The sequence below is a fragment of the Sphingomonas sp. AC449 genome (genome assembly GCF_979253475.1).
In genome coordinates this window covers 1-57,671 of the sequence record NZ_CEEDCZ010000010.1, presented here as the reverse complement: position 1 = coordinate 57,671, position 57,671 = coordinate 1, and the positions used below count along the sequence as shown (strand labels likewise).

At 62.6% G+C, this 57,671-nt stretch carries 50 protein-coding genes (1 of these 50 running past the window's edge); 28 read left to right on the top strand and 22 right to left on the bottom strand.

The window, feature by feature from the left end; translation table 11 throughout:
- Window positions 1-1,266, top strand: partial view of a hypothetical protein gene (locus AC0CH3_RS14910; RefSeq protein WP_056024031.1) — the 3' portion only. Its footprint begins 354 nt before the window's first position; only the last 1,266 of its 1,620 coding nucleotides appear in the window; its start codon lies off the left edge, out of view; its stop codon occupies window positions 1,264-1,266.
- Window positions 1,267-1,497: 231 nt separating this feature from the next.
- Here AC0CH3_RS14910 and AC0CH3_RS14905 read toward each other — a convergent pair whose 3' ends face one another.
- A complete protein-coding gene (locus AC0CH3_RS14905) occupies window positions 1,498-2,028 on the bottom strand; it encodes a response regulator (protein WP_465238029.1) in 531 nt (176 codons plus the stop codon).
- Entirely contained in the window at window positions 2,021-3,145 is a 1,125-nt protein-coding gene (locus AC0CH3_RS14900) for a sensor histidine kinase (protein ID WP_354304329.1), read from the bottom strand. Before AC0CH3_RS14900 ends, AC0CH3_RS14905 begins: the two co-directional genes overlap by 8 nt.
- Before the next feature lie 223 nt (window positions 3,146-3,368).
- Here AC0CH3_RS14900 and AC0CH3_RS14895 point away from each other — a divergent pair, with 223 nt between their 5' ends.
- The 6 genes from AC0CH3_RS14895 to AC0CH3_RS14870 all read left to right on the top strand — a co-directional run bounded on the left by AC0CH3_RS14895 (window position 3,369) and on the right by AC0CH3_RS14870 (window position 9,253).
- On the top strand, window positions 3,369-4,067 hold the full coding sequence (locus tag AC0CH3_RS14895) for a PAS domain-containing protein (RefSeq protein WP_235532412.1): 699 nt from the start codon (window positions 3,369-3,371) through the stop codon (window positions 4,065-4,067).
- 309 nt (window positions 4,068-4,376) lie between these two features.
- Window positions 4,377-5,213, top strand: a complete 837-nt coding sequence (locus AC0CH3_RS14890) for a DUF5694 domain-containing protein (RefSeq protein ID WP_465238028.1) — start codon at window positions 4,377-4,379, stop codon at window positions 5,211-5,213.
- A complete protein-coding gene (locus AC0CH3_RS14885; RefSeq protein WP_465238027.1) occupies window positions 5,210-6,655 on the top strand; it encodes a hypothetical protein in 1,446 nt (481 codons plus the stop codon). The genes AC0CH3_RS14890 and AC0CH3_RS14885 overlap by 4 nt, the downstream gene beginning before the upstream one ends.
- Window positions 6,656-6,702: 47 nt before the next feature.
- A complete protein-coding gene (locus AC0CH3_RS14880) occupies window positions 6,703-7,599 on the top strand; it encodes an aspartyl protease family protein (protein ID WP_354304333.1) in 897 nt (298 codons plus the stop codon).
- A 128-nt stretch (window positions 7,600-7,727) separates the two neighbouring features.
- Entirely contained in the window at window positions 7,728-8,558 is an 831-nt protein-coding gene (locus tag AC0CH3_RS14875; protein ID WP_162235492.1) for a retropepsin-like aspartic protease, read from the top strand.
- A gap of 143 nt (window positions 8,559-8,701) precedes the next feature.
- On the top strand, window positions 8,702-9,253 hold the full coding sequence (locus tag AC0CH3_RS14870) for a putative antibiotic biosynthesis monooxygenase (RefSeq protein WP_056024046.1): 552 nt from the start codon (window positions 8,702-8,704) through the stop codon (window positions 9,251-9,253).
- Window positions 9,254-9,483: 230 nt separating this feature from the next.
- Here AC0CH3_RS14870 and AC0CH3_RS14865 read toward each other — a convergent pair whose 3' ends face one another.
- On the bottom strand, window positions 9,484-12,393 hold the full coding sequence (locus AC0CH3_RS14865) for a VIT domain-containing protein (protein ID WP_465238026.1): 2,910 nt from the start codon (window positions 12,391-12,393) through the stop codon (window positions 9,484-9,486).
- 250 nt (window positions 12,394-12,643) lie between these two features.
- On the opposite strand from AC0CH3_RS14865, the gene AC0CH3_RS14860 reads away from it, so the two are divergent.
- A complete protein-coding gene (locus AC0CH3_RS14860; RefSeq protein ID WP_235532414.1) occupies window positions 12,644-13,261 on the top strand; it encodes a tyrosine-type recombinase/integrase in 618 nt (205 codons plus the stop codon).
- A gap of 820 nt (window positions 13,262-14,081) precedes the next feature.
- On the opposite strand, the gene AC0CH3_RS14855 is transcribed toward AC0CH3_RS14860, so the two are convergent.
- Window positions 14,082-14,543, bottom strand: a complete 462-nt coding sequence (locus tag AC0CH3_RS14855; protein ID WP_354304338.1) for a VOC family protein — start codon at window positions 14,541-14,543, stop codon at window positions 14,082-14,084.
- Between the two features lie 748 nt (window positions 14,544-15,291).
- On the opposite strand from AC0CH3_RS14855, the gene AC0CH3_RS14850 reads away from it, so the two are divergent.
- The 3 genes from AC0CH3_RS14850 (at window position 15,292) to AC0CH3_RS14840 (ending at window position 17,598) form a co-directional block, all read left to right on the top strand.
- The gene (locus AC0CH3_RS14850) at window positions 15,292-16,227 is read left to right on the top strand and encodes a YihY/virulence factor BrkB family protein (protein WP_082446275.1); all 936 of its coding nucleotides are present in this window, start codon (window positions 15,292-15,294) and stop codon (window positions 16,225-16,227) included.
- Entirely contained in the window at window positions 16,224-17,237 is a 1,014-nt protein-coding gene (locus AC0CH3_RS14845; RefSeq protein ID WP_056025028.1) for an AI-2E family transporter, read from the top strand. The genes AC0CH3_RS14850 and AC0CH3_RS14845 overlap by 4 nt, the downstream gene beginning before the upstream one ends.
- A gap of 91 nt (window positions 17,238-17,328) precedes the next feature.
- Window positions 17,329-17,598 carry a hypothetical protein gene (locus AC0CH3_RS14840; RefSeq protein WP_056025026.1) on the top strand — a complete coding sequence of 90 codons (270 nt, stop codon included), beginning with the start codon at window positions 17,329-17,331 and terminating at the stop codon, window positions 17,596-17,598.
- A gap of 225 nt (window positions 17,599-17,823) precedes the next feature.
- Here the strand turns inward: AC0CH3_RS14840 and AC0CH3_RS14835 are convergent, their stop codons facing one another.
- The 6 genes from AC0CH3_RS14835 to AC0CH3_RS14810 form a co-directional block, all read right to left on the bottom strand.
- Window positions 17,824-19,173, bottom strand: coding sequence for a sensor histidine kinase (locus AC0CH3_RS14835; RefSeq protein ID WP_056025024.1), 1,350 nt, complete (start codon window positions 19,171-19,173; stop codon window positions 17,824-17,826).
- A gap of 2 nt (window positions 19,174-19,175) precedes the next feature.
- The gene (locus AC0CH3_RS14830; RefSeq protein WP_354304343.1) at window positions 19,176-19,853 is read right to left on the bottom strand and encodes a response regulator transcription factor; all 678 of its coding nucleotides are present in this window, start codon (window positions 19,851-19,853) and stop codon (window positions 19,176-19,178) included.
- 65 nt (window positions 19,854-19,918) lie between these two features.
- Complete coding sequence (locus AC0CH3_RS14825) at window positions 19,919-21,115, bottom strand: trypsin-like peptidase domain-containing protein (protein WP_056025019.1); 1,197 nt, start codon at window positions 21,113-21,115, stop codon at window positions 19,919-19,921.
- Window positions 21,116-21,344: 229 nt separating this feature from the next.
- Entirely contained in the window at window positions 21,345-21,761 is a 417-nt protein-coding gene (locus AC0CH3_RS14820; RefSeq protein ID WP_156350662.1) for a hypothetical protein, read from the bottom strand.
- A 166-nt stretch (window positions 21,762-21,927) separates the two neighbouring features.
- Window positions 21,928-23,007 carry a sodium:calcium antiporter gene (locus tag AC0CH3_RS14815; RefSeq protein WP_465238025.1) on the bottom strand — a complete coding sequence of 360 codons (1,080 nt, stop codon included), beginning with the start codon at window positions 23,005-23,007 and terminating at the stop codon, window positions 21,928-21,930.
- An 866-nt stretch (window positions 23,008-23,873) separates the two neighbouring features.
- A complete protein-coding gene (locus AC0CH3_RS14810; RefSeq protein WP_082446269.1) occupies window positions 23,874-24,665 on the bottom strand; it encodes an energy transducer TonB in 792 nt (263 codons plus the stop codon).
- 166 nt (window positions 24,666-24,831) lie between these two features.
- On the opposite strand from AC0CH3_RS14810, the gene AC0CH3_RS14805 reads away from it, so the two are divergent.
- Window positions 24,832-25,986 carry an endo-1,4-beta-xylanase gene (locus AC0CH3_RS14805; RefSeq protein ID WP_443024788.1) on the top strand — a complete coding sequence of 385 codons (1,155 nt, stop codon included), beginning with the start codon at window positions 24,832-24,834 and terminating at the stop codon, window positions 25,984-25,986.
- Between the two features lie 101 nt (window positions 25,987-26,087).
- Here AC0CH3_RS14805 and AC0CH3_RS14800 read toward each other — a convergent pair whose 3' ends face one another.
- The gene (locus AC0CH3_RS14800; protein WP_235532444.1) at window positions 26,088-29,354 is read right to left on the bottom strand and encodes a TonB-dependent receptor; all 3,267 of its coding nucleotides are present in this window, start codon (window positions 29,352-29,354) and stop codon (window positions 26,088-26,090) included.
- Window positions 29,355-29,654: 300 nt separating this feature from the next.
- Between AC0CH3_RS14800 and AC0CH3_RS14795 the strand changes: the two genes are divergently transcribed.
- From AC0CH3_RS14795 to AC0CH3_RS14775, 5 genes are read left to right on the top strand one after another with little or no spacing between them, the layout of a single operon-like run.
- Window positions 29,655-31,175, top strand: coding sequence for a tryptophan halogenase family protein (locus AC0CH3_RS14795; protein WP_465238024.1), 1,521 nt, complete (start codon window positions 29,655-29,657; stop codon window positions 31,173-31,175).
- A complete protein-coding gene (locus AC0CH3_RS14790; protein ID WP_082446267.1) occupies window positions 31,172-32,575 on the top strand; it encodes a tryptophan 7-halogenase in 1,404 nt (467 codons plus the stop codon). The genes AC0CH3_RS14795 and AC0CH3_RS14790 overlap by 4 nt, the downstream gene beginning before the upstream one ends.
- Entirely contained in the window at window positions 32,572-34,089 is a 1,518-nt protein-coding gene (locus AC0CH3_RS14785; RefSeq protein WP_354304347.1) for a tryptophan halogenase family protein, read from the top strand. The genes AC0CH3_RS14790 and AC0CH3_RS14785 overlap by 4 nt, the downstream gene beginning before the upstream one ends.
- Complete coding sequence (locus AC0CH3_RS14780; protein ID WP_354304349.1) at window positions 34,086-35,588, top strand: tryptophan halogenase family protein; 1,503 nt, start codon at window positions 34,086-34,088, stop codon at window positions 35,586-35,588. Before AC0CH3_RS14785 ends, AC0CH3_RS14780 begins: the two co-directional genes overlap by 4 nt.
- Window positions 35,588-37,330, top strand: coding sequence for a glycoside hydrolase family 9 protein (locus AC0CH3_RS14775; RefSeq protein WP_056024975.1), 1,743 nt, complete (start codon window positions 35,588-35,590; stop codon window positions 37,328-37,330). Before AC0CH3_RS14780 ends, AC0CH3_RS14775 begins: the two co-directional genes overlap by 1 nt.
- A gap of 3 nt (window positions 37,331-37,333) precedes the next feature.
- Here AC0CH3_RS14775 and AC0CH3_RS14770 read toward each other — a convergent pair whose 3' ends face one another.
- The 3 genes from AC0CH3_RS14770 to AC0CH3_RS14760 all read right to left on the bottom strand — a co-directional run bounded on the left by AC0CH3_RS14770 (window position 37,334) and on the right by AC0CH3_RS14760 (window position 40,116).
- A complete protein-coding gene (locus AC0CH3_RS14770) occupies window positions 37,334-38,374 on the bottom strand; it encodes a cupin-like domain-containing protein (RefSeq protein ID WP_056024972.1) in 1,041 nt (346 codons plus the stop codon).
- 193 nt (window positions 38,375-38,567) lie between these two features.
- Window positions 38,568-39,419, bottom strand: coding sequence for an archaetidylserine decarboxylase (gene asd / locus AC0CH3_RS14765; RefSeq protein ID WP_354304352.1), 852 nt, complete (start codon window positions 39,417-39,419; stop codon window positions 38,568-38,570).
- A gap of 472 nt (window positions 39,420-39,891) precedes the next feature.
- Window positions 39,892-40,116, bottom strand: a complete 225-nt coding sequence (locus tag AC0CH3_RS14760; protein WP_235532442.1) for a YozE family protein — start codon at window positions 40,114-40,116, stop codon at window positions 39,892-39,894.
- Between the two features lie 135 nt (window positions 40,117-40,251).
- Here AC0CH3_RS14760 and AC0CH3_RS14755 point away from each other — a divergent pair, with 135 nt between their 5' ends.
- From AC0CH3_RS14755 to AC0CH3_RS14740, 4 genes are all read left to right on the top strand, one after another.
- Entirely contained in the window at window positions 40,252-40,455 is a 204-nt protein-coding gene (locus AC0CH3_RS14755) for a hypothetical protein (RefSeq protein ID WP_056024965.1), read from the top strand.
- A 63-nt stretch (window positions 40,456-40,518) separates the two neighbouring features.
- Window positions 40,519-40,935, top strand: coding sequence for a LexA family protein (locus AC0CH3_RS14750; protein ID WP_056024962.1), 417 nt, complete (start codon window positions 40,519-40,521; stop codon window positions 40,933-40,935).
- Window positions 40,932-42,203, top strand: a complete 1,272-nt coding sequence (locus tag AC0CH3_RS14745) for a Y-family DNA polymerase (RefSeq protein WP_056024957.1) — start codon at window positions 40,932-40,934, stop codon at window positions 42,201-42,203. Before AC0CH3_RS14750 ends, AC0CH3_RS14745 begins: the two co-directional genes overlap by 4 nt.
- Before the next feature lie 728 nt (window positions 42,204-42,931).
- Window positions 42,932-43,150 (top strand): hypothetical protein, encoded by a 219-nt coding sequence (locus AC0CH3_RS14740; protein ID WP_156350658.1) that lies wholly within the window; start codon window positions 42,932-42,934, stop codon window positions 43,148-43,150.
- 190 nt (window positions 43,151-43,340) lie between these two features.
- Here the strand turns inward: AC0CH3_RS14740 and AC0CH3_RS14735 are convergent, their stop codons facing one another.
- Both AC0CH3_RS14735 and AC0CH3_RS14730 read right to left on the bottom strand, forming a co-directional pair.
- Complete coding sequence (locus tag AC0CH3_RS14735; RefSeq protein ID WP_056025145.1) at window positions 43,341-43,856, bottom strand: YciE/YciF ferroxidase family protein; 516 nt, start codon at window positions 43,854-43,856, stop codon at window positions 43,341-43,343.
- Between the two features lie 350 nt (window positions 43,857-44,206).
- A complete protein-coding gene (locus tag AC0CH3_RS14730; RefSeq protein WP_465238023.1) occupies window positions 44,207-46,642 on the bottom strand; it encodes a glycoside hydrolase family 3 N-terminal domain-containing protein in 2,436 nt (811 codons plus the stop codon).
- A 272-nt stretch (window positions 46,643-46,914) separates the two neighbouring features.
- Between AC0CH3_RS14730 and AC0CH3_RS14725 the strand changes: the two genes are divergently transcribed.
- Together AC0CH3_RS14725 and AC0CH3_RS14720 are read left to right on the top strand one after the other, a co-directional pair.
- The gene (locus AC0CH3_RS14725; protein WP_056024950.1) at window positions 46,915-47,349 is read left to right on the top strand and encodes a pyridoxamine 5'-phosphate oxidase family protein; all 435 of its coding nucleotides are present in this window, start codon (window positions 46,915-46,917) and stop codon (window positions 47,347-47,349) included.
- 217 nt (window positions 47,350-47,566) lie between these two features.
- Window positions 47,567-47,932: a Rossmann-fold NAD(P)-binding domain-containing protein gene (locus AC0CH3_RS14720; protein ID WP_156350656.1), complete on the top strand. Its 366-nt coding sequence runs from the start codon at window positions 47,567-47,569 to the stop codon at window positions 47,930-47,932.
- A 24-nt stretch (window positions 47,933-47,956) separates the two neighbouring features.
- Here AC0CH3_RS14720 and AC0CH3_RS14715 read toward each other — a convergent pair whose 3' ends face one another.
- The 3 genes from AC0CH3_RS14715 to AC0CH3_RS14705 are packed head-to-tail and all read right to left on the bottom strand — an operon-like array spanning window position 47,957 to window position 50,100.
- On the bottom strand, window positions 47,957-48,937 hold the full coding sequence (locus tag AC0CH3_RS14715; RefSeq protein ID WP_200916381.1) for an MFS transporter: 981 nt from the start codon (window positions 48,935-48,937) through the stop codon (window positions 47,957-47,959).
- A 6-nt stretch (window positions 48,938-48,943) separates the two neighbouring features.
- A complete protein-coding gene (locus AC0CH3_RS14710) occupies window positions 48,944-49,405 on the bottom strand; it encodes an MFS transporter (protein WP_465238036.1) in 462 nt (153 codons plus the stop codon).
- Between the two features lie 5 nt (window positions 49,406-49,410).
- Window positions 49,411-50,100: a DUF1349 domain-containing protein gene (locus AC0CH3_RS14705; RefSeq protein WP_056024940.1), complete on the bottom strand. Its 690-nt coding sequence runs from the start codon at window positions 50,098-50,100 to the stop codon at window positions 49,411-49,413.
- 71 nt (window positions 50,101-50,171) lie between these two features.
- Here AC0CH3_RS14705 and AC0CH3_RS14700 point away from each other — a divergent pair, with 71 nt between their 5' ends.
- Both AC0CH3_RS14700 and AC0CH3_RS14695 read left to right on the top strand, forming a co-directional pair.
- Window positions 50,172-50,720 carry a TetR/AcrR family transcriptional regulator gene (locus AC0CH3_RS14700; RefSeq protein WP_056024937.1) on the top strand — a complete coding sequence of 183 codons (549 nt, stop codon included), beginning with the start codon at window positions 50,172-50,174 and terminating at the stop codon, window positions 50,718-50,720.
- A gap of 151 nt (window positions 50,721-50,871) precedes the next feature.
- Window positions 50,872-51,969, top strand: coding sequence for a D-alanine--D-alanine ligase family protein (locus AC0CH3_RS14695; protein ID WP_056024934.1), 1,098 nt, complete (start codon window positions 50,872-50,874; stop codon window positions 51,967-51,969).
- Between the two features lie 113 nt (window positions 51,970-52,082).
- Here the strand turns inward: AC0CH3_RS14695 and AC0CH3_RS14690 are convergent, their stop codons facing one another.
- Window positions 52,083-52,520 (bottom strand): winged helix-turn-helix transcriptional regulator, encoded by a 438-nt coding sequence (locus AC0CH3_RS14690; RefSeq protein WP_056024931.1) that lies wholly within the window; start codon window positions 52,518-52,520, stop codon window positions 52,083-52,085.
- Between the two features lie 68 nt (window positions 52,521-52,588).
- Here AC0CH3_RS14690 and AC0CH3_RS14685 point away from each other — a divergent pair, with 68 nt between their 5' ends.
- Window positions 52,589-53,446, top strand: a complete 858-nt coding sequence (locus AC0CH3_RS14685; protein ID WP_235532440.1) for an aromatic alcohol reductase — start codon at window positions 52,589-52,591, stop codon at window positions 53,444-53,446.
- Between the two features lie 388 nt (window positions 53,447-53,834).
- On the opposite strand, the gene AC0CH3_RS14680 is transcribed toward AC0CH3_RS14685, so the two are convergent.
- Window positions 53,835-54,011, bottom strand: a complete 177-nt coding sequence (locus AC0CH3_RS14680; RefSeq protein ID WP_082446265.1) for a Flp family type IVb pilin — start codon at window positions 54,009-54,011, stop codon at window positions 53,835-53,837.
- 247 nt (window positions 54,012-54,258) lie between these two features.
- Window positions 54,259-54,399: a hypothetical protein gene (locus AC0CH3_RS14675; RefSeq protein WP_156350655.1), complete on the bottom strand. Its 141-nt coding sequence runs from the start codon at window positions 54,397-54,399 to the stop codon at window positions 54,259-54,261.
- Between the two features lie 1,324 nt (window positions 54,400-55,723).
- Between AC0CH3_RS14675 and AC0CH3_RS14670 the strand changes: the two genes are divergently transcribed.
- Window positions 55,724-55,876 carry a Flp family type IVb pilin gene (locus AC0CH3_RS14670; RefSeq protein ID WP_082446264.1) on the top strand — a complete coding sequence of 51 codons (153 nt, stop codon included), beginning with the start codon at window positions 55,724-55,726 and terminating at the stop codon, window positions 55,874-55,876.
- A gap of 140 nt (window positions 55,877-56,016) precedes the next feature.
- On the top strand, window positions 56,017-56,739 hold the full coding sequence (locus AC0CH3_RS14665) for a hypothetical protein (protein ID WP_056024927.1): 723 nt from the start codon (window positions 56,017-56,019) through the stop codon (window positions 56,737-56,739).
- Window positions 56,740-57,671: the final 932 nt, after the last annotated feature.

The following is a 57,671-nucleotide window of genomic DNA, read 5'->3' as shown; positions in this document are numbered from 1 at the left end:
TTCATCAGCGGCGTTAGCCACAATCCCGGTGCCATGCCGCTGGTCATCAGCCGCGATCCTTCGCTGGCAATACTCGCGGCAGGCCACCGGCGCCTCGCGGCAATGCAGGAGAGCAACTTCCCGGGCGACGACAGTCCGGAGCGCGTCAGCTTCCGCGAGGTGATCGCGCAGGGTGCTCCGATCGACCTCCTTGGCTCGCAACTGGTCTCGATCAGCCCCGCCGCCATCCCATCGACGCGCTTCCGCGTTCCGGCCGCCCCTGTGGACGCCGCTCTCGTGCGCGAGCATCAAGCGGCCGTGAGCGCAGCGACGAACCCTGCGGCCCCAACTTCGGAGAATATGCTGCGCGGACAGGACCGCTTCATCAAGCGAGCGGTCTGGGCCTCTGATCGCCTGTGGCTGCTTACCGAGCGCGGCACACTGTCGAGCGTCGCACCGGGAGAGATCAACCGCCGCACTGAGACGACGCCCGGGCTGCCGGCCGACATCTGCGTCGCGGGCGCCGCACTGGTCATCCTCGGCGTGGATGGCCAGATGTCCCGCCTCGAGGATCGTTCCTGGCACGCGATGCAACGCCTGGACCTGAACGGGGAAGCGGTTCAGGCTCTGAGCTGCACCGACCAACGGGTGATTGCGGTGAGCCGGAACCGCCTCGTGGTCAGCGCGGGCGGGCGGCAACGCACCGTCCCCCTCTCGGCGCCGCTCACCGGTCCCATCGTACGAACGGCGCCCTTCGATACCGGCACGACCCTGTTGCTGGGGCTCGCGAAGGGAGAGTGGGGTGGCGGCCTCGAGCGCATCGATACAAATACGGGCGCGGTCAGTGAAGTCCCCGGACTTGGCGGCCCGATCAACGGCGTGGGACCCGAACCTGGCCACCCGGGCTGCGTCGTTGCCACCGTCGGCCTAGTTCACTTCTTTCCCAGCGGACAGGTGGTCGAGGCGTGCGGCGACAAGGTCCGACGCCTCTACTACAAACCGTACACAATGCAGAAGAGCTGGCCTGCCGATCCACCGAAATTGCCTTTTGAGACAGTGCCCTTCTACGCACTGACGGCCGCTGCCGATGGCTTGTGGGTAGCGGGTGGAGACGGGCTCTACGCGATCACCGCCGGCCGCCCGATCACTTTCAAAATCATGCCACCGTTCGAGCAGATCGACGGAGTGGATATCAGCTTTGCCGTACCCGGGCTGGCGCTCGTGAGCACTGACATCGACGCTCATGTCTCGCTCAGCGGCGGTGCTCCCCTCCTCGTCGCACGCTGAATCACCGCTTCTGCGAACTGGACCCAATTGCGGTCATTCACGGCGCCCTGCCCGCTTCCCAACTCCCGTCATCCTTTCATTTTAATGGTTTGGAGCCACCTATAAACGCAATTTGTTAAACGCTGGGCTGCCATGGGACCATTTAGTAACGGTAAGTAAGCGCGCCGTCGCCAATGCCGTGGTAGATACCTCCGACCTTTTTCGTTTTCCATCACCTTACATTGCGTTTGATTAGTCTTTCAAATACTGATCAATTGCCTCGACTGCCTCATATAAGCGAGCCGCTAAAAGGGGTTCATGGATGCCATCAGCCGTATCGATTTGACCAATTAATTGCACACGAAGCTTGCGCAACTCGGCATGGTGGGCGAGTTTGGCAACAGACCGCCCGAGGATAACATCGATTTTTTTGAATGCGCCGATGATCGACGAGCCATCGACTGGCTTCTCCAATCTAGCGATTTCTTTATATTCTGATGGTACATCCGCGATGTCATTGCCTGTAGCAAAGATGCAGCGGACACCCTGAGCAAGCAGCCGGTCGACGACTGGATATACTTTGTGCTCACCAAGGTTAATGTCGAGGATAGCGCTGTCGATACGCTCTCCCCGATCAAGCAAAGCCATTGCCTGATCGACTGACGGTACAGGTCCAAGCACGATTGCTCCCGCCCGTGTGAGAGTGCGCTCGATCGCCTCGGCAACAACATACTCATCCTCGACCACGAGTATGCGCTGGTCCTCCATCAGCATCTCAGCCATCTTGCCCGTCCTCCAGCGTCCGGCGAGATACGACCGGCACGGCAATCGTACAGTGCACACCGTCTTCGACAAAAGCATAATGTGTCTTGGCGCCAAGCTGGTACGGCAGCGCACGTTCTATCAGTTGACGACCGTACCCCCCCGTGGGTGGTATAGTGCTCGGGTGTGAGATCTTCACGCCGCTCTCACGCCAGTCAACGTGGAGCCATGGAACGCCATCTTTTTCCGTATCCACGTGCCATGTGATCGTAAGCAAACCTCCGTCTGCTCCCAAGGCGCCATATTTGACGGCGTTGGTGCCAAGCTCATGTAGAGCAAGGGCCACGCTTTGAACCGCACGCGAACGTAGCGGGACATCAGGCGGGCCTGCCAATATGAGATGATCGTCACCTCCCTTCCGGCCGATGGCACCAAGCGCAACGAGCTCGGCACGCAAGAGGTCCTCGAAGTTTACTCGTTGGCCCGCCGTAGCATACGACAGCATCTTCTGAACGCGGGATAAAGCGGAGAGGCGGTCGTTGAAGCCGCGCTCAAACTCTTGAAGCGACGAGGCACCATCCAGCATCCGAGCGGCAATTGAACTTATGACAGCGATAAGGTTGCGTGTTCTGTGCTGCAGCTCGGCAACCATCACGACCTGCCGCTGTTCACTTTCTCGTAACGAGTCTGCGCTGCGCTTTAACGTATTGATATCGCTGATCACACTTGCCTGCCCGGTCAAGTTACCTTGCTCATCGCGGACCGGAACCGCAGCAACCCGGACCCAGATAGCCCGCTGGTCGTCATCGGTGAATAGCATCTCCTGCCCAGGCGTGACGCATTCTCCGCGGTTGGCACGCGCACCTGGAAACTCGTCTGGGCGTAACAGTCGCCCATCATTGCTCCACGCTTGCCATCTCGCTACGCGATCCGGATCTCTGGAGGGCATCAAGCCGGTGGGACAGAAGTGCTGATACTGTGAATTGGACGCTAAAATCCGCCCGTTCATGTCCAGCGTAGCAACGCCCGCAGGCACGCTTTCCAGCATTGCCGCAAACCGAGCCTCACTCTGGTGACGAGCAGCCTCCGACTCTGCTAAGCGACGGCGTAAGTCGGCGATTGTTGCTGCATCATCCATATTACGTTCCATGCATAATGGTTGTCGATGCACCAAGAATAGTTGGCTGCATCAGCCATTCTTCGTGGAAAGCGCCGAGCCATGGGCTTGATGTCCACCCTTAACCCTCCCCGATCCACGTGCAGATATTCACCAATCGGAAAGCCATCAATCGGCACCGCGAGTCCCTTGCATACAAGTCAAAATTATATATTTCGACCGATGAACGTATCGTGGTTAGGTGATGATGCCGGCAGGTCATTGCGTTTCTTCCGTCGAGGGAGTCATCCTGAACGCGGATCAAGGTTTTCTCGATCTGCTACAGCGTCCCGTTGACGAAGTAATTGGCGTTTCGTACCGCCAGATTACCGATGCTCGCGACCTGGATCGAAGCGCAGACATGCTTGCTGCGCTTAAGGATGGCGCAGCTCCTGTACGATTACAAAAACGCTACTTGCGGCCAGATGGCAGCTCCGTTGCAGCAAATCTCCTGGTTACCCGCTTCGACAATCCCGACCGATTAATAAGTACGCTATTTTGGCACGAAAACGGCCGCCCATTGCCGCCAGCAAGGCTTTGGGAAGCAGCACTTCGGATACGCCATGTCCATGACGCGCGAGTCTCACTGTTCGGCGCGGATCTGAGCAGTGACCCTATAGGTTCGCTACTTATCGGCATTTATTTAGCGGAAGCAGAAGGTCGTGTTATCAGGTTGGTCGATATTGCAACGTATGCTAACATACCACTGTCAGTCAGCGAACGCTGGATTAAGGTGCTGCAGCAACGTGGCGTTCTTGAAGACCGGGACGCTAAGGCCGAGATTACATTCACGCAATCGGGTTCGAACAAGGTAGAAGCGATGCTGGCTACTGTTTATGAAGCCCCCGGTTCAACGGCGATGATTATTGATAGCCATAATCAAGGCAACGCCAGCTTTTGGTAATCATATTCAACTGATTTATATTCCTTATCAGCACTTTCGCTGGCTTAGCATAGTTTGACCCATAACCGCTCATTCATAGCACCCGGCCCGCTTCCCAACTTCAGACATTCATTCATGTCTGGAGTAGAGGCGATGCCGCCGACATTCCTTCCCCTTCAACCTTCTGCACGATGCATTTTGGAAGCGATCTGACGCGAGTTTCGGTTGGTCGGATCAACGTCATCCAGCTTGGCGTCCAACGCAGCAAATCCATAGACAGCTACCGTTCAACGTGTATTGTTCGAGCATTACACCAAGGAGACCTGCTGCATGCTGCTACCTATACTTGCTGCGGCAGCAACACCTGCGATTGCTGCTGAACCACTGCGACCGGTCCAAGTGATGGTGCTGGGTAGCTATCACTTCGGCAACCCTGGTCGTGACAAGGTGAATGCCCACGTCGATGATGTCACTACGCCGCAGCGCCAGCGCGAACTGGAAGCACTGGCTGATGCCATTGCAGCGTTTAAACCAACACGGGTCATGGTTGAGGCGCAACGCCCGGGCCCGACCTATGATGTGATGGACTTCGCAACGTTTACCCCAAGCCTGCTCAAGACCGGCCGGGACGAGAGGATTCAGATCAGTTACCGCATCGCTGAGCGCGCCGGCCTTCGGTCCGTTCAAGGTATCGACGAGCAACCCGACAAGGGCGAACCGGACTATTTCCCGATCAGCCGGGTCGAAGCTTATGCAAAAGCTCACTGGCAGAAGGCCTGTCTCGACGCCGCCTTTGCGACGGTCCAAGCGTCTGCCAAGAAGTTTGAGGCTGAGCAGGCAACCACCAGCATACCGCGTACGCTGATCCGCTATAATGACCCCTCCACGCCCATGGGTGGACAGGATTCATACTACTCCCTGCTCCGACTTGGCGACGGTAACGAGCAGCCCGGCGCAGATCTGAATGCCATGTGGTACCTGCGCAATGATAAGATTTTCGCCAAGCTCATCAACGTGGCCAAACCAGGCGATCGCGTCCTCGTCGTGTATGGGGCTGGTCACGGGTACTGGCTGCGACACTTCGCCTCAACGACGCCGGGCTACAGTTCGATTGACGTCAGGCCCTATCTTGAGAAGGCCGCCAGCAAATTAGCGGCGCCGAGATGAACCTGTCGCTCCTTGCCATACCAACGGCGGCTCTGCTGATCGGTGCGACTGACCTGCCCCGCGACTGGGCAGCGACCTTGCGGACGGACGCTCAGGCCTATCACGATCAGATCGCCGACAATCACCCTGGCCCCTACAACAAGCTCGACCCCGTCTTTGCGCGGCACAACGATGCCAGCTTGGCTTTCGCCTTGCGCCGCGCTGCGACCGTTCGAGACTATCCGGGATATCTGTGGGCAATGCGCGGTTACGTGGCGAGCTTCAACGATGGACATGTCGCGCTCGACGTCGACCAGCCAGCCGCCCTGCCGATCCGCTGGCCCGGCTTCCTGACGGGCTTTGAAGGCGCCGGACGTCAGGTCGTGATGACCCGAGCAGATGACGCTGTCCTGCCGCTCGGAGCAGTACTCGTAAGCTGCGATGGCATTGATGCCCAACGCCTGGCTACCCGCAACGTCGGTGCTTTCCGCGGCAGGTGGGAACTGGTCAGCCAGCGAGCAATCAATGGTGGTCGATTGTTTCTCGACGCCACTAACCCTTACATTAAGCGTCCAGTCCGCTGCCGTTTCAAGGTCGATGGCAAGCCAAAGGATGTGACGCTCAGCTGGCGCGATCTGCCTGAGGCAGACTTCGACACTCGGTTTGCCGCCACTGCGCCGCGGGCGCATCCGGAGTTCGCGGCTCGAACCCTTACTGACGGCACGCGCTGGTTTTCGCTTCCCGGCTTCAACGGTGACCCCGACAGCGCTGATGCCAAGTCCCTTACGCCAATGATCAAATCGATGAAAAGGGACGCCATCGCGATCGCAGCCGCACCGCGCATCGTGCTAGACCTTCGAGGCAATGGCGGTGGATCGTCCGACTGGTCGTATCAGATTGCGGCTATTCTCTGGGGCCAGGCTGCGGTGAATGCGCTTCCATCAGGATCGGAAGGGGTCGACTGGCGCGCTTCGGCTGGAAACATTGCCACGCTCGAAGGCTATCGTACCGCCTGGCAGCATTCCGCCGATGTTTCGCAGGCGGCGAGAGACTGGGCCGATCGCACAGCGAAAGGCATGACATCTGCCCGCGCGCTCGGGCAGGCGCTCTGGCGTGAGGTCGATGCCGACGAAGCGAAGCCAGCGGCAACCGGCGCTGCTCCCGTGCTGAAGGGGCGTGTGTTCGTGCTGACGGACTGGGGATGCGGATCGGCATGTCTTGATGCGGTCGATCTATGGACCGCATTAGGCGGCATTCATGTCGGGCAGGAGACCAGCGCTGACTCGCTTTATATGGACGTACGGCAAGTCGCTCTGCCCAGCGGCTTTGCCCGGGCCGTCATTCCGATGAAGGTGTATCGCGGCAGAAAACGTGGCTCGAACGTCCCGGCCAGGCCAGCACACGCTTACACGGGTGATATGCGTAATACTAATCAGCTCGAGCGCTGGATCACTGACCTTTAGCCTGGAATAGTAAATACCAGCGTCTATTGGACTGCTTCGATGGGCGAGTGTCGTACCGCAAAAAGGGCATTATCTTGAAAAGGTTATTATCGGCTGCGTTGCTCATTAGTTTAGCGTCTGGAGCGAATGCTGCCCCAAACGGTCCGGTGCGGCTGCCGTTGGAAAGCTACCGCAAAGGCGTAGCGGCACGAGTGAAGGTGGCCGGACGGGAGCGCCTATTTCAACTCGACACAGCAGGCGGACTGACGGTGCTCTCACCAGCGCTGGCGAAGGAAATGAACTGCCAACCCTGGGGATCAATTACCGGCTTTCATATGACCGGCACAAAGATCACCGCCCCACGTTGCGACAATGTTGCAATCCACTGGAAGAACCAGACGCTACAGAGCCCTGTTGCAATCGTCATGGACGTGGGGTCTCCCGACACACCGATCGATGGCCTGCTTGCCCTCGACGCATTCGCTGGGCGCACTGTCACGATCGATTTCGCAGGTCGTGAACTCACGTTGGAAACACCTGAGAGCACGGCTAGGCGCAGGGCGGATGCAGTGGAGCTTCCGGCAAGTCTGGCTCGTGAGATTGGCGGTCTGGCGCTGTCTGTTTTCATCGACGTCCCCACCGAACGTGGACCGGTGCGCCTTGAGTTGGACAGCGGCAACGGTGGCACAATCCTGGTCGCGCCAAAACTCCTTCCTTTATTCGGCTTGAAGAAGGTTACTGGCGAGGGGCCGCAACAGGGCCGCTTCCAGATCGCCCCCAATGTCGAAGCGTCCGGGATGATCTTCAGCCCCGACATCGTGATCGATGGAAACCTTGGCATGCCGTTTCTGAAAGATTGGGTGGTCACCATGGATCTTGCCCGAGGACGGGTTTGGCTCAAACACAGTGCCGTTGCAGCACCCGCCGGCATGGGGGCCCCGCCGCCAGTGAAACCCGCGGGGTAAGGGGAAATCAAAGTCGCAAGCGAAAACGCTACGGGCACCGCGCTCGTGAACTTGGCGGCTTACATTCGGACGTTTGCGAGCTTCCGAGCATAGCGTCGGTCGCGAGCCAATGAACAAAGGGGATGCTAATGAAAATTTTGATGATGGGCGCGTTGCTCGCTGCCCTTCCCGCCGGACCATCGCAAGACCGCAGCCCACAAACGATAAGCCTAGAGCTTTTTCAAGGTAAACAGTTCACTGTTCAGGCATCGGTCGGCGGTCGCGAGCGCATCTTCTTGTTTGACACCGGCGAGGGGGTGACAATGATTACGCCAGCCCTGGCCCGCGACCTTGGCTGCGAACCTTGGGGTAACGTCACGGCGTTCCGTATGACCGGAGAGCGACTGGACCTACCACGTTGCGATGACGTCGCTTTCAAAATGGGCAACCACGCCTACACAGCACCGACAACGATCGTCTACGATCTCGGCAAGCTCGATGCCGACACCGCCAAGCTGGACGGCTCGATTGGACTTGACCTCTTCGCTGGCCGTATCATCACTATCAGCTTCGCCAGTCGCCAGATCGTGATCGAAACACCGGGCTCCCTCGCGGCGCGTATGAAGTCCGGTCTCGAAGTGCCGGTTCGGCTGGTGCGGGGAGCAGAAGGTGCCGCCCTTGACGTCAACATCGGGGTGAACACCCCCCGGGGTCGTGCCTGGATGGAACTGGACTCGGCCAATGCAGGGCCAACGATCTTCGTATCGCCGCAGATCGCGCCGCTTCTTGGCTTACGCACGGACATTCGGACGGCTCAGCCGGTTAGCGCGACGATCACGCGCGACGTAGTATTTACCGGGCAAGCACGGGTCTTTCCGAATATGATCATGGACGGCAATATCGGCTTGCAGCTGATGGGAAAGCGCAATCTGACGCTCGATCTGGGATCCGGCCGGGCATGGATCGGTAAGGCGCAATGACTCATCCCCGTGGCGGCTCGGTGACGCGCTTTACGATTAGCCCGGCGCGAAAGTTGATAGGCCTGCCTTGAGGCTGGGTGGCAACGGGCGAAATACGTGCCGCGACCGGGCAACATGCCGGCTACCTTGGATATTCTCGAATTATGCCAATCGATCCTGACCAAACCGCCACCATCGTCACCAGCCGGGCCATCCGTGCCGGCCATGAGCGGGATTTCGAACGCTGGGTGGAAGAGCTGAACCGGCTGGCCCGCGTGGCGCCGGGGTATCGGGCTGCCATCCGGCTCGGTCAGACGGCTGGCTTTCAGCACCTACTCTTTCGCTTCGACGATCGCGCCGCAGCCGATACATGGCATGACGACCCCAAGATGCGCGCGCATGTCGCCATCGCGGATCGCTTCTCTACAGCGCTGCGCCAGCTCGAGGTAGGCGACGGGGTCATTTTTGATCTGCCGAGCGATGCGAGTGCGAGCAAATGGAAGCGGTTCGTGACGACATGGCTGACGGTGTTCCCGGTCCTGCTTATCATCAGCATGATGGTCCGTGCAGCCTTGAAAGACGCACCGCTGCCGCTGCAGCTTTTGCCGTCGTCTCTGCTTCTCACCGCAACCTTGCAGTGGATCATTCTTCCGCGCCTGCAACGATATACCCGCTTCTGGCTTTTGCAGGACGGCTCAGGCCGGCTGCAGACGTGAATATAAGGCATGACGACTAAAAAGGCGAGATCCAGCCTTAGCTTGAACGCTCCCCGTCTCCTACCATCTGTTCATCTGACAAGCGCGAGAGCAACGTGTACTTATTTTGCAGACGTGGTCGAGCTTAGTCACATGCCTGTGCCGCAATTCGGCCAAGAGACTACATGGGGAAATTCCGTACTGCCAAGCAGACTAGAGCGTCTGCCGCGCCGCCCCCCCCGAAGTAGAATTTACCGTTTTCTTTGTTTCGGCAAAATAGCGATCCGTCCGATCATCTTTTCTCCATGTTCGTCGCGTTTCAGCTCGATATCTACTGCCTCGACTTGCTGGGCTGCCCTACCGAAATCGCGGAACAGATGCACGGTCAGTAGCGACGAGCCATTGGGGTCAAGCCGGTCGGCATTATAGACGTTGGCGCGAACGACATACTCTCCACCACGCGCGCGATGGAGGAAATACTCCTCCGGACCAAAACCCGTCGTCATGTCGTTCGAAAGATGCCCGCCGCTCGCGGTCCGCGGATGATTGTAGATCGCCCGCTCGCCGCCGGGCTCGTCCACCCAAAGGTCTAGATCGGTGGCGTCCGTCGTCCAGTCGACGACCACGCGAATATCGGTGTCGAGCAGTGCCGTAAGCGCAGGTTCCAGAGGACTGCGTCCGCCCAGACGCTTTAGCGGCGGCAGCAGTGCATTGGCCTCCATCAGCGCAACCAGGTCGATCCCGTCCCAGCGTTGGTCCAATGGCATGACCGCCACCTCGCGCAATAGCGCGACAGCCCGCGTCAAATCCGCCAGCGCTGTCGCCGGTCGGGTTGTAGCGCGCGTGCTAAGGGCAAGCGCGAGCAGACGCCGAGGCTGTGGCCGGTCGGGCTCTAGCGCCGCCTGCCGCTCCCGCAATTCAATCGCTCGATCGATCGCGCCATATCGCTCCAGCCGGTCAGCGACGATGCCCAATGTCGTCGCGTTGGCCGTCGGCAGTTCAAGCGCGGACAGCACGACCTGCACCGCATCCATGGTCCGCCTATGGCGACGTAGCCATTCTGCAGAATCCAGATAGAAGGCCGGCACGCCACCGGCTTCGGGCTCTGCCTCGGCGAAGCGCTCGTCGAACCGTGCCGGCGCGGCGTCGAACGTTCGTAGATACTCGCGATCGGGCTGCCAGGCCTCGATCGAGATGGCAGGGGCCGATGGTTGCACACGGCTACTGGTCACTAAGATATCGGCACCTAAGGGAGCTGCCTCGCCAGGTTCGGGTGCAGGCGCCGGTGGCGGTGGCGGTGGCGGTGGCGGTGGCGGTGGCGGTGCATACATTACTACCGCCGGTGGGTTGTTCGAACGGGCATGACGGGCAGCTTGTTTCTTGGCGGCCGCTTCCGCGATTGGATCGAACCGCTTTTTCCACCAGGCGACCTGTTCCGTCCAATCACGCGTTACCCGCTCCAACCGCAGCCGTTTTTCATCGGCGCGCTCGCCGTCCATCCGCTTCCGGCTCGCAAGATATAGCAATAGCGCGTCGGAGGGATAATTGGCGGGTGGGGCGATATCGGCAGTTAGATAGTCCTGAGGCGCTTCTAGCACGAGGAACGCCAAGCTGGGACTGGCAACGCCGTAACGCCGACTGGTCGCAACATACTCGAGCCGCTGCGCGGTCCCACCCAAAGTCGTCAACAGATTGGCAGCCACCAGTGCGCCGTCACCATCGAACGGCACGGCCTCGCCAAGTGACCGTAGCGTTTCTGCTCCACCGATTCGCACCCGAACACCTCCTCGCGCTGGGGCACGCGCGACTACACGCCACTGCCCTGGGGGTGCAGCAAGCGGCACGACGGCGAGTTCGTTACCGTTCTGGTCAACTACCCCGGCGACGCCGGCCACAGCGCTCGCGAGCGCAGCAGCGACGCCAGCAACGTCCTCTCCTGGTGCAAACGCCTGCCCACCAGTAGCTCCTGCAAGATGTCTCAGCCAGCCGATGTCCGCCGTCGGCGATACAGCGATCGCATCCAGTCGGCAGCGGGGCGCGAAAACGCTTGCACGGTCGATTGTCGGCCGCCCGTCGGAGAACAGCAGGCAACGGTCAGGCGGCGTCCCAGCCTTAGCCGTAGCAGATCCGGCTGCCTCCGCCACAGCTTCAAAACTCGTGGCGCCGCGGTAGCGTACGCCCCGCACCGCCTCGATCGCCGCATCCGCCGTCGCGGCGATAGTGCGCGTGGCGCCGTCGCTTGCGAACGTCACAATCTCAATCTGCTGAGGCTGTAAGGCGGCAATCACCTGGCGGAGCAGCGCATATTCGGTGCCGTGGCGGTCTAAGAGACGCGAGCGTGATCGGTCCCAATAGACCCGTAGCGTCCCGCCCGCCTTCGACGCAGCGGCCGGGGGCAGCATCCCAGACAGCTGGACATATTGTTCGCTCGTATGGTGACGGCTGACGATCGTGTCCGCGGTCGCGACGGGCGCGACGACTATCGCGCCGTTCAGCGTGCCGTTGCCGCTCGCCTCGGCACTCTGTCCACCCTGTTGCCCACCGCCCTGCCACGTTCCCTGCCGACCGTCCGGCATCAGCAGTGCCGGCATAGCCCGCACACCATCCGCCATCACTCTGACCGTCCACCCCTCCCGCGCCGCGCCGATGCGCAGCGGTAGACGGAATCCCTCGGCACCGATCGGCGCGACGAAGCGCACCTGGATCTTTCGTCCTCCGCCCGGCGGGATGGGAAAGACGCGGGTGCGGAAACCTCCGTCGGGCACGACTTCTGCCAGCCCGGGATCGACACGATGACGAACTTGCGCCTCGTAGACCGCCTTGGCCTTTGGCTGATCGACCAGAACGCCGTCGACGAGCGTACCGCCGATATCGAGTGCATAACCAGTAACCACTGCATCTTTGGGAAGCGCGAGACGGAAGTCGCCCTCGAGCACCTCACGCCCTTCGTTGGAAAACTCTGCGATGATGGTCGTCTCGGCCACCGCCCCATGCACGCGAACGGCGACGTCGAAGCGGCGCAGCGCAATGTCACGGGCATGGGCGGCATCGCGAACACCCGTGGCCGAGGCTGTCAGGCTTGGATTTGCGATCGGCTCTTGGGAATGGACCGGGCTGAGCGCAAAAACCAGCGTTCCTAGTATGAATCCGTGGCGTTTCATCCTGCCCCCTTGCGTAGCGTTGAATAAGCTAGAGCGGCCAGTGGTTCAGCAGCAATGGTAAACCACGTGGCTAGCTGCCTTGACCCACTTCCGGCCGCACAGAGACTGCGAGGCGCCGCACGAAACCGACAGCTCGTTCAGCATCATCGACGGCTGATCAACCACATTTCCAAACCGCCGGTTTACTGCGCCTGCGTACACTCGAATGACCGATTTGGGCCGATGGAGATGATCGATGGGTCACTCGTCAATGGACCCCGCCTTTCACGAACTTCGGCCTTGGAACGAAGGCCGGCTGATCGGTGCGAAGCGGGCGCTGAAACAGCAACAGGTCTGGGCCATTCGCTTCTGGCTCGACCAGCATAGGCGACTACGCGACCGAGCGCTGTTCGACTTCGCCATCGACAGCAAGTTACGCGGCTGTGACGTGGTCAGGGTGCGGATCGGCGATGTAATTTCCGGCGGGCGCGTCCGTGACCGCGCCGTCATGGTTCAGCAGAAAACCAAACGACCGGTTCAGTTCGAGATAATGGACACGGCGCGAAAGACGATGCGGGCATGGTTGGAGCGACGTGGGGGGACACTGAACGACTTCGTTTTCCCGAGCCGTAACGACTACATGGACCACATGAGCACGCGGCAATATGCCCGCCTTGTGCGCGAGTGGGTGGTCGGCATCGGCCTTCCGGCGCAGGATTATGGGACGCACTCGCTACGGCGCACGAAAGCATCGATCATCTACAAGGCGACTGGTAACCTCCGCGCCGTTCAGATCCTTCTCGGCCATGCCAAGATCGACAGCACGGTGCGCTACTTGGGCGTTGACGTGGAGGACGCTTTGGAATTGGCCGAACGCACCGAGGTGTGAGCGGACCCACGATGCGACATTCGTGGCCTATGCCAGCGTCTCGAAACCTGCCATTCATTCAAGTGGCAGCAAGTCTTGCCCAAATCTAGCCACTCCGGACTATTAGTGCTCACTGTTGCAGGCATTGTGGGTGAGCCACGGGGGTTATCGGTGACGGAATTCACACGACCAGTAATCGAGCAGCAGTGGTTGGATCTCACCCGCATACGCCTCCCCAAGCGCGCAATCGAATCGCGATGGTCGTTGCGGCTTGATCACTGTTTTCAACGTATACTGCTCGACGATGCCTGCGGCGGATGTTGGTACGACCATATTGTAGGTAGACCCGCTTACGCTAATGCGCCCGAGGCGGTGCTAGCCCGTGCGATCGCTACCGGCGAGGCGCTGCTAGCCGGAACGGCTGACTTGATTGCCCTTAACGCGCAGTCGCTGGCATGGAGGGGGAAAGGCAGAAAGCTAACGCGCAGCGAAATTGCAAACCGCCGCCTAAGACCCTGAGAAATGGGTTGAAGCGGTTGACCGATATGAGCGTCTTACTGCGCATGATGAAAGGATTAGCCGCCGCAAGCGCCGCGCTGAGCGGAAACGCAGGCGATGTTCGTTGAGCGCGCCAGTGGGGTGCGACAGAAGCCCGCCTAGCCGCCTGCAACAGGTCTGCCATCGCAAAGACCCACTTGCGGTCATTCGCGGCCTCTTTCTGGCTTCCCAATTTCCGCCATCCATTCAGTATTGCAGCAGAGAAGGTGCTGAGCCTCGGCCCTGCCCGCTGCCTCGCCAGCTTTCAAAAGGATGATGAGGCGGCAAAGCTTTTACCGGCCCATTAACTGGCTGTCGGCTGCATAAGCTCTATCGTGATATGATCGGGGCCTGAAACGTAGGCCACCAACGTTCCCTTCCGTGGACCACCCGGGATCGGCAACGGATTGCCTTTCGCCTTCCATCCTGCTGCCTCGACGCGGGCAATGGCGACGTGAATATCCTTTACGGTCAGAGCCAGGTGGGCCGCTCCGATCGATCCCGCGCCGCTGAGCACCGTCCCGTTCTGGAGCCCGTTTGAATATTCCAACAGTTCGACCACGTAGCCGTCTTGTGCCCTGACGATCGCCGTTTTCACACTCGGATCATCCACACCTGTCACCTGATGCAGGAAGTCGCCCCCCATCTCCGATTGCCGCTCAAGTGTGAAACCGAGCGCTCCCGTCCAGAACCGAACGGCTTCGTCCAAAGACGACACAGCGAAGCCTGTGTGGTCCACGGCAATTACGTTTGCGGCGTCCGTCATTACTGCCCTCTCACTGGTATGCCGGCCGCGCTTACCACGCGACCGTTCACCATCGTAAACCGCTTTCCCAAACCCTTCCCCGCATACACTTTCCCAATATGGGCTGGTGGACACGGAGAAACGGAAAGGCTTCGAGCCCCTTTAAGCGGCGGGTTCCAGGATGCGAAAGACCTTGGGAGCAGACGAGCTTGGTCATGCAGCGATCAGGCGACCAGCGGCCGCGGAGACCCAAATGCAGACATTCAGCTGGTAGCTTCGCCTCCCCAACTTCGGCCATTCATTCATGTCTGTAGCCATCGTCGGCAACCTGTCTTTACTGCAATAGACATGCCGGCCGATCGCTTTCAGGGCGCAGTCTGTTTATCCGTCTCGGTCCCCTCCCCGGGGCCGTGACTGAAAGAGGCAGACTCGTTGTCTGATCTCCGCTTCCAGGTGCGCCGACCACATGCCAGTCACGGGATACGCGACTGGGCGACGCATCGACCACCCCTTCGGCCCATCAACCGCGGGATGATCTGCGAACGCTGCCTTCCGACGTGCAACCGCTGGCTGAAGGGCGCTCTTCGCACCCCGCGAACGACCGTGGCCATCCTCACAGCTGGACTGCGGTAGGTGATCGACGATGCGGACGATTGCGCGGAACCCCATCCCCATCTCGAACGGTATACCGGAACAACGTGGAGCTGACCGTGATCGATCTTTCCTGTCGCGGCTTCACGGCTGATCCGTGGACGGGAAATACCGACCCATGATGGCCACGGACTGGAAGGGTGGCCAAGCCCTTCGTGCCCGTGTTCGTCTGCTGCGCTTCAAGATGTCTACCCAAGCGTTTGGTCGGATCGGGTTGTGGGCTGTGTTATCGGCCCGAACGGTCCGTAGCGCGTTCCGTGACGATTTCGGCATCGCGGCGAGTTCGATTGCTTTTGCCGCTTTTCTAGCGATGATCCCGCTAGCGGGCGTCATTGCGGGCGTTTACGGCATGGTGGTTCCACCAACCGCGGTCGCCGACAATATGTACAAGATTGTCGCCATCCTGCCGGTCAGTGCGCAGCATTTGGTAGCCGCGAACCTGAACCGCGGGCTTGCCAGCGGTCGCGGTGGAATCGTTACCCTGATTGTGTCGCTCGGCATCGCACTGTTCAGCGCGCGTCGTGCGGGACGGTCGCTGCTCCACGGGATCAATCTCGCCTATCTGATCGAACGCGAACGAAGGGGTCTGCGCCGTCAACTGGTGTCGACGGTTGTGGTACTGGGATGCGCCGCGCTCGTGCTAACGGCGCTCGTATCGCTGTCGGTCCTCACGTTCCTGCAGAGCTATGTTCCCGACGGGCTGCCGGGTGCCCGGCTGGCGTCGGCGATCACGCTGTTCGGCTCATTGACCGTCGGTGCGGGTGGCGGCCTTATCGTCCTCTATCGCTACGCCCCGGCGTCGGAGGCGATCCCGTGGCGCAGCGCCCTGCCCGGCACGATCGCTGGCGTCGCCCTGTGGCTGACCGCGACGATGATGTTTCGCGCCTATGTCGCGCAGTTCGCGCGCTTCGACGACACCTATGGCTCGCTGTCCGCGGTCGTGGTGCTGATGCTCTGGCTGATGGTGTCGGCCTGGGCCCTCCTGCTTGGCGCGCGGCTAAATGCCGAAGCCCTGCGCCATGCCGGCGAACATATAAAGGAACGTGCCGAATGACCGACATCCCCGTGCAGGACCGCTATCGAAACCGCCTGCTCGGCATCATCACCGCGATCCTACTGATTGCCGCGCTGCGCATCGGCTTTGCTGTCATCATGCCGATCGCCTTTGCCGCGATCATCGTCGCCGCGCTTTGGCCGCTAAAACGCTGGCTGGCGCGGTTCATGCCCTCCTGGATCGCCTATACGCTGACCCTCCTGTCGCTGGTCACGATCCTCGGCGCGTTCGCCGCGGCGGTGTACCTGTCGGTCGGTCAGCTGATCGGCGCGGTTGCGTCGCAATGGGCAGGTCTCGAGCGCGGTTATAACCACCTCGCCACTTGGGCGGCGGATCGCGGCGTGCCGATCGCCGGGACGATCAACCGGCAGCGGATCACGGTGCTGGTCCAGATGCTGGCGAGCGGCGTCTACGCGTTCGTGACCTATGTCGGCTTCATCGGGATCGTGGTGATGCTCGGCATGCCTGAAGTGCCACGGCTTCGGCGCAAGCTGTACGAGATGTTCGAGGGCGGTGCGCGACGCGACATGCTCGAAGTCGGCGAGGAGATTTCCGGTCAGATCCGCCGCTATCTCGGCACCACGCTTGCGACCAGCATCCTGACCGGCGTCGCATCGTCTTTATGGTCATGGATGACGGGGCTCGAGCTGGTGCTGGTCTGGGGTATCCTGAACTTCCTGCTCAACTTCGTCCCCGTCATCGGCAACATCGTCGGCATCGTCCCGCCTGTGCTCTTCGCGTTCATCCAGTTCGGCGGGTGGCAGATGCCGTTGCTGGTGTTCGCAGGGTTCGTTGTTCTGCAGATGACGATCAGCAACGTCGTCTACCCGATCCTGCAGGGCAAGCAGCTGTCGCTGTCGCCGCTGGCGATCATCGTCGCGATGACGTTCTGGAGCTGGGTATGGGGCATCGCCGGAGCACTGATCGCGGTGCCGCTGACCGCTGCGATCGTGATGATCTGCGGGCAGTTCGATCGCAGCCGTTGGATCGCCAAGCTGCTGGCGTCATGATGACGAGGTGAAGTGCCTGATGAACAGGAACAAAGCCACGTGTCAGCGATTACGCCACAAGAACACGCGGTCAAAAACAGGGGATAATAAAATGAAAAAGACATTCGTAATCGCGATTGCAGCAGGGCTCGCTTCTCTTTCGGCGTGCAATTCCAGCCCACGCGAACAGGCCGCGGACAAGATCGAATCCAACACCGAAGCGGTTGCGGATAATCTCGAGGATGCTGCCGACCGGATCGATAACGAAGCCGTTGAGGATCGCCTGGAGAACAAGGCCGATGCCGTTCGTGCAACCGGTCAAAACCAGGCTGAAGACATGCGAACGAATGACCCCGACACCAACCTGTCGAACGGCATGTAATTTTGTGAGACAGGACGAGCCGCTCCCAAGCACAGCTCGCTCTGGAGGGGCGTCCAAGTAACATTGGGCGCCCTTTTCCGTTTTCGCCGTTTTTAAGCTGATTTCGAGACAGCCGCAGAAAGCTCGGACCTTCTATCCCAAAAGCCTATTTGATTAATGTATGTGCCGTTCCAGGGGCAATCATGCAATTATGCAGTGGCTTAGCGGCCCTACAGTCACACGACCTCACATTGCGTTCGGGAAGTGAACTTCTACTCTTAATCCCGGGGTGTTGTCGGCTAAAGCAAGGCGGGCGCCGTGAACCCTTGCGGAAACGAGCGCGATATTAAGTCCAAGGCCACTGCCTTCAGAACTACGACTAGCGTCGAGCCTGACAAACCGGGACAACGCATGCTCGCGTTGATCCGGGTTTATCCCCGGCCCAGTGTCGGACACGATCAACCACAGCCCGTCACGACGGTGGTCGAGACTGACTGACACGAGACCACCTGGGGGCGTATATTTGATCGCATTGTCGATCACGTTCGTGACGAGTTGTCCAAGAAGCGATCGCACACCACTGACTATTGCCGGCGATACTTCGGCACTCAATAGGAGGCCCCTATCTTCTGCTACGGGTTCGAACAGTTCAACGGCCTCGCCGACGATTGCCGCCAAATCAACGGGAACAAACTCCTTGGCCATCGTCGTTTCTGCTCTAGCCAGTCGTAGCGTGTCGTCGATCGTCCGGAGCAAGGCATCGAGATCTCCGCGCATATCCGACGTCGCATTATTTTGATCCCCGCCAAGGGCCGCAAGTTCGAGCCGCGACCGGATCCGCGTCAGCGGCGTCTTCAGATCATGAGCAAGCGCATCGGTCGCGGTTCGCAGCGAATCCACGAGGCGTTCGATCTCCGCGAAACTATGGTTCAGAGTCGCTGCCAGGCGGTCATATTCATCGCCCCGCCCTGCCACGGGCAAACGCTCGTCCAGATGCCCGGCGCGAAACCGGTCGCCGGCGGTGCTGGCCGCATCGAGGAAGGCGAGCCCGCGCCGACTGTACCAGAAGCCGAAGAGCAGGCCGATCACTCCGGTAGCCATCAGCGACCAGGCAAGTGCGGAAATATAGCGATCGCGCAGCAGGCGTCGATCATCCGAGAGACTGCCGACGAGCAGTCGATAGTCGTTGCCGAGAAGCACCGTCCGCGCGGCGACCTGTCGCTCGATGACCGTGCCCCGCGTCGTCGCGACCTGCGTATCGAACGTACGATACCCAGTACGGTCGATTTCACTGGGCCATTTTGCCAGGTTTCCCGCGACCGGCTGGCCCGAAGCGTCGGTCATGAGATAGATGAAGTCTGTAACGCGCGGGCGCGCGACCGCACGGGACACGGACTGTGCGACGGCAAATGGCCCCTCGCTCTGATACCGCTCAATAAGCCCTGCCGCTTCGTCGTCGACCACTGCCTGCGCGCGGTCGTCGAGCAGGCGTACCGTCTGGACATATTGCACGCTCAGGGCGATCCCCGTCGCGATCAGCGCAATCAGCGTGATCCAGAGTGCACCCCGCAGCGCGGCTGTCGAGGGCCAGCGCATCGTCAGACGGCATCCAGCCGATAGCCCGAGCCGCGGACGGTTCGGATCATCGGAACGTCATCCAAACCGTCGATCTTGGCGCGCAGCCGGCTGACATGGACGTCGACGACGTTCGTCCCCGGATCGAAGTTGTAATCCCAGATCGCCTCGATCAGCATCGTGCGTGTCACCACCTGCCCGGCATGGCGGGTCAGATAGTCAAGCAGCTGATACTCCTTGTTGAGCAGGTCGATACGCCTGCCGTTGCGTGTGGCTGTGCGGCCGAGCAAGTCGAGCGTCAACGAACCCGTCTCGCGGGTGCCTAGCGCCGTGTCGGTGTCGCTGAGTCGACGAACTATCGCCTCCAGGCGTGCAACGAGTTCGCCAAATGAGAAGGGCTTGGCCAAATAATCGTCACTGCCCGCCTGAAGGCCCGCGATCCTGTCGTCCACCTGCCCGAGTGCCGATAGAAGCAGTACCGGCGTCCGATCACCTTTCGCACGCAATGCCTTCAGCACCGACAGTCCATCGAGCTCGGGCAGGTTCCGGTCAAGAATGATCGCGTCATATCGGCCAACGATTGCGGCGGTAAGGCCGTCGATGCCGGTAGCGGCGTAATCGGACACGTGGCCAAGCTCTACCAGCCCGCGACGAACATAGTCTGCAGTCTGTGCATCGTCTTCGATCAGGAGCAGCTTCAAGGTCGGACCGTTCCATTCAAGGTGTCAAGGAGCGGACGCGTGTATCGCCCCCCGGTTCCATGGGCTCAAGACTGGCCTATCGGTTCGCTTGCGATGCGCAGGTTCAGGGAAACCTGGCGGCCGTCACGCAGCACCTGTGTGGGAACGATCGAACCAATCCGAGCCTCCGCTACGGCGCGGGCAAGGTCGCGCCCGTTCTCGACCGGCCTGGATCCGAAGCGCCGAACGACGTCGCCGCGTTGCAGGCCGGACAGCGCGGCTGCCCCGCCATCTTCAACCTCGGCGATCAACGCGCCGTTGGTGGCGTTCGAGCCCATCGCGCTGGCAATCTCCGGTGTCAGATCCTGCAACGAGACACCGATCCTGCCACGCGACACATGGCCGGTTTGCGCGATCTGAAGCGCGACCTTCCGCGCCATGGCGGCCGGTATCGCAAACCCGATCCCAACATTACCGCCAGTCGGAGAAAAGATCGCGGTGTTCACCCCGACGACCCGACCTGCACTATCAAACAGCGGACCGCCCGAATTGCCGCTGTTGATTGCGGCATCGACCTGCAGAAAATCGTCGTAAGGCCCCGCCCCGATTGCCCGCCCACGGGCCGATACGATGCCCGATGTCACGGTGTTTCCAAGGCCGAACGGACTGCCAACGGCAAACACACTGTCTCCGACGCGGATATGGTCGCTGTCGCCCCATTTGATCGGGGTGAACTTACCGTGCCCGTCGATCTTGACCACGGCGACATCGATCTTGGGGTCACGACCCAGGACGCGGCCGGAGAATTCGCGGCCGTCCGACATCTGGACGGTAACGCGGTCGGCACCGTTGACGACATGGTTGTTCGTGATGACGATCCCGGATGCATCGACGATGAACCCCGAGCCAAGCGATCCCCGCTGCGGGCCTTGCTGTTGTGGCGCCCCGGATTGCCCACCGCGATCCTGCATGCCGAAGCCGAACAGCTGACCCAGTCTATCAGCCAGTTCGCTCTCCTCCGATCCGAACTGCGTCGGCTCGAACTGCTGCTCTTGAGTTGATGCGGGCTTGACCTGTATCTGAACAACGCTTGGTCCAACGGCTTCGACCATATCTGATAGCGAGGCATGCACCCCTGTCGACGCGACAGCAGCGGGCCCGGGTGCCGTGAACCGCTCGGCGATGCTGGTGCGACCGTCATCCGCGGCAATCGCCCCGCCCGCGACACCGACGAGTGCCGTGGTTCCCAGAGCGACGGCAGCGATCACCGGGCGTACGGTCATGCGACGGTTAAGTATCACGGTCTTTGTCCTTGTCCTGCGAGCATATGCTCTCTTTGGAACCGGACGATGACCGCCGCCTGTTGCGAACATTACATCGCTGTAATCTTACGGGCCCGCCTGCTTGCCCGGTGCCATACCGCCGCCCCCGGAGCCCGCTCGGAGCTCGACCCGGTTCTCGATGTTCGGGCCGCTCCACGGCGTCCCGTGTCCGGACGCTCGATCATTCGGACTAAGCAGGATCGTCATCGAGCGTCGCGACCCCCATCAATGGATGCATGACGAAGGTCCAGCCCTCACCCCCGACAATCATAAGGCGCAACGATTGACGATCTGCGGTGCCGAGCAAAGATGCCGCTCCTGACGAAGCCGGCAATGTAACCGTCCTGCCATCCTGTAGAATACCGGTTGCCCAGCCACGTCGTCCAATGCGGATCTCGCTGGCAAGGCGCTCCAGAGCTGTCTCAAGCGCTGTGCGCGCACGTTTTCCGGCAACCCATGCATGGCCGCACGGCTCCAATTCCAGGGAGGGTCCTGAGGGTTGATTGGGAACTGGAGACGGCCGTTTGACGACACGACGAAATTTGTTCCCGGAGGAATCAAGAGGACGCACCCCTTCCATACTCATCATGCGCGCAAACTCATCCATCGCTGCTTCCTAAGGGGTAGTGTTCGGAGCGCATAGGTTTGACCCCTAGTTCTTTTTCGCTGAAAGGACGGCCCACGCACGGAACCGACGACTCGGATTCTGGCTGTTGGGCGATGACACAACACCTACCGGTCAAGCTGACTTCCGCAGTCGCATCCATAGTGACCTAACCGCCGTGAATGTTAGATATGGCCAACAGGCCGCCCACACCGAGAGCATAAAGGATGAGCACGGTGAAGGAGTCGATCCCCATCCGCCAGACCTGCCGCTTGGGGCGGAAAATGAGGCCTGCCGCGTAGACACTGGTCAGCAGCACCCCAAGGCCTGCAAGGTAGATGTCACTTGCCTGGGCATCAGGAAGCACCGCCTTGCCGGAGATGACGACGGCAAGGAGGAAGAGCACCGGTAGGAAGGCGTTTCCTCCAAAGATGTCGCTAACGGCGAGCTGATAGTCCTTCATGCGCACCGAGGTGATGCCGGTCGAAAGCTCGGGCAGCGACGTGGCGGCTGCGAGAACCGTTGCACCGAACAGGACCCCACTGAGCCCGATGTGTTGGGCAATTGCATCGCCACTCCGCTCCAGCAGCACACCGGCTGCGAGGGTCGCGAGTGCAGCCCCACCGAAAATGGCTGCCAGGCGGACCGTGCTCTCTCCCTGCTGCGCAGACGCATCGTTTTTCTTCGCTTGCGAATGCCCCTTGGGTTCCTCCTGTCCATCGGGAGCGGTGCCGCTCGTATCGTGCCACGGCAACCCCTTGCTGGCTTTGCTGGAAAGCCACACGCCAACCACCCATAAAATGGCGATCAACACCGCCCCGGGGGTCAGGCGTGCAGCGATGAGCGTGCCGGGGAGCTGTGTCGCCATGATCGACACGGTCAAGACTGCCACGACGAGCACCGCCTCCACGACCAACGTGAGGCTGGCGGCGCGGTAGGTCAGAGGCACCTTTTCCTTCATGGCGATGTCCATGGCTACAAGAACGACAGTCTGGATGGCGATACCACCCAGTATGTTGCCAACCGCTACGCCCAAGTTGCCCGCCAGCGCCGCACTGACGGTGATCGCGACCTCTGGTAAGTTGGTGGCGACCGCAAGGACGATGACGCCGCCAAGCGCCTTGCCTAGGTGAAGGCGCGAGGACAGGATGTCCGTCGTGTCGGCGAGCTTCACCCCGGCGTTCCAGATTACGCCCGCGCAAGCGGCAAAGATCGCGAGCAAAATTGGCAGGCTGAGTCCGTTGAGCATGCGGAACTTTCAGTTCGTCGGTAGGTGTATAAGGGTCGATCTTAGCGAACCAACTGACCAGGCGTTCCACGACAATTCATCCTGCAATGCCAAAGCAACGCAGCCGAATGTGCCCGCCCCAGCATCCGTGGAAACACGTCCACGATGAGCGGTGGGCCTTACAACTTTGACCGCTCCATCTAGGGGCGTTTTACGCAGACCCACCTGTGTCCTCGAGCGCGTTCGGATAGGATGCTTTCACCTTTTGCCTTTAATCAGAGGCGTGTGAAAGCCACCGAAAGCCCAATCGTTCGCGACATTCCGGACGGAACGTACGTCGAGCTTGTTGCCAGTCTGTGCGGCACGCGCATGCGGGTGACGCAATCCGCCCATTTCAGATCTGTGAGCGCGCCGGCGATGCGGGCAGACGGGCGCCCGAAAGCGGACAGGCAGCCTTCCACCACATGCGGGCGGAAGAGGCCGCTTCCCTATCACCTGAACAAACGGCGGCTTAGCGTGATTGCCCGCCCGTAAGCGGCCGTTCCGCTTTCCACCACTTTTGCCATTCAGCTGCAAGCAAAGGCAGTCCGCAATATTAGGGTGCGGCTTAACGCGGCATAAACCACGGCCAGCGATTTGTGCGGAAACCGTGCGGCGGCGTTCGGCTCCAAGCACGCGCACTTTCGGGGAGCGGTTATGGGAACCCAACGACCTAATCGGAACTTTGGGTGTAAATCCAAGGGGTGGTGGCGGTGCTGTCAGTCTAACGCGAACTGCTCTCCACAAGATGCGCTCGGGTCTGCGGGTGCGGCAGCCTAGCTCGTGAGGATCTGCCGTTCGGCCAGTGCGGCTGAGCGGCGATCTCCGCAAGTGTATGAACGTGCGAATTAACGCCGTTGGCTTGGCCACCCGCCCAACGACCAGATCAGCAACCGCGTCTCGAGCGAGCGCATCGGCTTGCCGTCCTTACCGATCGCCGGCTGGTATTTGCCACGCTTGATGATCTGCTTGCAGGCGGAACTGTCCAGAACCGGATTGCCGCTCGAACGCACGATCGTGCAACCGTCCACCCTGCCCTTCGTGTCGATGCTCCAGCGGACGGTGGTGTCGCCATCCTGCCGGTTGTGCGCAGCCTGGAGTGGGAAGACGAACCATTTCGTGACATCGCCGATTGGCTTGGCCGTCACCGCCATCTGCGACAGGTCGACACCCCATGATCTGATCTGATCGGTTTCGCAGGTCACGAGCGCGCGCAGCGCCTTATCCGCGCGGTCGAGGGGGAACGTCATCGCGCCCTGACCCAGTTCTTCGATCGTCAGCCCGACCTGCGATCCCAACCCGACGATTTGCGCATGTGGCGCCATGAACCGCAACACCCGCTTACGACCCCCGGGAATCCTGAGGCTGACGCCCATGCTTATTATCGTTGTAGCGGGGTCGGGACGCATGATAACGCCACCACCCCTGAGCGCTTCGTCCGGACTGTCGGCAGACAATATAATGACCTCGGTCTGGAAATCGCCCGGAGCCTGCCTGAACCCAAGGGTGACTTTGGTCCCGTTCGATTCATACGGCCGCGTCAGCAGACAGAGGTCCTGCTGGTAGTCCATTGTCCATTTGCCGACCGGGCTATAGCTTACCGTCGAGACGGCAGCCGCCACCGCAAATGCCACAATCATCCCGTTGCCCCCTGACCACTTGCGTACGTCGAAAGAGTAATGCCGTTTCAGGCCCGTTAACAATGGCCTGCACGTCGTAGGTCTGCATGGTACGCTGCCGCGTCCGGATTGACCTCATCCCAAGAAATCGCCAGCGTTAGCGCTATCATAAAAGAGAGGATGCCTTGTGGATATTACACGTCGCAGCGGGCTGTCGATGCTTGCAGGTCTTGCCGTATTAGTGGGGGCACGGGGCAGCGCTGCAAGCGAGCCCGAGGTCGCACCGAGGAGCCTGAAGCAGCTCGCTGCGGCGAAGGGCATGCGGATGGGATCGAGTTTCGCCTGGGGCGCTCAGGGTGCCGATCGCGGCTCGTTTGCGAACCCGGCCTACGCCGCGCTGCTGATGCGCGACTGTAGTCTGCTGGTCGCCGAGAACGAGATGAAGTGGCAGGCGCTGCGTCCGAGTGCGACCCAGTTCGACTTTGCGCGGTTCGATGCGATGATGGCGTGGGCGGACGCCAACGCGCTACCGGTCCGCGGGCACAATCTGTTGTGGCATCAGCCGAAATGGATGCCGCGCTGGGAAGAAACACACGACTTTGGTGCGACCCCCGCGCGTGCAGCCGAACGCCTCCTGGTCGATCATGTCAGCACCGTGTGTGGCCGCTACGGCAGCCGGATCAGGAGCTACGACGTCGTCAACGAGGCGGTCGATCCCAAGGATGCGAGCTTGTACCAGACCGCGCTGTCGCGGGCGATGGGTAGCCCGGAGGCAACGCTCGACCTCGCCTTTCGCACCGCGCGCCGCGCCGCGCCGCAGGCACAACTGGTCTATAACGACTATATGAGCTGGGAGCCCGGCAACGCCACGCACCGCGCAGGGGTTCTCAAGCTGCTCGAAGGGTTCAAGACGCGGGGCGTGCCGGTCGATGCGCTAGGCGTGCAGTCGCACCTGGTCACACAAGGGATCGATGCGCGTGCGACGATCGCGGAGCTGGAGGGCGAGTGGCGCCGCTTCCTCGATGAGGTGACCGCGATGGGCTATGGATTGGTGATTACCGAGCTCGACGTACGCGACAATTCGCTTCCCGCCGACGTTGCAGTTCGCGACCGAGCGGTGGCGGATTTTACGCGCGGCTACCTCGACGTGATGCTCGCCTATCCGCAGCTTCGCGACGTGCTGCTGTGGGGAATGACCGATCGCTATAGCTGGATTGAAGGGTTCGAGCCGCGCAAGGACAAGCCACGCCGCCGCCCCTGCCCCTATGACGCCGCGTTCAAGCCCAAACCCATGTACACGGCGATCGCCGCCGCGCTTGCCGCCGCCCCACACCGCGCCTGACACGATAACAAAAAATGGGCGCCGCGGTTAACGCGCGGCGCCCAGGGGGAGAACGGGAGGCTGATCGGGAGGGTCGGCCGAACCGACCAACCCTGTCGCGCTTATCTGAACGACGCGCGAATGGAGAAGGTGAAGCGGCGATCCGCGATGAACCAGTTGCGCGGCCGCGTCAGCAGATCATCGTTGATTACGTACGATGTTCGCGTAATCGAGTTGGTCAGGTTGACGCCCTGGAACCCCATCTTGATTGCCGGTGTCACTGCATAGAAGATCGATGCGTCAAGCTGCCCGTATTTTTCCGCGTACACCGGGGCGTTCGGAGCGATCACGTCGCGGATCGTCAGGAGATTCCTCGACCGCCAATTATAGGCGGCACGGACTTCCACACCGTTGCGCTGATAGAAGGGCGCGATATTAAATTGATATTTCGACAAACCTTGAAGCGGCAGTCCGCTGGTGTCGACGTTAGAGATAATCCCAGCCGCGACGTTGGGATCGTTCTCGTCGAGGTTTTCTTGCGAGACTCCCGACGACTTCACATAGGTGAAGTTCGCGGCGAGGCCGAAACCGCTCAGCACCCCGGGTAGAAAGTCGAAGGTCTGCTGATATCCGACCTCGAAGCCCTTTACACGACCGGTCTCGGTCGAATTCAGCGGGGTGGTGATGATCCCATCGAAGGTCGCGCCGTTGTTGGTGAAGCTCTGCCGCTGCAGGCTGTTGGTCTGTACGCCGTACAGATCCTTCTTGAAGAGCGACAGCGTGAGCTGGCCGACATTCGAAAAATACCATTCCGCAGTCAGGTCGTAATTGTCGGCGCGGACCGGCTTCAGATATGGGTTGCCGACCTGAAAATTCGCGATGGGCGAACCGTTGAATGCGATGGTCTGATCGCTTGTGTTCAGGCTGATATTATAAAACGACCGCGTCAGCCCGAAATCAGGCGGTGCGACGCTCTTGGTGAAGGCCGCGCGAAACTGCAAACCGCCGCCCATCGCCAGCTTCACATTGAAGCTCGGCAGGAAGTAATCATAGGTCAGCCGCGCGTCATTCGGGGCCAGCGATCCGTTCTGGAATGCAACGGCGGAGTCGCGCACCGCCTGGGGCAACGAGCAGAACCGCGACGGGACACCTCCATTGGCGACCTCTTCCGGCGTCAACGCCGGGCAATTAAACGCCTGCTGCGGGAACGCGAAGAACCCTGAGGAGACACGTCGCGTCTTGGTGTAGCGCACGCCAAGATTACCGCTCAGGTTCCACCCATTGGACAGATCGTTCCCGAACCGCGCCATCGCGTAGACTGCATTATTGCGCTCGCTGACCGGGTTGATCTCGCCCGGCAGAAACGGGGTTCCGGCAATGACGCCGGCACGGCCGGCCAATGGGACCCAACCCTCGGCACCCGAAAGGTTGCTCGTGAAGGTGCGCCATTCCTGCGCGATCTGGCTGATCGCCTGAGTCGCGGTGTCGTAATTCTGGAGGAATGATCCCGGTACGAACACGCGCCCACCGTTCGACGCATCGTTCGCCTGGCCGCGGAAGAAATTGTCGTACAGAAACGCCTGCTGCGGTCCGAGATTACCCTCGTTACGCGTGACGGGATTGCCATCGATCGGGCGATCGAACCAGACAGGGCCACCTGGTCCGGTCGGAGCGGCCGCATTGGTTTGATTATTGCCGCCACCCCAGATCTCGCTGAGCACGCCCCAATTGTAGCCGGTTGAACGGGCTTCGTTTTGCCGGTCGGCGAAGCGATAGCCGACGCGAACCGAGGTCAGCCAGCTGTCTTCAGGGAAGGAATAATCAAGGTCGATGCGCGCTGCATCCTCGTTGCCCTTGCTGTCTTCAATATGGTCCATCGCCGATCGATAGAAGTTGTTGTACGCGTCGAGGTAGCTCGGGTGCGCCGCGTTCTGGTAGTTGTTCGGCGTATTCGTAACGGGCACGAAGTTCACATAGGCGGGGTTGGTACCGTCGAGCCGAATGTCGGCATTCTGATAGGACGTGCCCCATACGGTCAGATCGGTGACCTTCACCTGCGACCAGACATGCTGATAATCGAGATTGATGCCAAGCCGGTTGGTCGCCTGCCACTTCAGATTGAAGCTCGCATCGTTCGTGCGGAATCGCGAATTATTGCCGCGTGAAATATTGTTGCTTTGAAGACCGTTGGTCGGCGTGCGCTGGTCACCGCCGTTTGCCGGGTCCTGGTCCGCACGATAGCCGTTCGGTCCGGTGATCAAGCCGCTCGTGAAGGCGTTGTCGTCATCATAAGTGAAGCTGGTGCCGGGAAAGGGCTGGGAATCGCCCGCGGTCAGCACGTTGTCGGTCGCGACCTCGATCGAATTCTCCGTCCATGCCTCGCGCGAGTCGGTCCGCAGGAATTGCGCGGTCGCGGTCATCGACTTGTCAGGGCTGCGCCACTGGCCGGCGGCCGAATAGCCATAGCGCGTTCGGTTGAATTCCTGGCTGCGGATCGCCGCGCCGCGGGGCACGTAGACGGTGCGGCCGGTGTTGACCACGCCGGTGGTCGCATCGACCGGCTGCAACAGCGAGCCGTCGGCGCCGATCACACGCTCGCCCCAGTTCGAGATCTGCACGCTGTCGGCGCGGCTGCGGACCTGTGAACGCACGAAGCTGGCAAGAATGCCGAAGTCGCCAATGCCAGTTTCCCAGCGATTGCTGCCGAGAACCGAGACGGTCGGCGCCGACTTCTTGACGAAATCGCCGTAATTGTTCTCGAGCGTCCCGCCCAACACCAGTCCGGTGGAATCGAACGGCAGGCGCGTGCGCAGGTTGACCGAGCCGCCGATGCCGCCTTCGATCATGTCGGCGGACGGGCTCTTGAACACGTCGACGCCGCCAAGCAGTTCGGCGGGCACGTCGGCGAAGGACAAGCCGCGGCCGTTGTTCGCGCTGAACGAATCGCGGCCGTTGATCTCGGATCGCGTGTAGCTGAGGCCGCGGACGGTGACGCCCGAACCTTCGGTCGCGAAGTGATCGGGATCGGCGCCGGCCGAGAAGCGGCTGATCGACACGCCAGGCACGCGCTGCAGCGCTTCGGTGACCGAACGGTCGGGCAGCGCACCGATATCTTCGGACGAGATCGAATCACCCACGACTTCGGAATTGCGCTTGATCGCCTGCGCACTCTGCAGGCTCTGGCGGATGCCGGTGACGACGATGTCCTGATCGGCGGCTTCGTCCTGGGGCGTCGCGGTCGCCTGCTCGGCCTGCGTCACTTCGGCGCCGCCGGAGGGCACCTGCCCGTTCGCGGATGGCTGCGCCGCGCCCATTTGCGGCGCCCCGGCCACCGTTCCCGCAGCACGTTCAGAAGGTGCGGTACGCTTTGCAGCGTTCGGCGTCGGCATCGCCTGGTCAGCTGTAGCACCGGCCTGCTGGGCCAAAGCGCCATTCGGCGCAGTGGCCAGGCACAGCGCCAGCAGTGAAGCACCACCTTTCAGGAGGGTTCCCCGACGCGCGACGCGTGTGATCTCGAACTTGGCCATTGCTCCCGACATCCCCTCTTTTTGTTAGCGCTATCATTAACTGGCGCTGTTTTTCTACAATGTTTGGTAGCGATAGGAGGAAGTAAGGCCTAGAGCGAATCTTACATTTTTTTAATGTTTTGCTAGGCTTGTTGTATGAATGCAACATATCGGGAGGCGGGATTGAGCGGACGTGCAAGGCTACGCATCGTCATCGTTGGTGGCGGTACCGCAGGCTGGATGACTGCGGCTACGCTCGGCCTTACGACCGGTGCGAGCGCAGCGGGACGCCTGGCCGATATCACGCTGGTCGAGTCCGAGGAGATCGGGACGGTTGGTGTCGGCGAGGCCACGGTCCCTCACATTCGGTTTTTCAATCAAAGATTGGGTATCGACGAAGCCGATTTCGTCCGGCGTACCAAGGCGACGTTCAAGCTGGGCATCGAGTTCTGCGATTGGGGTCGGATCGGCGACAGTTACATCCATCCGTTCGGCGATTTCGGCCATGACGTCGACGGGCTGCCGTTCCATCAGCATTGGCTCCACGCGAACCGGGGCAAGCCGGATGAGACGCCGGGACTCGCCGCGTGCTCGCTCCCGATCGTTGCCGCACGAGCCGGGCGGTTCACGCCGCCGCTCGACGATCCGCGATCGGTCGGGTCGACCTATTCCTATGCGTATCAGTTCGATGCCGGGCTCTATGCCGCGTATCTGCGCGACTATGCCGAAACCCGTGGCGTCACGCGGATCGAGGGTCGCGTCGAGGACGTCGAACGGGGCCCGAGCGGTATCGCGGCGCTTCGCCTGGCGGACGGACAGCGGATCGAGGGCGATCTGTTCGTCGACTGTTCGGGGTTCCGCGCCCTGCTCATCGAAGGCGCCCTGAAGGCGGGACACGAGGATTGGGCGCACTGGCTCCCCTGCGACGCGGCATGGGCGGTCCCGACGGCGAACACCGGCCCCCTCGTTCCCTATACCCGCGCCACCGCGCGCGACGCCGGCTGGCAATGGCGGATCCCGCTGCAGCATCGCACCGGGAACGGTCATGTCTTCTCGACCCGCTTCACCGATCCGGAACGCGCACGCGCGGTACTGCTCGACAATCTCGAGGGCGAGGCGCTGGCCGAGCCGCGGATGCTGCGATTCCGCACCGGGCGTCGGAACCGCCAGTGGATCGACAATTGCGTAGCGATCGGCCTCTCGGCGGGGTTCCTCGAGCCGCTTGAATCGACCAGCATCCACCTGATCCAGCTGGCCATCGGCAAGCTGATCGAGCTGTTCCCGAACGACGCCGTGCTCGACCCCGCGGATGCCGCGGAATTCAACCGCGCGATGGCGCTGGAATATGACCGCGTCCGCGACTTCCTGGTTCTTCATTATTGCGCGACCGAGCGTGACGACACGCCGTTCTGGCGCCACATGCGGACGATGGACCTGCCCCCCTCGCTGGCCGGCAAGATCGCCGCCTTTCGCGATCGCGGCATCGTCGAACAATATCGTGAGGGCATGTTCCTGCCCGCAAGCTGGCTCGCGGTCTATTATGGCCAGCGAATCATGCCCGAACGCATCCACCCCCTCGTCGCCGCACTGCCCGCCGCGGACTCGCGCGCGCGTGTCGCGGCCGTCGCCGACGCCTGCCGCCGCACCGCCGAGGGGATGCCGACGCATGCGGACTATCTTGCAGGGATCGGGGCTGCCGCGTGACGGCTACGGTGGCTGTGCTGGGCGCGAACCTGTGCGGCTGGATCGCCGCGGCGGCGCTGGCGCGGCGCTTGCCACGCGAGTCCTACCGCGTGGTGGTGATCGACGACGGCACCGGCGACGATGGCCTGGGCGATTTCGCGCCGGTGATCGCGGTGCCGCCCGCGCTCGCGGGCTTCCACGCCGAGCTCGGTCTCGACGCGGCGACGTTGGTCCGGACGACGGGCGGCGGCCATGCGCTGGGCGTCGCGTTCGGCGGCTGGCGGGCCGACGGCGCGGCGGCGTTCCTGTCCTATGGCGAGACCGGTGCGCCGCTCGAAGGCATCGCGTTTCACCAGCTCGTCGGACGGCTGCGCGCGGCGGGGCACCCGGTCCGGCTGGCCGATCATGCGCTGTCCGCGGTCGCCGCGCAGGCGGGCCGGTTCGCACCCGGGGCGCCGATCGCGCATGCGCTGCATCTGCCCGTCGCGCCCTATGAAGCGCTGCTCCGCGAGGCGGCGCTGCGGGCGGGGGCCGAACGCGCGTCCGCGGAGTTCGTCGATGCCGAGATCGCAGCGAACGGCATCGTCGAGAGGCTGACACTGGCGGACGGTACCGGCATCGAACCCTGGCTCGTCCTCGACTGTTCGGGAACCGACGCGCGCATCGCCAGCCGTACCAGCCCCGCGTCCGAGGACTGGTCCGGCTGGTTGCCCTGCGACCGCACGCATGCCGAGACGGTGCCCGCGCAGGGCGCCCCCCCGCCCTATACGCAGGTAGACGCGCAGGACGCGGGGTGGACCGCGACCTGGCCGTTCGACGGCGCGGATGTGCGACTGACGTGCAGCGTTGGCGGAACCGGCAAGCCGTTCCGCGCGGCGCGCCGCATCGAGCCATGGCGGGGCAATTGCGTCGCGCTGGGCGCCGCCGCGGGCCTGCTCGAACCGCTGCACCCGACCGCACTGACGCTGCTGCTGCGGTCGCTTGCGCAGCTGATCCAGCTCTGGCCCGACGGACCGCAGGCACCCGTCGAAGCCGCCGCCTTCAACCGCACCGCAGCCGCGGCGTTACACGGCGCGCGCGACTTCCTGATCGCGCACTATGCCGTGGCCGGTCGCGCCGGCGCGCTGTGGGACGACCGCCGCGCGGCATCGCTACCCGGACCACTGGCCGCGAAATACGATCTGTTCGCGGCGCGCGGGCGGTTGCCGATGTATGACGACGAAGTGTTCGAGGAGGAGGATTGGGCGGTGATGTTCGACGCGATGGGCCTGATGCCGCGCCGTTACGATGCGCGCGCGGACATAGTGCCGCTGGCGACGATCGAGCGGCATCTGGCCGAGCAGCGTGCGCGGATGATCGCGCAGGTCCGCGCGCTTCCCCCTTATGCGCAGGCGATGGCCGCGTTGCGGGCGCGCGCATGACGATCGGCGCCCCCGTCCGCCGCATCGTCATCGTCGGCGGCGGTACGGCCGGCTGGATGGCGGCGGCCGCGCTCGCCCGGCTGATCCCGACCGGGGCGAGCATCACCCTGATCGAGTCCGACGCGATCGGCACCGTCGGCGTCGGTGAAGCGACGATCCCGCCGATCCGCGGCTTCAACGCGATGCTGGGAATCGACGAAGCCGAATTCCTCGCCGCGACCGCGGGGAGCTTCAAGCTCGGGATCGAGTTCGTCGACTGGGGTGCGCCTGGCGAGCGCTATCTGCACCCCTTTGGCGGGTTCGGTTTCGACATCGAGGGTGTGCGCTTCCACCAATATTGGCGTCGCCGCCGCGCCGCCGGGGTCGTCGAGGATATCGAGGCCTATTCACTGTGCGCGGTCGCCGCGCGCGCGGGACGGTTCATGCCCCCCTCGCCCGACCCGGCGTCGGTGCTGTCGCAGATGGCGCACGCCTATCATTTCGACGCGGGCCTCTATGCACGCTTCCTGCGCGGCCGCGCCGAGCGCGACGGTGTCGTGCGCGTCGAAGGCGACGTCGTCGATGTCGCGCTCGACGGCGAGACCGGCCATGTCCGCCACGTCATGCTGGCCGGCGACCGCGTCATCGAAGGGGACCTGTTCCTCGACTGTTCGGGGTTCCGCGGCCTGCTGATCGAGCAGACGCTGGGCGCGGGCTATGAGGACTGGACGCACTGGCTGCCGTGCGACCGGGCCGTTGCGATGCCGACCGCGAACGCCGGCGCGGCGATCACCCCCTATACCCGCTCGACCGCGCGCGAGGCCGGCTGGCAATGGCGCATCCCGCTGCAGCACCGCACCGGCAACGGCTATGTCTATAGCAGCGCGCATTGTTCGGACGACGAGGCCGCAGCGACGCTACGCGCCGGGGTCGACGGCACCCCGCTCGCCGAACCACGCCTGCTGCGCTTCACCGCGGGACGGCGGCGGAAGCAGTGGATCGGCAACGTCGTCGCGCTAGGCCTTGCCTCCGGTTTTACCGAACCGCTCGAATCGACCAGCATCCACATGGTCCAGACCGGCATCTCGAAACTGCTCGCTTTGTTTCCCGACCAGGGCTTCTCGCCGGTCGAGATCGACACCTATAATCGGCTGGCAGCGACGCAGTTCGACCAGGTCCGCGACTTCCTCATCCTCCATTACCATGCGACCCGCCGCGAGGATTCGCCGTTCTGGCGCGAGATGCGTGCGCGGCCGATCCCCGACAGCCTGAGCGAGAAGATCGCCTTGTGGCGTCGCCGCGGACGGCTGTTCCGCTGGGAGGATGATCTGTTCGCCGAGGCGAGCTGGGTCGCGGTGCTGCTGGGCCAGGGCATCGTTCCCGAGGGCTGGGACCGGCTCGCCGATGCGGTCGACGCGCGTGACGTCGATGCGCGGTTCAACCGGTTGCGCGCGATGTTCGCCGACGCCGCATCGCGAATGCCGCGGCACGAGGAGTATATCGCGCGAACCTGCCCGACGCGGGTGCGCGCATGACGGCCGCGCTCGGATCGGTCGTGATCGTCGGCGGCGGCACCGCGGGCTGGATGGCCGCGGTCGCGCTCGGCCGACTGCTGGGCCCGGCCGGGACGCGCGTGACGCTCGTGGAATCGGACGAGATCGCCACGGTCGGCGTCGGCGAGGCCACGATCCCGCCAATCCGAACCTTTCACGCGATGCTCGGGATCGACGAGGACGCCTTCCTCCGCGCGACCGGCGGCAGCTACAAGCTCGGGATCCGCTTCGAGGGCTGGACGCGCCCGGGTGAATCCTATGTCCATCCGTTCGGCCAAATCGGGACCGATATCGCCGGCGTGCCGTTCGCCGCGCAGTGGCTGCGCGCGCGCCAGGCGGGTGCCGCCGAAGCGCTCGGCGCCTATTCGCTCGAAGCCCGCGCCGCCGAAGCCGGCCGCTTCTCGCGCCCGATCGCGAACGGCGATTCACCGCTGTCGCGGATCGGCTATGCCTATCATTTCGACGCAGGCCGCTACGCCGCGTTCCTGCGCGCGCAGGCCGAGGCGCACGGCGTCGTCCGACGCGAGGGCCGGGTCGACCGCGTCGAGCGTGGCCCCGCCGCAATCGCCGCGGTCCATCTCGCCGACGGCAGTCGTATCGAGGGCGACCTGTTCCTCGACTGCACGGGGTTTCGCGCGCTGCTGATCGAGGGCGCGCTGCAGGCGGGCTGGACCGACTGGTCGCTGTGGCTGCCGTGCGATCGTGCGGTCGCGGTCCCTTCGGCCGCCGACGCCGCGCCGCTCGCACTCACGCGCGCGATCGCCGAACCCGCCGGCTGGCGCTGGCGTATCCCGCTGCAGCATCGCACCGGCAACGGGCATGTCTTTTCCAGCCGCCACTGCAGCGACGACGAGGCGACCGCGACGCTGCTCGCAGGGCTGCAGGGTGAGGCATTGGCCGACCCGCGCGTGATCCGCTTCGCCACCGGGCATCGGACCCGGTTCTGGACCGGCAACTGCATCGCGCTCGGCCTGGCGGCGGGGTTCATGGAGCCACTCGAATCGACCAGCATCCATCTGGTGCAGAGCGGGCTTCAGCATCTGTTGCGGATGCTTCCGACGGGCGGTCCCCCTGCCCCGGCGATCGTCGACCGGTACAACCGCACGATGACCGGCGAGTTCGTCCGGATCCGCGACTTCCTCGTCGCGCATTATCACCTCAATGCCCGTACCGAACCCTTCTGGCGCGAGCGCGCGGCGGCGCCGATCCCGGATGGCCTCGCCGAAAAGCTCGCGCTGTTCCGCGCCGGCGGACGCATCTTCCGCGAAGCGGACGAGCTGTTCAACGAGGTCAGCTGGCTCGCGCTGCTGACCGGACAGGACGCACCCGTGACCGGCCATGACCCAATCTGCGACGCGCTGCCGATCGCCATCGCGGCAAAGCGTCTCGCTCAGATAGAACGCGTCGTCGCCACCTCGCTGACGCACATGCCCCCCCATGCCGACGCGCTGGCACGGTTGGGTCAGGACAGGACAATCTGATGCCCATTGCCCTTGTCCTTGCCGCGGCCGTCATCAACCTCAACCAGCTCGGCTTCCGTCCGGAAGACCCCAAGCTTGCGATCGTCGCCGATGCGGCGACGTCGCCGCTCGAATGGGTCGTGGTCGACGACGCCGGCAAGACCGTGCTGACGGGGCGCACCACAGTCGGCGGCGACGACGCGGCGTCAGGCGATCATGTCCATGTCTCGCGCTTCACCGCGCTCACCCGCCCGGGCAACTACCGGCTGCGCGTCGACGGGACCGAAAGCGGCCGCTTCCGCGTCGGCCGCGACGTCTACGCCCCGCTTGCGCTGAACGCGCTCAACTTCTTCTACCAGCAGCGCGCCGGCACGCCGATCGACGCGCGCTGGGCCGGTGCCCGCTGGGCGCGCGCGGCCGGACACCCGCGCGAGGTAGCCGCCTGTTTTTCGGGAGCGGACGAGAAGGGCAATGTCTGGTCCCGCTGTCCCTATACGCTCAATGTCACCGGCGGCTGGTACGACGCGGGCGACCACGGCAAATATGTCGTTAACGGCGGCATCGCGGTGTGGACGCTGCAGAATCTCTACGAAACCGGGCTTGCGCGTCGCGTGTTCGCCGACGGTCAGGCGCGGCTGCCGGAAGCCGGCAACCACCGCGACGACCTGCTCGACGAAGCGCGGTGGGAGATCGAGTGGATGCTGCGGATGCAGGTCCCCACGGGCACCCGCGTCGCGCTTCCCGTCGGGCCGCACGATCGCTCGGGCAGGCTTGCACTTACACCAGTCGATGCGGGCGGCATGGCGCACTACAAGGTTGCCGACGCGCGCTGGACGACATTGCCGACCGCACCGGCCGACGACAAGGAACCGCGGCGCCTCTACCCGCCCTCGACCGCGGCGACGCTGAACCTGGCCGCGGTTGCAGCGCAGGCCGCGCGGCTTTGGCGGCCGATCGATCCCGCCTTCGCCGCGCGGTGCCTGGCCACAGCGCGCGCCGCCTGGACCGCGGCTGAGCGCAATCCCGCGATCTTCGCGGCGCAGGGCTTCACCGGCAGCGGCGGCTATGGCGACGAGACGCTCGACGACGAACGCGCCTGGGCTGCAGCCGAGCTGTTCGCGACGACCGGCGATGCAGCCTACCGCGCCGCGCTGCCGACCGGCGCGATGGGCGAACCCGGCTGGGCCAGCGTCGCGCCGCTCGGCATGATCACGCTCGCGACCGCAAGCGGCGTTCCCGCGACGATCCGCGCCGGTGCGCGTGCAGCGATCGTCGCCGCCGCCGACGGCTTCCTCGCCGAAACCGCGCGCACCGGCTACCGCATCCCCTACGCCTCGCAAACTTATAATTGGGGCTCAAATTCCAGCATCCTCAACCGCGCGATGCTGCTTGGCCTCGCACAGCGCTTCACCGGCGATGCGCGCTACCGCGCCGGCGTCGTCGATGCGGCCGATTATATCCTCGGCCGCAATCCGCTGGGCCAATCCTATGTCTCGGGGACCGGCTGGAAGCCGCTGACCAACCCGCATCACCGCTTCTGGGCGCATCAGCTGTCGGCATCCTCGCCACCGCCGCCGCCGGGGGTGGTGTCGGGCGGCCCCAACAGCAGCGCGATGGTCGATCCGGTCGCCATGACACTGAAGGGCCGGTGCGCGCCGCAACGCTGCTGGGCGGACGACATCAACGCCTATGCGCTGAACGAGGTGGCGATCAACTGGAACGCGCCGCTCGTCTGGGTCGCCGCCTATCTCGACAGCGACTGACGCTCAACGGCGCTGGAGCGATTTCAGCAGATAGCCGCGAATCCGCTCGGTCCGGTCCTGGCTAGCCGGCCCGAGCACGCCGCGCGCGGGCGCGGGCAAATGATCGCCCGCCGCTGTCGCCTCGTCGGCGAAGACATAATGCTCGAACCACGCGCGCCACCCCGCCTTCTCCGCCGCGGGCAGGTCGCGCACCGCCATCATCGCGTGCACCACCGCATGGAACGCCGACACGCTCGAATCATAGGCGCGCCAATAGTTGCACAGCACGTTCAGCGTCCCGAACGCCTGGACATGGTGCCACCAGATCGCAGGGATGAAGATCGCATCGCCCGGCCCCAGATCGGCGACCACCGCATGACCGAGCGCCTCGGCATAGCGCGGATACCGCTCGAGATCGGGCGCGAGCGGATCGACCATGCTCGAAGGCGGGCCTGCCAGCGTCCGGTCGAGCGGCCCCAAATAGAGATTGCCGACCTGATCGGGGGGAAACAGCGTGAACCGCCGCTCGCCCGCGACTACGCAGGCAAGATTGGTCGACCCGTCATAATGCGTCGCGGTCTGCGATCCGTTGCCGATCCACAACCGTGGCGTCGCCCCGCCCATCGGCAGGTCGAGCGGATTTGCCGCCGCCCATCCCGGCAGATGCTCGGGCGCGGTTGCCGCGTTCGCGTAGAGGACATGCCGTTCGGCTTCGGGAACACCCGACAAGCGCAGCAATTCGCTCAGCAACACGCCAAGCGGCGCCTTCTCACGGTGGAAGTTGAACCCCTCCAGGTTATCCCCGCGATAGAAGAACTTGCCGCCGAACTCGGGGCCGCCGATCAGCACCTCCATCGGCTTGCCGCCATCGCCAAGCCCGGTCAGATACGCCGCCGTCGCGCGATCGCCACCCGCCGCGGCGCGGACGCTTGCCCAGTGCGCAACCTGACCGCGCAACACGATCGGCGCGTCGCGCACCGCGATCTCGGCGGCAAAGGTGGCGGCGTCGACCGCGGCGCGCTCCTCGACACGGGCATCGGTGGGGGCAGGATGCGATATCGTCATCCTGCTGCGATAGCAGGATAATGCGCTGCGCCATATTGCGTTTGAGCCCGCGTCAAACGAGCTGCGACTACGCAGACCCTCCGTCGGTCAGCGGCAGCATCGAAGATCGTGCGAGCACTTACGAACACCCGCCAGTCGCTCATTTCGGTGCAAATTGATTACGTGGACGAATGCGCTTGCCCAGCCTGAAGGTTCAAATCAGGCGATCGCCCATGCTTTCGCCAAGCTGGACCTGCCGCGCTGGTATCCAGCTTTCATTGAAGGTGAGCGTCGCCTCCTGGAATAGCATCACAATCGTTGAGCCGAGCAGGAAGCGCCCCATCTCTTCACCCTGTTCGAAAGCAATCTTCTTGTCGATATAGCGCCATTCCGTCGGCGTCCCGGTACGCCTGGAATTAACGACCCCGTGCCATACAGTAGCCATGCTTCCGACGATGGTGGCTCCGACCAGCACCATGACGAATGTACCGTGTTCCGAACTCTCGAATACGCAAACGAGGCGCTCATTTCGTGCAAACAGATTCGGCACGCCTTGCGCTGTGACGGGATTCACCGAAAACAGACTGCCCGGGATGTAGCGCATGCTTATCAATCTGCCCGCGCACGGCATATGGAGACGGTGATAGTCACGTGGAGACAGATAAAGATTTGCAAAACTGCCATGACGGAACTTCGCTGCTAACGTTCCGTCTCCACCGATCAGTTCGGTCGTGGTAAACCGATGTCCCTTGGCCTGCACGATGTGATGATCGTCGATCGCGCCAACTTGGCTGATCGCGCCATCTACGGGGCAGACGAAATCCGCATGTGCCAGTGGGCGAATTCCCTTCCTGAGAGGCCGCGAGAAAAAGTCATTGAAGCTCGCGTAGCTGGCGATGTCGGGATTTTCGGCTTCGCTCATATCGACGCCGTATCGTGCGACGAACCAGCGGATCAGTCGCGTGGTCATAGCACCGCCGCGCGCCCGGGCGATACGACCAGCCACTAGCGTCAGGCGTTGCTTGGGCAGCGCATATTGCAACAGGACGGTAAAGCGATCGAACATTTCTAACCCTCGAGTAGCGGCCAGCGGAGGTAACGATCACTTCTCGTTACGTAAGCGCTTAACAAGCCTACTTCCGAAAGCCCCTGAGCCAGCGTGCACCCGGATATGAACGCGGAATTCTCGTATGGCGAGCATGGGCGGTCGTGTTCAACGAATTGCCGGGCTCGCAGCGGCTGCCGCGAGAACCCGAACAGTGCATATCGACGATATTTGCGGATTAGACGGGCGGTTGCTCGGGCAACGCGTGGAGCAACAACACGTCCTTCCGGAGAACGAGGGCAGCACGCAGACCGTGCCCGATGCGATCGTCGCATCCAGTCAAAAGAACCGTTCCGCCCAAGGCTGTCTAACGGCCCGCCTCAGCGACAAGGGGAACAAGCGCGAAGCGGGCCGGCCAAGGTGTTGGAGACTCCGTGGCACGATGCGAACGATCGGTATTGCAAGTCGCCCCCTCCTTGTAAGGATTACACGATCAAGCGGACAGCCAGTCGGACTCGGCATCGTCGACCGCGGCAAACATGTCGCCTTCCGCCTGCATCGCGCTGAGATGCTTGCGGACGGCTTCCGGGTCGCCGGTCCGAGGAAACCGGCGATCGACCGCAGCGCCGGCCGCAAGCTGTCCGACAAGGTCAGATCGATCTTTCTGTGTCATCAGCCACTGGCCAAACGCCAGCGAGGGTTCGTCAGTGTCGGTCAATTTCGCGTCCTCCGAATCGTCAGACTGCCATCGCATCAGACTGATGTTCTTGCAATGTTCTTGCGAATCAGGCGGCAGTGCGCGTAGCTATGGCCACGCCCCGACGGGCGGACCGACAGTGATGGGAGCAATGACATGCAGCACGATCTGCGGCTGAGAGCGGCTGCGCGCGCCGTCTACGACAACATATATGCCTCGGCGGACACCGCAACGTTCAGCTTTGATGACGCCGAGCGGTTCGCCACCGCGGAGTACCGGCAGGCCGTCGGTGCAGCGCAGGACGCGCGGTCAGTTCTGGCTGCCCGGCACGAGCAGCTTCTTTTCGTGGCGATCCTCTAGGCTATGTCCGCAATCCCCCAAGGCCGGCCGGTCGTTGTACCACTGAACCGACGTGACGATCCGGTGCGACTTCACGATGTCCCGTTCGCGCTCGTGCCGTGCGAGGTGCCGTTTTTCCTGGTGCATACGCAGGCCGGCTTTCCGTCGCCTGCGCAGGACGACATGCAGGAGCCGATCGATCTCGGCGCGTGGTTGGTCGAGCATCCGGCAGCGAGCTACATCATGCGGGTGGATGGTCGATCCATGTCCGGCGCCGGGATCAATGACGGCGATCTGATCGTCGTGAACCGCGCCAAGCAGCCAAGGGCCGGGGCAATCGTCGTCGCACTCGTGCACGGCGACAGGACGTTGAAGCGCCTGCGCTTCGTCGACGGCCGTCACTGGCTGGTGCCTGAAGCCGACGGATTCGCTGACATCCTGGTCGACGAGCATGTGGAGATATGGGGCACCGTCGTCGGCGTCGCACGCAAGATGGCATGACCACGCCAATCGCCCTGATCGACTGCAACAACTACTACGTATCCTGCGAACGTGCTTTTGACGCCAGCCTGGTCGGCGTCCCGGTCATCGTCCTTTCGAACAACGACGGCTGCGCGATTGCCCGATCCGCCGAGGCAAAGGCGCTCGGGATCAAGATGGGCGATCCGATCCACCACCTGCGTGACATGGTCCGGCGACACGGCATTCAGGTCCGCTCGTCAAATTATGCGCTCTACGGTGATATGCAGCGCCGGGTGATCGCCGCCTGCGCGCCGTTCGCACGGGATTTCGAGATCTATTCGATCGACGAAACATTCCTTGACCTGGCGGGGTTTGATAACCGTGATCTCGTCGCACATGCTCACAAGATGCGTGCCCAGGTTCAGCAGTGGACGACGATCCCCACCTGCGTCGGCATCGCGGAGACGAAGACGCTGGCCAAGCTGGCCAACGCCGCGGCCAAGAAGGACCCGAGATTCGCTGGCGTCGCGGATCTTCGCGAAGAGGGCACGCGCCGCGATGTGATGCAGGTTTTTGCGGTCGGGGACGTGTGGGGCGTTGGCGGTGCCACGGCACGCAAGCTTATCGGTCTTGGCATCCATACCGCGGGCGAACTGCGCGACATGCCTATGAAGCAGGCACGCGCCGTCGGCACGGTCGTCCTGGAGCGACTGGTCGCGGAACTCCGCGGCGTTCCGTCCAACGCGGTTGAGGCAGTCGAACCGCGACGAAAAGGCATGGCGGTGACCCGATCGTTCGGGACGCCTATCTGCGACTTCGAACGGATGATGGGTGCGCTGTCGCAATACGCACTCCGCGCTGGCGAGAAGCTGCGATCGCACGGATTGGTCGCTGCCCGGCTGACGGCGTTCTTCCACACCAACAAGCACAGGCCGGATCGCCCGCAATACGGCGCTTCAAGGATGGTGACACTTCATCCGATGACGAACGATAGCTTCGAATTGATCGCGGCCGCCAGGCGCGGCGCGGAGAAGGCGTGGCGGGATGGCTATGCCTACACGAAGGCCGGCATCATGCTCGACGACCTGCTGCCCGAAGATGATCGGCCGCGCACGCTGTTCGAAGCTGACACGGCGAAGCGAGATCGGCTGATGGGCGCGCTCGATGCGATCAACGGCAGATTCGGCACGTGGAGCGCAGTGACGGCATCGCAGGGGTTCAAACGTGAATGGAAGATGCGGTCGGAGATGCGGTCGCCGTGCTGGACGACGGACATAGCGCAGGTGCCGACGGTGCGTGCACGATAGCGTCGACGGCGTGCGACCTTGCGTTCGCTATGGTTCACACCGAAGAGGCAAAGATGAGTCACGCCAGTAACATCGTGTATTGCGACGGCCCGCACAGCCCGCACGCTTTCGACATCGTCCCTCTGCAGCCTCGCAGAGGTAGCCTGGATGCCATGTGCCCCGTCTGCCAAGGCAGAGGCCAATGGAATACCGAGATTGATGTCGTCAGCTTTCGCTCCAAGCGCACTGCTTGCGACCGGTGTCACGGCGCGGGCTGGGTAGAGACTGGATCCGATCCCGTCGGGGTGCCCGACATTGAGGTTTCCCCGGAAGGCTACCCTCGGTGGACGCTCCGCTACGAGGCACCCACAAAAGTTATTCAGACGACGGATCCGGAAACGGCTGGGTTGTCGAAGTCCTAACCCGCCGGCAGACCAAGCGCCCGGTCCTCAAGCCAGATCACGGTTGATCTTCCTCGTGGGAGAAATTGACGGCAATCCCGTCGCCGGTGAATGATTGCCGCCGTTCGTATCGCCTATTGGTAGCCGCCGTTTTCCTCCCGCTCCTTCGCAGCGTCTTCCTGTACCTTTTCCATCTCCTCTGCCTCATCGGCCGGGGTCGCGTCGTCGGTCTTCGGATCGTCGATCATGGTCATCTCCTCGCCTGTTCAACGCGCGACGCCGCTTTCGGGCGCAGCCGTTCGTCACTGCCGTGCGTTCGTGATGATCGGGACAAGACGGGAGATCACGATGCGGTTCGTTCAGATCGAAATGCTACCTGCAGGCAAGGCGCTCGTCGACATCGACAAGCTGACTCATGCGGTCCCCGAGGCCGAGGGATCGCGACTGTATCTGGGAGCGCAGCACATCGACGTGCCGCATTCGCTGTCCGAACTGGAGAACGTCCTTGCCGGTCGCGAGCGCACGGACGACGGGGAGCACAGTTCCACGGGGTTCGGCGTTCGGTAAGGCCGCTCGTGTGCGATGGCGCGCGTCGTTCCGCTGGCAAATGCCGCAGCGTTCATGCCGTCAGCTGACGCCTTCATGCTCCGATTCCGGCGCGCCGTGTCTTTGGCCAAACAACCGCAGGCTGCAGCGGGCGTTTCTTTGATGGATGCTGGCAATGGTCGGGGGGCATCGCCCCCCGACGCCGTATCGTTTATGCGGTGACCGCTTCCGCCTTGAGGTTCACGCTGGACGTTGCCATCGCGGTCAGCTTGTCGTCGGTCGCATATTCCTCATCGAGCGTTTCTTTGAGGATCGCGGCGATATCCGCGCGGCCAAGTTGGTTGGCCCAGGCGATCAGCGTCCCGTACCGGGTGATCTCGTAATGCTCGACCGCCTGTGCCGAGGCGATGAGCGCGGCATCGAGAACGGCCTTGTCCTGGATTTCGCCGGCAACTTCGTTGGCTTCCTTGATGATGCCGTCGATCGCCGGGCAGGTCACCGCCTTCGCCTTCTCGCCGAGCAGATCGAAGATGCGCTCGAGCCGCGTGATCTGCCCTTCGGTTTCACGCAGATGTGTTTCGAAACCCTGCTTCAGCGCTGGCGCCGTTGCCTTGTCGACCATCTTGGGCAACGCCTTGGTGATCTGGTTTTCCGCGTAATACACGTCCTGCAGCTGATGCAGGAACAGGTCGTCGAACGTCACGATGTCTTTGGAAAACAGGCCCATGATAATGTCCTCGCTGAGCGGATAGCCGCGAAGCAAACTGCTCCGGTACCGCCGAAACGCGCCGACTCCGGGGTAAGTTTCGTTCCGGTTCAGCGCAGCTTTCACGCAAGCCCGATCGACGCCGGCTTTGCGCTGGTGCTCATAGCGAGATCGCGAGCTGCCAGCGCGACTGTCGCGAACAGTTGCGCCGTGCTGGCGCGGCGGGGAACGTTGAGCACGTCTGGAGTGACAATGCCGGATCGCGGCGGCAGCGTCTGTGAAGGCATGATCGCCTATCCGCCGCGCGCGGGAAGCTGAAGCGACTACATCTACTCAGGCGCCGCACGGCCGGATTTGTCTCACCCTTGCAATCAGCGAACTGTCAGCGAAGTTGTCTTCAACGCGGTTGAGCTGTTTCCCGCGCTGATGGTGAACGTGCCCGGTTCGACGACGCGATGAATCTCGGCGTTCCAGAAGGCCAGATCGGCGGGTTTCAGGTCGAACGTCATCGTCCGCTTCTCGCCCGGCTGCAACGTCACGCGCTGAAAGTGCTTCAGTTCGAGCACCGGCCGGGTGACCGTCGCTTGGTCGTCGCGGACATAGAGCTGGACCACTTCGTCCCCGGCGCGACGGCCGGTATTGGCAACGTCAACCGAGACCCGCACCGTTTCATCGCGACCGATCGTCGATTTGGTGAGCCGCGGCGCACCGACGTCGAAACTGGTGTAGGACAGGCCGTAGCCAAACGGGTAGAGCGGAGAAGTACTTTCGAATAGATAGCCGCGCCGTGCGGTTGGCTTGTGATTGTAGAAGATCGGCAGCTGGCTCTCACTGCGCGGGATAGACACGGGCAGCTTGCCGCCGGGATTTGCGCGGCCGAGCACGACATCGGCGACGGCGTTGCCGGTTTCCTGACCCAGATACCAACCCTCGACGATCGCAGGCGCGTTCGCCTCCAGATACGTCGCGGCGAGCGGACCGCCGTTCAGCAACACGACCACCACTGGCTTGCCGGTCGCGAAGAGACGGCTGGCCAGCGCGTTTTGCTCGCCGATCAGGTCGAGCTTCTGTCGGTCGCCCAGATGCTGGTCGGCCCAGGCCTCGCGGCTCAGCTGTTCGTTCTGACCCAGCACCAGCAGGATCGTATCCGCCTGCGCTGCCTTGCGCACGGCTTCCTCCATCAGCGGGGCGTTCTCCGCCGGCGAGACGAGTTCGACCTTGTCGGCGGCCCATTGACGACTGCGGGTCAGGCGAACGCCCTCGGCATAATCGACCGAAAAGCGCCCCTGTGCCGCCTGCTGCATGCCCTCCAGCACGCTGACGACATGCTTGGGCACGTCCGAATAGCCGCCGATGGGGGTGTCGCGGGCGTGGGTGCCGACGACGAGCATCTTGCCGACCTTGCCCGGGTCGAGCGGCAGGAGGTTGTTCTGGTTTTTGAGCAGCACCATTGAGCGGACGGCGGCCTCGCGAGCCAATGCTATCGCGTCGGGCGTCGCGGTGCTGGCTTCGGCCGTGCGGGCGTTGGCGTACGGGTTTTCAAACAGCCCCATCTGGAACTTCATGGTCAGGATACGGCGAACCGCATTGTCGACCTGTTCCTGCGGCACCTTTCCGGATTTGACCATCTGCGCCAAAGTCGCCCAGCCCTCGGCATCGGGCAGTTCCATATCGACCCCGGCGTCGAGCGCGCGACGGCCGGCGGCGGCCATGTCGGTGCCGTACAGCTTGTGACGCGTGTTGAGTTCCTTGATCGCGAAATAGTCGCTGACCACCGATCCCTTATACCCCCATTCGCGGCGCAGAACGTCTTCGAGCAGCCATTTGTTGGCATGGCTCGGGATGCCATCGATCTCGTTGTAGGATGCCATCACCGCCTGAACCGGCAATTCCTTCACGGCACGTTCGAACGGCGGGAAGAAGTTTTCGCGCAACGTCCGTTCGGAAATATTCGCCGGGCCGACATTGGTGCCGTTTTCGGGCTGACCATGGCCGGTCATGTGCTTCAACGTGACCATGACCTTATTGGGCTGCAACGGCAGGGTCGTACCCTGAAACCCTCGAATGGCGGCCAAGCCCATTTCGCTGACCAGCACAGGGTCCTCGCCATAGGTTTCCTCGATCCGGCCCCAGCGGGGATCGCGGGCGACGTCGACGACAGGGGCGAGCGCGAGATTGGCACCGCGGGCGCGCATTTCGCGGGCGGCGACGCCGAACACGCGCTCGACCAGTGAAGGGTCCCACGACGATGCCAGCGCGATCGCCTGTGGAAAGCTCGTGGCGCCGCGCGCGACATAGCCGTGCAATGCTTCCTCATGCATGATCATCGGAATGCCCAGCCGGGTCTGCTCGACCGCCCAGCGTTGCGCCGCGTTGACATACTCGGCGGTTTCCCGAGCGGTGCGGTTCACCGCATCGGCGGCAACGCCGGCGGCGTTGTTGCTGACGGTCACGCCGCGCTTGTCCGATGGACGTGTGATCTGGCCCAGGCCGTTCGGGAAGGCGCGCGAAGCCTTCTGCGACGAAAAATCGCCTTTCGCGTCCTGAATATCGCTCTTCTTTTCCCAGATGCCGATCATCTGGGCGACCTTCTCCTCCAGCGTCATGCGTCGCAGCAGGTCTTCGACGCGCGCGGCGACTGGCTGCGAGGGATCTTTGTACGGCATGCGCTGGGCCGATGTCGGACGGTCGACGCGGGTCTGCGCGACGAGCGTTCCGGTCGCAGCCGTCCCCAGCAGACAGGCAAGTGCCAGGCGAACGGGCATTACGCGATCGATCACAATCTCTCTCCCCGGGGCATTCGGCATCGACCGCCGCCCGCTTTTGGTAGCGCTATCGGATATCGGTGCGGACGAATCCCGTCAACTCGTCAGGCTTTCTGACTCTGCTCGTTTTCTCGATGACGGTAGAGACCCGCAATGGGATAAACGAGCGGCCCCCTGCCCGAGGGTTTCCCCGCCGATGTTCGAATGGACCGCATGCGAAAGCTTCGTCGTCGACGTGAGCTACGCCGGCTCGATCCGGGAGTTCTGACGTTGTCCGCTTGGGCACACGTTTCGCAACCCGAAGGGAAGACCTGATGACCGACATGACTTTGCAGGATCTCGCCAAGGCGATGGGCAAGATCGACTTTGCGATGCTGACGACGCGGACCGAAGGCGGCCAGCTCGCGACCCGGCCGATGAGCAACAATGGCGAAGTCGAGTGGCAAGGCGATAGCTACTACTTCAGCTATGACGATGCGCGCACCGTTTCCGACATCCTGAACGATCCACATGTCGCCCTGTCGTTCCAGGGACGCAGCGGGCTGCTGGGCAAGCCGCCGTTGTTCGTCGCGGTCGAGGGCGCAGGCAAGATCGTGCGCGACAAACAGGCGTTTGCCGAACACTGGACGCCCGATCTCGAGCGCTGGTTTCCACAAGGCGTTGATACGCCGGGCCTCGTGATGATCGAGGTCAACGCGGTGCGGGTGCATTACTGGGATGGCACCGACGAAGGCGAAGTTGCGGTTTGACCGACGCCACGGCGCCCATCGTCCTGACCGGATCGCGCACGCGCTGGTCGGCCACGGCGCGATAGACAACGCGTTGGTGCGGAAGGGAGCGCGGCACGATACGCTCCCGCCCGGCGTCACAGTCGTCGCGGTCGATTTCGCCGAGCCGGCATGCCTCACAGCCGCGTGAGCTGGGGCAGCGTTTGTGGTGTCGGCGGTCAACGGACTGGCGGAGGTCGTGCTCGGGCTGCAGACCCGGTTGGTCGACGCAGCGTTCGCCGCCGGGGTGCCGCGCGTCATCGCGTCCGACTATGCGCTCGACTTCACCAGGACGACGCCGGGGCGCAACCGCAATCTCGATCTGCGGCGCGCGTTCATGGCGCGGATCGATGCCGCGCCGATCCGCGCAACTTCAATCCTCAACGGTGCGTTCGCCGACCTGCTTGCGGGGCAGGCGCCGATTGTGCTGCCGCGGACCCGCCGGGTCCTGCATTGGGGCAGCGCGGAGAGGGAAGGCTGTTCCCCGCTCGACAACCACCGCTATCCGGATGTTGCTTTCACCCCAGCGCAGACCATCTTGCGTTCGGCGTATACGAGGGGATAGCCGAGGTGCCCCACCGGCAGACGGTCACGCCGCGCCTTCTGCGACCCACGATCGGACATCGGTCCAGGTTGACGCACCATGCTCCTGCGGTGCCTGCGGGACGAACACCGAGAGCGTCAGTGTCACGCCGGCGATCAGCAGGACGCCCCAGAACGTCAGGTGCAGACCGTGCGCCAGCCCTGCCCGGCTTGCTAGTGCGCCTGCCGCCGCCCCCTTCCCCGCGAGCAGGTGCTGGACCTGTTGCAGCGAACCGGCGTGTCCGCGGGCGAGGCTGGCGTTGAGCACGGTGCCGAGCACCGCCGCCCCGAGTGTGCTGCCCAAATTGCGGGCAAACAGATTGGAGGCCGTCGCGGCCCCACGCTCTGCCCAGCCGACGCTGCCCTGGATCAGCACGATCGCGGCCGTGCTTAGGAACCCCATCCCGAACCCCATCACCAAGGACCCGAACCCCGCCACGAGCGGCGAGCTCAGCGGAGACAGCAGCACAAACGGTATCGCGCCCACCGGCAGCAAGGCTGCGCCGAGGATCAGGATCGGTCGCAGGCCAAAACGCCCGAAATTGCGCGCGCCGAGCGTCGCCGCGATCGGCCAGCCAAGCACCATGGCAGTGAGCATGAACCCCGCCTCGAGCGGCGAACGCCCCATTACCGCCTGGACGTACATCGGCAGGAAGGTCGTGAGCCCGATGACCGCCATGCCGCTGAACAAAGTCACCGCGTTGGTCGCGGCGATCGTGCGGCGTGCCCAGAGCGCAAACGCGATCATCGGATCACGCGCGCGCCGCTCCTGCACCACGAACAGCGCTGCGGCGGCGATGCAGATCAGCGCAGCGATTGCGGCGATGCCGCCGCCATCCGGCCCGGCTTCGGTGAGCGCCACCATCAGCGCCGCGATCGCGACTGTGAACAAGCCCGCGCCGACGGCGTCGACGCTGCGCTCGTGCGTCGCCACGGTTTCGCGCAGGAACAGGTAGAAACCGGCCGCCGCAGCCAGCCCGATCGGCACATTGATCTAGAAAATCCACGCCCAGCTGAGATGCTGGATGATGAGCCCGCCCCCCAGCGGCCCAATCACCGACGAGACGCCCCACACGCTCGCTAGCCAGCCCTGAGCCTTGCCGCGCTCGTGCGTCGCGTAGAGGTCGCCGATGACCGTGATCGACACCGGCTGGATCGCGCCTGCACCGATCCGCACCGGCACTACGTCTAGCACCGTGCAGCCGAAATTGAGAAACACGCCTTCGCCCAGATGAATGTTATAGCCATAGTCACAGTGAAACGGCGCTCGGATCGTCGCACCGCGCCCCGCGTGGCCAAGCCCTTCCACCAGCAGCGCATGACGCTCAGCCACGGTAGCTGTCGATGCGCGATTATAGCGGTCGAGCCACCCAGCGGCGCGCGCCGCATCCGCGACGAGTTCCGGATCGTCGGCGACGTAGAGCTGGCCCGCCAGCATCCGCTCCTTCTGCGTCATCGCGATCAACTCAGGTCGTGGAGATCCTTGCCGAACGGGGCTGTGATGGTCAGGTCGGAGAAATGCACGTCCAGTCCGGCCCGCTCGGGCGTGCAGGCCATCGGTCCAACCTGATAGGCGGGGGCGATCGGAAAGGGTGCCAGCCTGACCAGGGGCCACGTCTTGCCGTCCGCTGACACCTGCAACCGCAGGACGCCCTTGGCGACCGTCGCGCGCATCCAGAAATCCTGCGCGTCATGCTCGTAGGGGCCGGTTGCCCAGTCGGACTTTCCGTCGGTCAGCACGCTGCTCAGCATCGCGCGCCCGTCGGACAATTCGATCCCCGCCTTGACCCAGTGCCGTTCGTCGACCCGCACCATGATGCCGGCCTGATCGTAGAGTTTCTGATACTGGCCGCGAATGCGCAATTGGGCGGTGAACGCGGCAGGCGCGGCGAAGCCGAGGAAATGACCGCTGTCCCGGGTGAAGCCGTAATGCGTCTCGCGCCAGAAATCGCTGCCCTTGTCGGTGACGAGCGTCAGGTCTCCGCCGGGGGCGGTCTTCCAGGCCTTCGGCGCATTCAGCCAGCGACCGTCACGGCGCCCAAGCGCCGAGATAGCCGGGCCCTGCGCGGTCGCGACGCCGGCATTTCCCGCGATCGCAAGCGCTGCGGCACCACCGATCACCGCCCGCCGGTTCACCCGATCCTCTGTCATAGCCGCTGCCTTCCAATTACCCTCGATGTTGTGTACATATGTACACATGCCGGGATTGAGGTAAAGAGGCGATGACCCAACAGACCCGGCGCAACGATCCGGCACGGCGGCAACGCATCATCGATGCGACACTGGCGGTCATTGCCGATCACGGAACCGCGGCGACGACTCATCGCCGCATCGCCGAGGAGGCGCACGTGCCGCTCGGTTCGGTCACCTATTATTTCGCGACGCTGGAGGACTTGCTGACGGCAGCCTTCCTGCAACTCGCCGCCGAATCCTCCGCGGCCTTCCGCGCCCGTCTGGACGCTGCGACCGACAGGGCAGCGGCGTGTTCGGCGGTCGTCGACATCATCGCGAACCAGGTCTGGGCGGAACCCCGCACCCTGTTGTTGAGCTACGAACTCTACGCCTTCGCGGCCCGGCACCCGCCGGTCGGCGCGGTCATGCAGCGCTGGATGGACAGCAGCAGAGAGTCCCTGGGGCGCTTCTTCGACCCGCTCACCGCGCGCGCGCTCGACGCGCTGATCGAGGGTATCGGCATTCACAATTCGATCGATCGCGCGCCCCTCGACCGCGATGCGATCAAGACCATCGTCGAGCGGATTGCCGCGTGTTAGCCGGTCCGATCCATCAGGCTGCTCCAGCGCAAATGCCGCCACCGTCAGGATCAGGCCCATGCGTATGGGGCCACCGCCGCATGACCGCAATCGATGCCCCTTTCATGCGCGCGCCGCTTCGAGCTAAGGCGCGGCGCGCAGGAGATGATTCATGAAGACAGCGCCGGTTGCCCTTCTCTACCAAGCGCTTCCACCACCGTTGATCGACGGACTGCGAAAGGACGCAAAACCGGGCGGATATTCAGATGGCGGCGCAGACATTGCTTTTGCCTTGCGAACGGCTGGGGTGAATGTGGTCACGCCCACCTCCTCGCCAGACCCTGCCAGGGCACTCGACTGGGTCTTCCCGGACACGGCCGAGGGTATCCGTAGCGCAGGCGCAGCCGGCGCATCGGTCCTGTGGGCGAACACGGTCCTGTTCGAAGGACATCCGCTCGAGACGGCAATGGTCGACTTCGACATTGTCGGGCAGCTTCCCTCGGCGATGCAGGCGTTCGACGACAAGTTCGAGACCAACCATCTTCTGACCGACGCTGGCCTGCCGGTAGCGCAATCGTTTCTGCTTTCCTGCACCGCGAAGGAGAACGTCTGTGCACTGGCCGATGTCGAGCACGCGTGCGCGTCTCGCGGCATGTCCTTTCCGATGATCGTCAAACCGGTGCGCGGACGTGGCAGTCAGGGTGTGACCCTGGTGGAGAGCCTCGGCGCTCTGCGCGATGCCGCGACTGCGTTGATCAAGGCAGCCACCTTCGGCGACGTGCTGATGGTGGAGGAGTTTCTCGGCGGTGACGAGATGACGGTCACCCTCATGCCGCCCGCGTCCCCGCGCCCGGACGGTTCGCGTGCACCGACGCACTGGGCGTTGCCACCCGTCTACCGCTTCGATCAGCGCGCCGGAGTAGCACCGTATAACGGCGACGTTCCGGTGACCGCCAACAGCGTCGCAATCGCTTCCGAGCGGCTGCTCGAACCAGCCATCATGGCAATGATCGACAGCTGCGTCTCGGCAGCCGCGCTGGTCGACGCGCGCACCGCGATCCGGATCGATTGCCGGGCCGATCGTGATGGTCTGTTCAAATTGTTCGACCTCAACATGAAGCCCAACATGACGGGGCCGGGCCGCCCGGGGCGCGAAGATCAGGATTGCCTCTCGGCGATCGCTGCCCGCGCCAAGGGTTGGAGCTACGTCGATCTGTTGCAGGCGATGCTTGCTGCCAAATGGAGGCGCGAGCCGCTGAAGGGAGCGTAGCTAAGAACGTCATCTAGAATGAGGTTTATTTCGATCGCAGACATAGCGGGACGCCGCATTTTCCGAACACGATGGTATTTCCGGAACGCTGAGCCTCTATGCCGATCTCGCCTTCAGCGCTCTTCTCCCGCATGTTCCCGATCAAACATCTCCCGTGATGTGCGAAAGCCGTCGACGTTCTCGACGATCCACGTCCAAAGCGGAACCATCATCACCAGTAGCTTCAGTCCGGTTTTGGACAGAGCATATTCTACATGGGGAACGACCTCTTCGAAGTCGTGACGCACCACCAATCCATCGCGCTCCAGATGGCGCAGCGTGCGCGTCAGCATCCGCTGCGTGATACCGTGCATCCGTCGGCCGATTTCCGCATGGCGAAGCTGGCCGTACACGCCGAGCGTATGGATGACACCAAGCGACCAGCGGTTGCCGGCATGGGCCAACACCTCACGGCGAACCCCGTCGTCATCGTCCCGCAGGCCGTCGCAAACCGTTTGCGAATATCGGAGGATGTCCTCCTCGCTTAGCGATTGAACGGCAGTATCACGCATGTGCCCATCTTTCACGCTTGCCCCTGGCTTGCCAGATCACCGGCATCCAAGGCGAAACGAGTTAGCCGATGAACGATGCAGTCTCCAACGTGAAATCACGCAATATCCTCGTCCTGGGTGCCGGCGAGCTTGGCATGCCCGTGCTCCGCAATCTGGCGCGTCGCGCCAAGGGCATCGACTGTGCCACGATCAGCGTCCTTCTCCGCGAAGGTGCCGTCGAGTCGGGCGATCCCTCCAAGCAGCGTGACATCGCCGAGATCCGCGAGGCGGGGATCGAGATCGTGCTCGGCGACCTGGTGAACGACACGATCGATGAGCTGGCATCGCTCTTCTCGGATTACGATACCGTGATCGGCTGTGCAGGCTACGCAGCCGGGATCAACACGCCGATGAAGCTCGCCAAGGCGGCGCTACAATCCGGTATCCCGCGCTATTTCCCGTGGCAGTTCGGCGTCGACTTCGAGGCGATCGGTCGCGGCGGGCCGCAGGACATCTTCGATGCGCAGCTCGACGTGCGCGAGTTGCTGCGCTCGCAGGACAAGACCGAGTGGGTCATCATCTCCACGGGCATGTTCATGAGCTACCTATTCGAGCCGGACTTTGGTGTCGTCGATCTGGAGAAGAGCGAAGTTCACGCGCTCGGCAGTCTCGATACCGCTGTGACGCTGACGACGCCGGATGACATCGGTTTGCTGACTGCCGAGATCGTGTTCTTCGAGCCGACGATCCGCAACGAGATCGTCTTCCTGGCCGGTGACACCGTCACATATGGCGAGGTCGCGGACAAATTGGAGGCGGAACTGGGCCGGGCCTTCAAGCGGTCGGTTTGGACCGTGCCTTTCCTGATGGAAGAACTGGCGAACGATCCGAAAAACATGATGCGCAAGTACCGCGCCGCCTTCGCCATCGGTCGCGGTGTGTCCTAGCCGAAGGCAGGCACGTTCAACGATCGGCAGGGCCTTCCGGTCACCGACGTCGCGGCCCTGATCGATGCCGATCTGCGAGGGGCGCAACCAGACACGTGATGTGGGCGGGGTGACTGCAGAGGCCTTCCCAAAGACGTACCCAGAGTGGGACAGTCACCCCTGGGATCACGCAGACCGCCATGCGGGTCAACCTCCCGCCCGAAATCTGCCCCGAATTGGCCTTTCCCAAAATGGCCTGTTGGAGACGCAGAAACGGGACAGCTCGCGCTTGGCGAATGGCCGTTACCGGGAGCCTGGATCGCCAGCCTGAACGCCGCGGTTTGGGCGGAACTACCCAGCGTCGTTTATCGCCAAGGATGGCTGCGCTAACGGACGCGCTGGCTGGCGTTCAGCCCACTCGGCTACTCATCTTGCTCGATACGTTATTGAACGTCTTATTCAAACTTCCGCCCAGACCCTGCATCGCAGCAATCGCAGCAACGGCGATGAGGGCTGCGATCAGACCGTACTCGATGGCGGTCGCGCCGCGGACATTCCTTCGGAGCGAGTTAAGCAACTGAACCATGGTGGCTCCTTTCGGGGCCTCGCCTAATTCCGAACCATTAACGATACGTTTGCCACGGCTGGCGCGTTATCTCACTAAGGCTGGCTCTAGTTGATGACATCGACTGCTGCGGCGACCCGCGCTCAGTCATCCCGGTGGGGATCATCTCCCAACACGTGGACCAGAGTGTCCATGACGGGCGCTCCCTCCATCGTGCCATGCGCCTGGACGACCGCCATTGCCTTCAGCCAGACGTCCCGGTCAGTCATCATGTGTCGAGGTTCCGCCGTTTGATTTCAGCGGCCAGCGCTTCCCTGACGAAACTCCCCGCCTCGCCGTCAGCCTGACGACACGCCTCCAGCAAACTGCGATCGTTCAAAAACCTGATCAGATCGAGACGCAGGAACATCGTCATCATCCTCAGGTCTATGCGTGGGCGACCCGATCGGGCAAGCTATCTCGGCGGACGAGTTCGATGACCTTCATTGTCGGCATCAACTAACTTAACGTGGATCTGGGCAACGGCAATGGCGCCTACGCCTGCCGATTCATCGGCCAAGCCCCTGATGCCGCGAGCTGATGGATTATGCCGTTCAACGAGGCTGTGACGATCCGCGGGCGGACCATGTCGTCCGTTGCGTTTATGCCGCTCCAGAATTGCGTAAGCGGCCACTGGTCAGGGCAATGGGGACGAAGAACCCGAAGGGCCAGCCTCGTTCCGCTTGAAGGTTTTTGGTCCGCTGCCGGCGCCTCGGCCACTTCCCGGAGAACCGTCAAGGCAAGATCGATCAGATAGCTTTGATAATCGATCACCCCACGGCTTCCCTTCCCGAGCCTGGCCTAGCTTTGAAGCGTTAATGAACGACACGATCCGGCAAGTTTGTTGTTTAACACCGAGGCATAAGCGGTTCGACCATCATGATCGTGTCGATGGCGGAGGCAATCCGACGTAGATTCTCGAACCCTATTTCGGGTCCAATCGCCTCTCCCAGATCGTCGCAGAGATATTCCCCGGTCAACGAACTATGCACCGCGAGGATCGTGCTAGCGGTAAGCCAAACCTGCCTATTGGTCAGTTGCCCGACGGGTAGCCCAGGCACTCGCGCGCGGGGGGAACCACCGCGGCGCCGGTACATCATCGCCATGTCGCTCACCTTGGTGAGGACTCGTCCAAAAAGGATCCCTGGGCGATCGACGCACGCTGTTGGCGGCGAGCAGCGGTACACCCCGCGAGTAGTTCGTCTGAAAGAAATGACGCCGCTTCGATATCAAGCGTGACGGCGAGACCCGGGGCACCGACGAGGACGTTCCCGTCGCTCGCGGAAACCCTCAGAACTTCAGGACGCAACGTTGTCAGCATGCCCATTCTCCCGTGGGTAGCTAGCGGACAGGGGCTGCGGATCGTTCCAACCATTGATCCACGGCAGGACGATATTGGCAAACGACGCGGCTTTCTCGTGAGGAGGCAAGGCCAAATTCAGCTGAAACCACGGTGCTCAAACGTCAGATCACCAGGACCGCGACACGATGACTTTCCAGTAATGTCAGATGCTTCCCGGGCGCTGAAAGTGTATCGGCTTTGTGGAAGCTGGAATATTTCAGAATATTATAATTATACATTTAATACACGATGCGCTCGCCCCTTGTACATAAAACACCGCACCGATTAATAACTTTTATTGCCAATCATATTATTAGGCTGTGCGGGACATTAGAACAAAAGGGGCGGAAATATGCTAAGGTTTCTCAGAGATCGCCGTGGCGCTACAGCCATTGAATACGGCCTTATTGCCGCTCTCATCGCAGTATCGGCAATTGCCGCAATGCAACAGGTTGGCACAAGCCTGTCAGCGACGTTCAATAATATAGCCTCTCATCTGACGTAATACTTCCTGTCATTCGTGAAATTATCTACCGGGTCACGGGCACCCGCCTCGCCCTGTGTTACGTGCGCCAGATATAACGGGTGCACGTTCCACGGGCTTTCCATCTAGACGACGAAGGTCCAGAATGCGGTGCTAGGGGGATGCACTTGCGCGGTCTGGATTTCACTTCTTGGCAGAGCCTGCTCGCCACCATCCTCGGACTGACGCTCGTTACGCTCTTGGGGGTTGGCATCCGTCTGCTCACCCAAATGACGTTCCAGCAGCGGCGTGAACGGATGAACCGGCAGATCAATGAGCGCCTGAAGACGCTTATCGCTGCCTACAAGGTCCTTGGCGGCTCGTTCACGGGGGACCTAACCGTCGATCCGGCCCACCGGCGCGATTTGCGGCGGCGGGAGCAGGGCGTCGTCGCAGAGGAGCCGATGGCTGCGCTGGACCTTAGTGCGGAAGGCGCGGCACGGTCGGACCGCACGCGCCGGATCCGCGACGCGGTCGAGGCCGCGCTGTCCGATATCATCTTGCTCGGTACGGAGGAGCATGTCCGGCTCGCGGACAGGGCGGTTCGCGAGCTGGTTGCAGGCCACCCAGTCCACACGCATGAGTTGGTTGTGTCGCTGCGTGCGTTCGTGCGCGATGCGCTTGATCTCGACCCGATCCCGGCCGACCTAACCATCGCTATGCAAGGACCCGCGCGTCCGGCGTCGTCCGGCGGCGGCAGAGGTGGTAGCCGCAAAGACGATGCTGGCCGGAGCGGCGGCGGCGGTGGTGGTATGGGCGGCGGCGGGGCTGGAGGCGGCGGCATGGGTAACAATGTCCTTGGCGACGATCCACACCATGTCGCGGCGCAGACCGCAGAGCGATAGGCTAAGCCTTCCTGAGCTAAGTCTTGGCTGACACACAACCAGACGTTCACGCCCCTTCCCTCGCTCCCCAACTTCGAACGCGGGTTTATCGTTGCGATGACCTATTTTGAAGCCCGGCTATCCGCTCGCGAATGTTGCGATAGGGCGGTGAGCGGCCCGACTGCTTTCAGCGGTGAAGCCCGGTAAGCGGACGGTCTGCTTACGATAGAAAGCCGACGCCTACTTACGGGAGCCACGGAATATCAGCCAATTTCCAGCAACCAAGATGGCAAATCCGAACGCCAAGCTAACCAGCGTCGCCTGACTTTTAGCCGCATGACACGGGTTGCCCGTCACAGGACCGATTACGTCTTCGGCACAGTCGCCCAAGGCGCTGAAGCCCACAAGCACTAGGGTGATGGCCGAGGCAATGACGGTCCACGCTTCTGCGGCAAGAGTTCGCCTTAAGCTAGCTCGCCTCCAGCCGAATAACGCTACCGGCAAGCATGGCGCAAGCCAGATTAGTACGACCCAAACTCCACTTTGCATGTGTCCCTACTCGCTTGGGGTCATCACAAGATCCGTAAACCACATAGCGAGTAAGCTGAACGAACGACAGCTATCGGGCGAGCGCTCCGCGACAAGAGTGGCGACATGTGAGCGACTGCCGACTGTCCGCTTCTGGGGTCTGCTTTGCCGATCGCGACCTTCGCGACATGGTGGAAAGCGGCCGTTCCCGATCTGTCAGTAGACGATCGACATGTCCCGCTTCAGCGGCTTGGGCGGCGTTGGCGGACGCAAGCCGGCGGCAAGATAGTCGGCAGCTACCGGCTTGAGATTGAGGGCAGCTTGATAGCAGCCTTCCAGCGGCCGATCTGAGTAGCCCCTCGTTTTCTAGACGCCTTGAGCCATCAAAGCCTGCTGCCGTTCGAACTCGACGGGCGACAGCATCC

Coding starts and splice junctions, on each gene's coding strand:
- AC0CH3_RS14865 (WP_465238026.1), bottom strand. CDS start 12,393: ATGAAACGCCACGGATTCATACTAGGAACGCTGGTTTTTGCGCTCAGC.
- AC0CH3_RS14775 (WP_056024975.1), top strand. CDS start 35,588: ATGCCCATTGCCCTTGTCCTTGCCGCGGCCGTCATCAACCTCAACCAG.
- AC0CH3_RS14710 (WP_465238036.1), bottom strand. CDS start 49,405: ATGACGCAGAAGGAGCGGATGCTGGCGGGCCAGCTCTACGTCGCCGAC.
- AC0CH3_RS14665 (WP_056024927.1), top strand. CDS start 56,017: ATGCACTTGCGCGGTCTGGATTTCACTTCTTGGCAGAGCCTGCTCGCC.
- AC0CH3_RS14730 (WP_465238023.1), bottom strand. CDS start 46,642: ATGCCGAATGCCCCGGGGAGAGAGATTGTGATCGATCGCGTAATGCCC.
- AC0CH3_RS14740 (WP_156350658.1), top strand. CDS start 42,932: ATGCGGTTCGTTCAGATCGAAATGCTACCTGCAGGCAAGGCGCTCGTC.
- AC0CH3_RS14695 (WP_056024934.1), top strand. CDS start 50,872: ATGAAGACAGCGCCGGTTGCCCTTCTCTACCAAGCGCTTCCACCACCG.
- AC0CH3_RS14870 (WP_056024046.1), top strand. CDS start 8,702: ATGCCAATCGATCCTGACCAAACCGCCACCATCGTCACCAGCCGGGCC.
- AC0CH3_RS14690 (WP_056024931.1), bottom strand. CDS start 52,520: ATGCGTGATACTGCCGTTCAATCGCTAAGCGAGGAGGACATCCTCCGA.
- AC0CH3_RS14725 (WP_056024950.1), top strand. CDS start 46,915: ATGACCGACATGACTTTGCAGGATCTCGCCAAGGCGATGGGCAAGATC.
- AC0CH3_RS14840 (WP_056025026.1), top strand. CDS start 17,329: ATGAAAAAGACATTCGTAATCGCGATTGCAGCAGGGCTCGCTTCTCTT.
- AC0CH3_RS14785 (WP_354304347.1), top strand. CDS start 32,572: ATGACGATCGGCGCCCCCGTCCGCCGCATCGTCATCGTCGGCGGCGGT.
- asd (WP_354304352.1), bottom strand. CDS start 39,419: ATGTTCGATCGCTTTACCGTCCTGTTGCAATATGCGCTGCCCAAGCAA.
- AC0CH3_RS14705 (WP_056024940.1), bottom strand. CDS start 50,100: ATGACAGAGGATCGGGTGAACCGGCGGGCGGTGATCGGTGGTGCCGCA.
- AC0CH3_RS14820 (WP_156350662.1), bottom strand. CDS start 21,761: ATGGATGAGTTTGCGCGCATGATGAGTATGGAAGGGGTGCGTCCTCTT.
- AC0CH3_RS14680 (WP_082446265.1), bottom strand. CDS start 54,011: ATGGTTCAGTTGCTTAACTCGCTCCGAAGGAATGTCCGCGGCGCGACC.
- AC0CH3_RS14890 (WP_465238028.1), top strand. CDS start 4,377: ATGCTGCTACCTATACTTGCTGCGGCAGCAACACCTGCGATTGCTGCT.
- AC0CH3_RS14875 (WP_162235492.1), top strand. CDS start 7,728: ATGAAAATTTTGATGATGGGCGCGTTGCTCGCTGCCCTTCCCGCCGGA.
- AC0CH3_RS14905 (WP_465238029.1), bottom strand. CDS start 2,028: ATGGCTGAGATGCTGATGGAGGACCAGCGCATACTCGTGGTCGAGGAT.
- AC0CH3_RS14815 (WP_465238025.1), bottom strand. CDS start 23,007: ATGCTCAACGGACTCAGCCTGCCAATTTTGCTCGCGATCTTTGCCGCT.
- AC0CH3_RS14895 (WP_235532412.1), top strand. CDS start 3,369: ATGATGCCGGCAGGTCATTGCGTTTCTTCCGTCGAGGGAGTCATCCTG.
- AC0CH3_RS14825 (WP_056025019.1), bottom strand. CDS start 21,115: ATGACCGTACGCCCGGTGATCGCTGCCGTCGCTCTGGGAACCACGGCA.
- AC0CH3_RS14850 (WP_082446275.1), top strand. CDS start 15,292: ATGATGGCCACGGACTGGAAGGGTGGCCAAGCCCTTCGTGCCCGTGTT.
- AC0CH3_RS14745 (WP_056024957.1), top strand. CDS start 40,932: ATGACCACGCCAATCGCCCTGATCGACTGCAACAACTACTACGTATCC.
- AC0CH3_RS14735 (WP_056025145.1), bottom strand. CDS start 43,856: ATGGGCCTGTTTTCCAAAGACATCGTGACGTTCGACGACCTGTTCCTG.
- AC0CH3_RS14835 (WP_056025024.1), bottom strand. CDS start 19,173: ATGCGCTGGCCCTCGACAGCCGCGCTGCGGGGTGCACTCTGGATCACG.
- AC0CH3_RS14780 (WP_354304349.1), top strand. CDS start 34,086: ATGACGGCCGCGCTCGGATCGGTCGTGATCGTCGGCGGCGGCACCGCG.
- AC0CH3_RS14845 (WP_056025028.1), top strand. CDS start 16,224: ATGACCGACATCCCCGTGCAGGACCGCTATCGAAACCGCCTGCTCGGC.
- AC0CH3_RS14900 (WP_354304329.1), bottom strand. CDS start 3,145: ATGGATGATGCAGCAACAATCGCCGACTTACGCCGTCGCTTAGCAGAG.
- AC0CH3_RS14675 (WP_156350655.1), bottom strand. CDS start 54,399: ATGTTCCTGCGTCTCGATCTGATCAGGTTTTTGAACGATCGCAGTTTG.
- AC0CH3_RS14770 (WP_056024972.1), bottom strand. CDS start 38,374: ATGACGATATCGCATCCTGCCCCCACCGATGCCCGTGTCGAGGAGCGC.
- AC0CH3_RS14670 (WP_082446264.1), top strand. CDS start 55,724: ATGCTAAGGTTTCTCAGAGATCGCCGTGGCGCTACAGCCATTGAATAC.
- AC0CH3_RS14700 (WP_056024937.1), top strand. CDS start 50,172: ATGACCCAACAGACCCGGCGCAACGATCCGGCACGGCGGCAACGCATC.
- AC0CH3_RS14810 (WP_082446269.1), bottom strand. CDS start 24,665: ATGATTGTGGCATTTGCGGTGGCGGCTGCCGTCTCGACGGTAAGCTAT.
- AC0CH3_RS14800 (WP_235532444.1), bottom strand. CDS start 29,354: ATGCCGACGCCGAACGCTGCAAAGCGTACCGCACCTTCTGAACGTGCT.
- AC0CH3_RS14855 (WP_354304338.1), bottom strand. CDS start 14,543: ATGACGGACGCCGCAAACGTAATTGCCGTGGACCACACAGGCTTCGCT.
- AC0CH3_RS14885 (WP_465238027.1), top strand. CDS start 5,210: ATGAACCTGTCGCTCCTTGCCATACCAACGGCGGCTCTGCTGATCGGT.
- AC0CH3_RS14755 (WP_056024965.1), top strand. CDS start 40,252: ATGCAGCACGATCTGCGGCTGAGAGCGGCTGCGCGCGCCGTCTACGAC.
- AC0CH3_RS14860 (WP_235532414.1), top strand. CDS start 12,644: ATGGACCCCGCCTTTCACGAACTTCGGCCTTGGAACGAAGGCCGGCTG.
- AC0CH3_RS14685 (WP_235532440.1), top strand. CDS start 52,589: ATGAACGATGCAGTCTCCAACGTGAAATCACGCAATATCCTCGTCCTG.